Source organism: Microbacterium stercoris (genome assembly GCF_017592545.1).
GTDB classification, from domain to species: domain Bacteria; phylum Actinomycetota; class Actinomycetes; order Actinomycetales; family Microbacteriaceae; genus Microbacterium; species Microbacterium stercoris.
The window spans coordinates 113245-170474 of the sequence record NZ_JAGFOA010000007.1 but is presented as its reverse complement, the minus strand read 5'-3'; the positions used below and the strand labels follow the sequence as shown (position 1 = coordinate 170474).

Sequence of the window (57230 nt, the reverse complement as noted above, 5' to 3'; positions counted from 1 at the left end):
CCGCCGCCAGGAGGACGGCCGTCTGCGCGTGCACGGCGACGGCGCGGTACGCGCCCGAGGCGTCGCGGCTGGAGGTGCCGCCGAGCGAGGCGACGAGATCCTCCGCGCCCCACATCAGCCCGACGACGCGCGGATGGGCCGCGATCTGCGGGGCGTTCACGACCCCCGCGGCGGTCTCGCACAGCGCGATCACCCGGAGAGCGCCGAGTGCATCGATGTCGGCGGGGCGCTCGGTCTTCGCGAGCATCACCGTGCGGTAAGGCGAGCGGAGCACCGCCGCCAGATCCTCGGCGAGCAGACCCGACCGGGCGTCGTTGACCCGCACGATCGTTCGGGCGGGATCGAGCGCCGAGGCGGCGACGCCCTCGCGTGCCGCCTGCTTGGCCTCCGGTGCCACGGCATCCTCGAGATCCAGGATCACGGCATCGGCCCGCTCGGCGGCCTTCTGATACCTGTCGGGGCGATCCGCCGGGCAGAACAGGATCGCCGGCCCCATCTCGAGACGCGGTGCGGAGGTCACGCCGGTCTCCCCTGCATCAGCACGGCCCGCACGGCCCGCGCGACGACGATGCCGTCCTGGTTGCGCCCGATGTGCTCGAGCGTGACGATCCCCTGTCCGGGCCGCGAGCGCGAGGGACGCGTCTCGAGCACACGGGTCTCGCCGTAGAGCGTGTCGCCGTGACGCATCGGAGCGGGGAACTCCACGAGCGAGAAGCCGAGGTTCGCGACGATGGTGCCGTTGGTGAGCTGTCCCGTGGACATCCCGACGATCGTCGCCAGCGTCATCATCGAGTTCACGAGCCGCTCGCCGAACTCGGTGCCCGCGGCCCAGTGCGCATCCAGATGCAGGGCCTGGGTGTTCATGGTGAGGGTCGTGAACAGCACGTCGTCCGCCTCGGTCAGGGTGCGACCCGGACGATGCTCGTACACCACCCCCGTCTCGAACTCGTCGAACCAGAGCCCGCGCTGGGTGATCCGCCGTTCCTCGGCCATCACGCCCCCTCCCCTCGAGGAGTGACCGCGGCCAGCTCCTGGCCCCGCGTCACGGTCTGTCCGAGCACGGCCGACAGTGCGACGACGCCCGCCAGCGGCGCACGCAGCACGTGCTCCATCTTCATCGCCTCGACGCTCACCACCGCGGCGCCCTCCTCGACCTCTGCGCCGTCTGCCACGTGCACCGCCACCACCGTGCCCGGCATGGGCGAGGCGAGGCCCGGTGCGCTGCCGCTCCGGCTGCGGCGCGCGGGCGCCGAGCGGACGACCAGGCGGTCACCGTCCGGTCCGAGCACCCACAGCCCCGCGCCGTCCGCATCGGTCAGCACCTCCACGCCAGCGAGCTCGCTCAGGCGCATCTCGTGCGAGACGCCACCGCGCTCGACCCGGGCGCGACCGCCCTGCGCGTCGAGCGTGACGGTCGCGGTGCCCTCTCCGTCCGCGTAGCGCAGCACCGCGCCGCGAGCGCCCGTGAGGCGCCATCCGTCCGCCCGCCAGGCGCCCGTCGCGGCCGGCAGATCGTGACGCGCGCAGGCGGCGAAGGCGGCATCCGGCACCGGGTCGGCCGCGAGAGCGGGGGCCTCGCGGTCGACGATGCCGGTGTCGAGCGCCCCGGCGACGACCGCCGGCAGCGCCAGCAGGCGCCGGAGGAACCGGACGTTCGTCACGACTCCCGGGAGGCGCGTCTCGGCGAGCGCCCCGTCGAGCGCCGCGAGGGCGTCGTCGCGGTCGGCGCCGTGGGCGATCACCTTGGCGAGCATCGGGTCGTAGTCGGCGCCGACGACGGTGCCCGCCTCGACACCCGCGTCGACGCGCACGCCGCGCGGCCACCGCACATCGATCAGGCGTCCGCCGGTGGGGAGGAAGCCCGCGGCCGGGTCCTCCGCGTAGATCCGCGCCTCGATCGCGTGGCCCTCGAGACGGACGTCCGCCTGGGCGAGGGCCAGCGGCTGGCCGGCCGCGACCCGCAGCTGCTGCTCGACGAGATCGACGCCGGTGACCAGCTCCGTCACGGGGTGCTCCACCTGCAGGCGGGTGTTCATCTCCATGAAGAAGGGCTCGTCGGGGTGCGCGGCCGAGACGATGAACTCCACCGTGCCGGCTCCCGTGTACCCGACCGCGCGCGCGGTCTCGCAGGCCGCCCGGCCGATCGCCGCGCGCTGGGCCTCGTCGAGCAGCGGGCTCGGCGCCTCCTCGATGACCTTCTGATGACGGCGCTGCAGCGAGCACTCGCGCTCGCCGAGATGGATGACCGCGCCGTGCGCATCCGCGAGCACCTGCACCTCGACGTGACGAGGCTCCGCCACGAAGCGCTCGATGAACAGGGTGTCGTCGCCGAACGCCGCCGCCGCCTCGCGCCGGGCCTGCGCCAGCGCGGCCGGCAGCTCGCGCGGGTCGTCGACGCGGTGCATGCCCTTGCCCCCGCCGCCCGCCGACGGCTTGACCAGCACCGGGTAGCCGACCTCGTCAGCCCCCGCGATGAGGGCCGGGTCGTCGAGACCGGGGCGCGCGATGCCCGGCACCGTCGCGACGCCGCGGGACTCGACGGCCTCGCGGGCGCGGATCTTGTCGCCCATGGTGTCGATCGCCGCGGGTGAGGGCCCGATGAAGACAAGCCCCGCGTCGGCGCACGCGCGGGCGAACGCCGCGTTCTCCGAGAGGAAGCCGTAGCCGGGGTGCACGGCCTGCGCACCCGTGGCGATCGCGGCCGCGATCACGGCCTCGCCGTCGAGGTATGAGCGACGGGCGTCGGCGGGGCCGATCCGCACCGCCGTCGTCGCCGCGCGCACGTGCGGCGCGCGTGCATCGGCGTCGGAGTAGACGGCGACGGAGGCGATGCCCATCCGATCGAGCGTGCGGATGATGCGCAGCGCGATCTCGCCCCTGTTCGCGATGAGGACCGTGTCGAACATCCTGTTCTCGTGCATGATCACATCCGGAAGACGCCGTAGCGGATGTCGGGGAGCGGCGCCTGCCCCACGACGTCGAGGGCAAGACCCAGCACCCGGCGGGTGTCGGCGGGGTCGATGACTCCGTCGTCCCACAGGCGCGCGGTCGAGTAGTAGGGAGACCCCTGCTGCTCGTAGCGGTCGCGGATGGGCAGCTCGAAGGCGGCCTGCTCATCGTCGGACCACGAGCCGCCCTCGGTCTCGATCTGCTCGCGCTTGACGGTCGACAGCACACGCGCGGCCTGCGGACCGCCCATCACCGAGACCCGGGCGTTCGGCCAGAGCCACAGGAACCGGGGGTCGTACGCGCGCCCGCACATCGAGTACGTGCCGGCGCCGAAGGATCCGCCGATCACGACCGTGAGCTTCGGCACCCGCGCACAGGAGACGGCGGTGACCATCTTCGCGCCGTGCTTGGCGATGCCGCCGCGCTCGTACTCGGCGCCGACCATAAAGCCGGTGATGTTCTGCAGGAACAGCAGCGGGACGCCCCGCTGATCGCACAGCTCGATGAAGTGCGCGCCCTTCTGCGCGCTCTCGGAGAACAGCACGCCCTGATTCGCCACGATGCCGACGGGGTGTCCGTGGATGCGGGCGAACCCCGTGACGAGAGTCGTGCCGAAGCCCGCCTTGAACTCGTGGAATGCGCTGCCGTCGACGATCCGCGCGATGACCTCGTGCACGTCGTAGGGCGTCTGCAGATCGGCCGGGATCACGGCGGCGAGCGTCTCGGGGTCCACGAGCGGATCCTCCGCGGCAAGCACCTCCCAGGGGGCCGCGGGGGTGGGCGGCAGCGTCGCGACGATGTCGCGCACGATGGCGAGGGCGTGCTCATCCGAGTCGGCGAGATGATCCGCGACGCCCGAGACCGTGGTGTGCAGCTCTCCGCCGCCGAGGTCCTCGGCCGAGACGACCTCGCCCGTGGCCGCCTTCACGAGCGGCGGGCCGCCGAGGAAGATCGTGCCCTGCTCCGCCACGATGACGGTCTCATCGCTCATGGCCGGCACGTACGCGCCACCGGCGGTGGAGGATCCCATCACGCAGGCGATCTGCGGGATGCCCGCCGCGCTCATCGTGGCCTGGTTGTAGAAGATGCGGCCGAAGTGCTCGCGGTCGGGGAACACCTCGTCCTGCATCGGCAGGAACGCGCCCCCCGAGTCGACGAGGCTGATGCACGGGAGGCGGTTCTCCCGGGCGACCTGCTGAGCGCGCAGATGCTTCTTGACGGTGAGCGGATAGTAGGTGCCGCCTTTCACCGTGGCGTCGTTGGCGATGATCATGCAGTGCCGACCGGAGACGAGCCCGATGCCCGCGATGAGTCCCGCGGCGGGCGCCTCATCGTCGTACATGCCGTTCGCCGCGAGCGGGGCGACCTCGAGGAACGGGCTGCCCGCATCGAGAAGGAGGTCGACGCGCTGGCGCGGCAGCAGCTTGCCGCGTGCGGTGTGCCGCTCGCGGGCCCGCTCCGGTCCCCCGAGCGCCGCGCCCTCGAGCCGCTCGCGCAGGTCGGCCACGAGCGCGCCCATCGCCTGGGCGCGCTCGTGCGCGTCGGCGCCTCCCGTGTCGACCGCCGTCGTGAGCCGCTCCATCGCCGTCCTCCGCTCCCCGCTGACCGATCCGCTCACACCTGCGCCAGCGCCAGGCCCGGACGCTCGAGCATCCTGCCGACATCGCGCACGAAGGCGCTGGCCTCCCGCCCGTCGATCACGCGGTGATCGAACGAGACCGTGATCGTCATGACCTCGCGAAGCGCGATGCCGTCGCCATGCGCCCAGGGCATCCGGCGCACCGCCCCGAGTGCGACGATCGCCGACTGGCCCGGGGTGAGCAGCGGGATCCCCCCGTCGACCCCGAAGACGCCGACGTTCGAGACCGTGATGGTCGACGAGGTGAGCGCGGCGAGTCCGATGGACCCGGTGCGCGCTTCGGACGCGCGGGCGGCGATCGCCTCGGCGAGCGCGGCCGCGTCGAGGTGGTCGGCGTCGTCCACGCTCGCGACCAGCAGGCCGCGATCGGTCGCCACGGCGATGCCGAGGTTGAGCCGGTGGTGGAACTCGATCTCCTCGGACTCCGCATGGAAGGTCGCGTTCACGCCGGGTGTGCGGCGCGCGGCGAGGAGGATCGCGCGGCACGCGAGCGAGAGCAGCGTCGGGGCGGGCGCGCCCTCGGACGCGAGTTCGCGGGCCAGGCGCAGCGTCTCGGTCACGTCGACCTGCTGGAAGCAGGCGGCGTGCGGCACGGCGAGGGCCGCGGTCATCGCCTTGGCCGTCTGCTTGCGCAGTCCCGTGACGCGCTCGCGTCGCGATGCCGGAGCGGCGGTCGCGGGTGCGGCAGCGCGGTCGAGATCCTGTCGCGTGACCACACCGCCCTCGCCCGTCGGCACAACGGCCGCGAGATCGATGCCGCGCTCCTTCGCGAGTCGTCGCACGGGCGGGAAGGCCCGCGCGGGGCGCCTCTCCTCGCGCACGAACGGCGCCTGGTCGAACGTGCGCGGAGCGCGCGTGGGTGTGCGTCCGTCGGACACCTGCACCGACCCGACGAGCACGGCCACCCGTTCCGCCGGGGCGTCGGCGGGCGCGCTCTGCTCCGCGGCGGGCGCGCTCTGCTCCGCGGCGGCGGGCTCGCTCTGCTCCGCGCCGGGCTCGCTCCGGGGCGCAGGAGGCTCGGCGGGAGCGGGCTCAGCCTCGGCGGGCTCGCTCTGGGGCGCGGGAGGCTCGGCGGCGGGCTCCCCCTCCACCTCGTACTCGACCAGCGGCGCGCCGACCTCGACGGTGTCGCCCTCCGCGGCATGAAGGCGGCGGATCACCCCCGCGTACGGGCTCGGCAGGTCGACGACCGCCTTGGCGGTCTCGACCTCCGCGATCACCTGATTGAGCGAGACCTGCTCGCCCTCCGCGACCTTCCAGGCCACGATCTCGCTGTCGGTCAGCCCCTCACCGAGGTCCGGCAGCCGGAAGACGACGGTCATCGTGTGCTCCCCTCGAGAACGGCGCCCTCGCGCATCAGCTCGCGCGACGAGCGGCGGCCGAGCACGCGGTCGACGGCATCCAGGATGCGGTCCAGGCTCGGCAGGTAGTGGTGTTCGAGCGCCGACGGCGGATACGGGGTGTCGTAGCCCGTCACCCGCTCGGGCGCGGATTCGAGCGAGGCGAAGGCGCGCTCGACGACGCTCGTGATGAGCTCGCTCGCCACGGACACCTCTCCGGGCGCCTCGTGCGAGACGACGAGCCGTCCCGTGCGCTCGACGCTGGCCACGACGGTGTCGATGTCCAGCGGCGAGATCGATCGCAGATCGATCACCTCGATCTCGATCCCCTCGGTGCGGGCGGCGCGCGCCGCATCGAGCGCGGTCTGCACCACCGGCCCGTAGGTGGCGAGCGTGACATCGCGTCCTCGGGTGAGCACCCGCGCCGAGTCGAGATCGCGGGTGAGCGCGGTGTCGACCTCGCCCTTGGACCAGTACCGCGCCTTGGGCTCGAGGAAGAGCACGGGGTCGTCGCTCGCGATCGCCGCGCGCAGCGTCGAGTAGGCCTCCTGCGGGTCGGACGCCGTCACAACGCGCAGACCCGGGGTGTGCGCGAAGTACGACTCGGGCGACTCGCCGTGGTGCTCGACCGATCCGATGCCGCCGCCGTACGGAAGCCGGATCGTGATCGGCATGCGCACACGCCCCTGCGTGCGGAAGTGGAGGCGGGCGACCTGGGCCACGATCTGATCGAACGCGGGGAACACGAAGCCGTCGAACTGGATCTCGACGACGGGGCGGACGCCCCGGTACGCCATCCCGACGGCGGTGCCGATGATCGCGGACTCCGCCAGCGGCGAATCGATCACCCGGTCTGCGCCGAAGCGGGCCTGCAGTCCGTCGGTCACCCGGAAGACGCCGCCGAGCCGTCCGATGTCCTCCCCCATCAGCACGACCGAGGGATCCGCTTCGAGGGCATCGCTCAGCGCGAGCCCGACCGCGCGCCCGAGCGTGAGCTTCTCGGCGCTCATCGCCGCGGCTCCACGCTCGCCGCGAATGCCAGGTGCTCGGCGCGCTGGCGCTCCACGCGCCTCGTCGGGGCGACGTAGACGCTGTCGAACATGGTCTCGGGCGCCGGAACGGCCACGCGCGCCGCGCCCTCCCGCAGCTGCGCGGCGATCGCGTCGCAGCGGATGACCGCCTCCTCGCGGATCCGCTCCACGGGCGCCCCGATCCGTTCCAGATGCCGCTCGAGGCGCTCGATCGGGTCCTTCTGGCGCCACGCGGCGACCTCCGCCTCATCGCGGTAGCGGCCGGGATCGTCCGTGGTCGTGTGCGGACCCATCCGGTAGGTCACGGCCTCGATGAACGTCGGGCCGTCCCCGCGGCGGGCGCGATCCGCCGCGATGCGAACGGCGGCGTGCACCGCCATCACGTCGTTGCCGTCGACGCGCAGCCCCGGGATGCCGAAGCCCCCGGCGCGCTGGGCGAGCGGCGTCCCCGACTGCACGCGCACGGGCTCGGAGATCGCGTACTGGTTGTTCTGGCAGAAGAAGATGACCGGGGCGCCGAAGGAGGCCGCGAACACCATGGCCTCGTTCACGTCTCCCTCGCTCGTGGCGCCGTCGCCGAAGCACGCCATCGCGATGTCGTCCCCGCCGGCGCGGCGCGCGGCCATCGCGTAGCCCGTCGCGTGCAGGGTCTGCGCGCCGATGATGATCTGCAGCGGTGCCAGGTGATGGGCGAAGGGATCCCAGCCCGACAGCGCCGTGGCCTTCCACAGCGCGAGCTGCTCGACGGGGTCGACGCCGCGCAGGATCGCGAGGGCGTGCTCCCGGTACGAGGTGAAGAGGAAGTCGTCGTCCCGCAGCGCGCGGAGGGCGCCGACCTGGGCGGCCTCCTGGCCGCGCAGCGGGGGCCAGAGGGTGAGCTCGCCCTGGCGGGTGAGGGCGAAGCACTCCTCGTCGACCCGGCGGATCACCGCCATGTCGACGTACAGATCGGTGAGCATCGACTCGCCGATATCCGCGAGGGCATCGTCGAGCACGGGGCTCGCGTGCCGCGAGCCGTCGGGATCGAGCACGCTGAGCGGGTTCTCGAGCCCTTCGACCGACTCGGTCCGGGGTACGGGGAGGGAGATCGACATTCGCGGAACCTCCTTGTTCGCGCTGCGCTTCGTGGGCGCTGGATCGTCCGGGTGTGGACAGGGCACACGCTACGCCTGCCCAGCAGAGCGAGCAATGGAATCCCCAAACGCAGGGCAGATTGCTCATCCTGATGCGACGTGCGCTGCGGATCGCCTCAGATCATGCGCGTTTGCGCCTCCCGCCTGTGCACCTCGCGCGCACGCCGGCGGGCATGCGAAACGGGGCCGGATCCGTGCGGATCCGGCCCCGTTCAGCGAACGCGAGCGGTCAGTCCTCGACGACGTGATGCATCGCGCGCGCGACATCCGTGATGGATCCGGCAAGCGACGGATACGCCGCGAACGCGCGGCCCATCTGGTCGACCGTGAGCCGGCGTTCGACAGCGAGCGAGACGGCGAGGATGAGCTCCGAGGCCTTGGGCGCGACGATGACGCCTCCGATGACGATGCCCGAGCTGGAGCGCGCGAACAGCTTGACGAAGCCGTCCTTGACGCCCATCATCTTCGCGCGCGCATTCGAGACGATCGGGATGGTGTGCGTGTAGCAGTCGACGACGCGCTCCTCGACCTGCTTCTCGATCCAGCCGACCGTGGCGATCTCGGGGCTCGTGAAGATGTTGGAGGCGATCTTGCGCTCATCCAGAGGGATGGCGATGTCGCCCATGGCGTGGAACACGGCGGTGCGCCCCTGCATCGACGACACCGACGCCAGCGGGATCAGCGTGGTGCAGTCGCCGACGGCATAGATGTTCGAGACCGAGGTGCGGCTGACCTTGTTGACCTGGATGTGACCCGAGTCGGTCATCTGCACACCGGCCTCCTCGAGGCCGATGTCCGTGGTGTTCGGGATGGCGCCGACCGCCATGAGGCAGTGCGAGCCCTCGACCGTGCGGCCGTCGGCGAGGGTGACGACAACACCCTCGCCCGTGTTCTCGACCTTGTCGGCGCGCGACTTGGCCAGCAGGGTCATGCCACCGCGCTGGAAGACCTTCTCGAGCACCTTCGCGGCGTCGGCGTCCTCACCGGGGAGCACCTGCTCGCGGCTCGAGACCAGCGTGACCTTGGCGCCGAGGTTCATGTAGGCCGAGGCGAACTCGGCGCCGGTGACGCCCGAGCCGACCACGATGAGGTGCTCGGGCACGGACTTGAGGTTGTAGAGCTGCTTCCACGTCAGGATGCGGTCGCCGTCGGGCTTGGCGGCGGGCAGCTCGCGCGGCGTGGCACCGGTCGAGACGACGATCGTGTCGGCCTCGATGCGATCGAAGTCGGTGCCGTCGGGGCCGGTCGACACCACGACCGCGTTGCGGCCCTCGAGGCGGCCGTGTCCCGCGATGATCTTCACGCCGGCCTCCAGCAGGGCCGTGCGCATGTCCTCCGACTGCTGGCCGGCGAGCGCCAGGAGGCGCTTGTTGATCGCCAGCAGGTTGATGGCGATCTCGGGCTTGAGCGGCGTACCCGCCGCGCCCTTCGCGTAGAACTGCACACCGAGGTCGCCGGCCGCAGCGACCGCGAGCGCGGCGTCGGCCGTCGCGATCAGCGTCTTGGACGGCACCACGTCGGTGATGACCGCGGAGCCGCCGATGCCCACGCGCTCGATCACCGTGACCTCCGCTCCCAGCTGGGCGCCCGCGAGGGCCGCCTCATATCCGCCGGGGCCGCCGCCCAGGATCGCGATGCGCTGCTTGCTGCCGAAGTCGAAGACCATGGCTCCATTCTCTCCCACAGCACCTGAACGAACCGACTCCCCCTGTCGATCCGGATCGCGGTATACAGCGGGCGGCTCCGAGACGAGCGGACGGCGGCTGACTATCGTGGATCCATGACGCTGACTCACCCCCTCGACGCCCCCGCCGATCCGTTCGAGGTCGCGCAGACCGCCGCCGCGGACATCGCCCGCCTCACCGGGGTCGATCACCATGACATCGCCGTGACGCTGGGTTCCGGATGGGGCAAGGCCGCCGAGCTGATCGGCGAGACCGTGGCCGAGTTCCCCGCGACCGAGGTCACCGGCTTCTCCCGTCCCGCCGTCGAGGGGCATGTCGGCACGATCCGGTCGCTGCGCACCGCCTCCGGACAGGCCGTGCTGATCATCGGCGCGCGCACGCACTACTACGAGGCGCACGGCGTGCGCCGGGTGGTGCACAGCGTGCGCACGGCGGCCGCGACCGGCGCGAAGACCATGGTGCTCACCAACGGCGCCGGCGGCATCCGCGAGACCTGGAAGCCCGGCACTCCGGTGCTCATCAGCGACCACATCAACCTCACGGCCGACTCCCCGCTGGAGGGCGCCACCTTCATCGACCTCACCGACCTCTACTCGCAGCGCCTGCGCGAGGTCGCGCGCTCGGTGGATCCGTCGCTCGACGAGGGCGTCTACGTGCAGTTCCGCGGGCCGCACTACGAGACGCCCGCCGAGGTGCAGATGGCGAAGGCGATCGGCGGCCACATTGTGGGCATGTCGACCGCGCTCGAGGCCATCGCCGCGCGCGAGGCGGGGATGGAGGTGCTCGGCTTCTCGCTCATCACGAACCCCGCGGCGGGCATCTCGCCGACCCCGCTCAGCCACCAGGAGGTGATCGACGCCGGCCGCGCGGCTGAGCCCGTCATCTCCGATCTGCTCGCCCGGGTGATCGGTCAGCTGTGAGCGCGGCCGTCTTCGAGCAGGCGCACGCCTGGCTCGCCCAGGACCCCGACGAGGAGACCCGTTCGGAGCTCGCCGACCTCATCGCGCGGGCAGAGAAGGGCGACCCGGCCGCGGCTCGCGATCTCGACGATCGCTTCAACGGCCGCCTGCAGTTCGGCACGGCCGGCCTGCGCGGCGCCCTCGGCGCCGGCAGCAACCGCATGAATCGTGTTCTGGTGGCCCAGGCGGCAGCGGGCTTCGCCGATTTCCTCCGCGAGCGCACCGCCGGCGCGGTGCCCACCGTGGTCGTCGGCTACGACGGCCGCCGCAACTCCGATGTGTTCGCCCGCGACTCTGCCGAGCTCTTCGCGGGCGCGGGGCTGCGCGCGATCCTGCTCCCCCGCCGCCTGCCCACGCCCGTGCTCGCCTTCGCTGTGCGTCATCTCGGCGCCGACGCGGGCGTGATGGTCACGGCCTCGCACAACCCGCCGAACGACAACGGCTACAAGGTCTACCTCGGTGGGCGCGACGAGGGCTCCCAGATCGTGGCGCCGTCCGACGGGCTGATCGCCACGGCGATCCAGCGCATCGCCGACACGCGCTCCGTCGCGGATCTGCCGCGATCGGACGCCTACGAGATCGCCGGCGAGGACGTCGTTGAGGCCTACGTGACCGCCACGGCCGCGGTCGGACCGGCCCCCGCCGGGGTCGACGACCTCCGCTGGGTGTACACCGCGATGCACGGAGTCGGATGGGAGACGTTCGCCCGCGTGCTCGAGACCGCCGGCTACGCCGCGCCCGCGCTCGTCGCCGAGCAGATCGAGCCCGACGGCCGGTTCCCCACCGTCTCGTTCCCGAACCCGGAGGAGCCGGGCGCGATGGATCTCGCCTTCGCCACCGCGCGCGCCGCGGACGCCGAGCTGATCATCGCGCAGGATCCGGACGCGGACCGCCTCGCCGTCGCGATCCCCGACCCCGCGAGTGCGGAGGGCTGGCGCCGGCTGACCGGCAACGAGGTGGGCCTGCTGCTGGGGCTCCGCGCCGCGCGCGCGGCCCAGGGCACGGAGGGCGCGGCACTCGCCTGCTCGCTGGTGTCGTCGCCCGGTCTGGGCGCGATCGCCGAGCGCTACGGCCTGGGCTGGCACGAGACGCTCACAGGCTTCAAGTGGATCTCGCGCGCCCCCGGCCTCGTCTTCGGCTTCGAGGAGGCCCTGGGCTATCTCGTGAACCCCGAGACGGTGCGCGACAAGGACGGCATCTCGGCCTCGATCGCCTTCCTGCAGCTCGCCACGGAGGCGCGCGTGGCCGGCAAGACGGTGGTCGACCTGCTCGACGAGCTCAGCGCCGAGATCGGGTTCTTCGCCTCGTCCCAGGTGTCGATCCGGGTCGACGACCTCTCGGTGATCGCCCGCGTCATGGCGGCCCTGCGCCTCGATCCGCCGACGGCGTTCGGCGAGGTGGCGGTCGCGCAGGCCGACGACCTGCTGCAGGATCCGTCGGGGCTGGGAGGCGACGTGCTGCGCTACGCACTCGCGGACGGATCCCGGATCGTCTGCCGCCCGAGCGGCACGGAACCCAAGCTCAAGGTCTACCTCGACGTGCGCGGCGACTCCGCCGCCAACGCGGCCACGCGCCTCGCGGCCGCCGAGACCGCGGTGCGCGCCCTCCTCCAGCGTCTGGGCTGACGCGCCCGGCGGCACGCGCGCGCTGCGCCGAGCGGGTGCGCGGCCGCCGAGCGGGTGCGCGCGCGCCGAGCGGGTGCGCGCGCGAGCACCCGCTCGGCAACAGGCTCGAGCCCGGATCCGCCCCTATCCCGCGGCGCGCCTCCGACGTAGCATTTCGGCACCGACCTGGCCGACAGCGCGAACCGAGAGGACTTCACCGTGGGAATGATGATGGAGATGATGGAGGCCATGCCCGAGACCCAGACGATGGGCCTGGACATGGCGATGATGCAGGAGTGCATGGAGGCCTGCAGCGCTGTGAGCATGTGCGCGACCATGTGCGCCGACGCCGACATGGGCGAGGGCATGGGCACGTGTGCGGCGATGTGCAGCAACATGGCCGATGTCGCGACGACCACGATGCGCATGATGATGCGCCCGACGGGCTACGACCGCGGCGTGCTGACGTCGATGATGACCGCGTGCATGACCATGGGCGAGGCGTGCGCTGCCGAGTGCCGCACGCACGCCGAGATGTCGGAGCACTGCCGCATCTGCATGATGGCCTGCGACGCCATGGTCGAGGTGATGGGCAAGATGATGTCCACCATGTCGACGACCTCGTAGGGCCGCCGCAGAGCGGACGGGCCGGATCCGCGTCAGCTGCGGCGAGCGCGGACCAGCTGACCGCCCACCGACAGCACCTCGGCGACCGGGTGGAACGCCACCGGCTCGCCGGGCTCGACCTGCGCCTGCGCGTCGATCGAGATGAGCTCACCGCTGATCGAGCCGATCAGCAGACCCCGCGCGTCCGAGCACATCACGAGCGCGTCGATCCACGCGCTCGGCCAGGCCGAGACGACGGCGCGCTGCAGCGGCAGCACTTCCGGGGTCGTCTTGTCGCTCATGCCCCCACGGTAGGAAGCGACGCCCGGGCGTGTCATCTCCCCCGTCACACGTCGCAACATGACGGCGGTTGACATCTCTCGCGGATCGTATATGTTTTCAGATACGACGCGGGATCGCCCTTCGCGCGATCCGCGTCGCCATCGACACGAGAGAGCAAAGGAGCTCGCCTATGTGCGCGCAGGCGACCGATCCGCGTTTCGCCGGCCTCCCGGCCGTCCCGGGCAAGATCCTCGCCGTGCACCTCGCGTACGAGTCGCGGGCGGCCCAGCGCGGACGCCGCCCCGCGGCCCCCTCCTACTTCCTCAAGCCGGCGAGCTCCGTGGCGACGACCGGCTCCGAGGTGGAGCGCCCGGCCGGCACGGAGCTGCTGGCCTTCGAGGGCGAGGTGGCCCTGATCATCGGCACGCCCGCCCGCGACGTCCCGCTCGAGGAGGCGTGGTCGCACGTCGGCTGGGTCACCGCTGCGAACGACTGGGGGCTGTACGACCTGCGCGCCGGCGACAAGGGCTCGAATGTGCGCAACAAGGGGCGCGACGGCTACACGCCCCTCGGCCCGCAGCTGATCGACCCGCGCGCCGTCTCCCCCGCGGGACTGCGGGTGCGCACGTGGCGCAACGGCGAGCTCGTGCAGGACGACACCACCGCCGACGACCACCTGATCTTCCCGCTCGCGCAGATCGTGGCCGATCTCTCGCAGCACCTCACGCTCGAGGTCGGCGACGTCATCCTCACCGGCACGCCCGCCGGATCCTCCGTGGCCGTGCCCGGAGACGTGATCGAGGTCGAGGTGGACGCCCCGGATGCGCCGGGGGCCCCCTCGAGCGGGCGCCTCCTCTCGCGCGTCGTGGAAGGCGCCGGCGACTTCGACCCGGCCCTCGGGTCGCTGCCGTCCGTGGACGACCTGCAGCGCGAAGAGGCCTGGGGCGACCGCGCCGCCGCCGGTCTGCCGCCCACCCCCGGCCCCGTGCTGACCGACACGTTGCGGGCCAAGCTTCTCGAGGCCCCCGTCGCGGGGCTGTCGCAGGCGCTGCGCCAGCGCGGCATCCGGTCGATCTTCATCGACGGCCCGACCTCCGACACCCCGGGCGCCAAGCTCGTCGGCACGGCCAGGACGCTGCGCTTCGTGCCGCTGCGCGAAGACCTGTTCCAGAAGCACGGCGGCGGCTACAACGCGCAGAAGCGCGCGTTCGACGCCGTCCAGCCGGGCGAGGTGATCGTCATCGAGGCCCGCGGCAACGCCGGATCCGGCACCCTCGGCGACATCCTGGCCCTGCGCGCGCAGGCCCGAGGGGCGGCCGGCATCGTCACCGACGGCGGCGTGCGCGATCACGCCCAGGTGGCCTCCTTCGACATCCCCGTGTTCTCGCAGGGCGCCCACCCCGCCGTGCTCGGCCGGTACCACGTGCCGTGGGAGCACGACGTGACCATCGCGTGCGGCGGTGCCACCGTGCAGCCCGGCGACATCATCGTGGGAGACGACGACGGTGTGATCGTGATCCCGCCCGCCCTGGCCGAGGAGGTCGCGGACGCGACGCTCGCCCAGGAGGCCGAGGATGCGTGGATCGCCACGCAGGTGCAGGCGGGTCATCCCGTCGACGGCCTGTTCCCGATGAACGCCGAGTGGCGCGCGCGCTACGAGACCGAGACGGGCGCGGACCCCCGATGACCACCGCCCCCAGCGCGAGCAAGTCGCAGCAGGCGTACGACTGGATCCGCCAGCGCATCGCCTCCCGCCAGTACGGGCCGGGTTACCGGCTCGTGCTCGGATCGATGGCGCAGTCGCTCGATATGAGTGTGGTGCCGGTGCGAGAAGCGATCCGGCGGCTCGAGGCCGAGGGCCTCGTCGAGTTCGAGCGCAACGTCGGCGCCCGCGTGGCGCTGGTCGATCGCGAGGAGTACGTCAACTCGATGCAGACGCTCGGCGTGGTGGAGGGCATCGCCACGGCGCTGTCCGCCCCGCTGCTGGGCGGCGCCGACCTCGACCGGGCCGAGGCCGTCAACGCGCGCCTGACCGCGCTGCTGGACGACTTCGATCCGATCGCCTTCACGCGGCTGAACCAGGACTTCCACGCCGTGCTGTTCGAGCCGTGCCCGAACCCGCACATCCTCGACCTCGTGCATCGAGGCTGGACCCGCATGCAGGGCCTGCGCGACTCGACGTTCGCGTTTGTGCCCGGCCGCGCCCACGAGTCCGTGCAGGAGCACGTGGAGATCCTCGATCTCATCCGCTCCGGCGCCGACCCCCTCGAGATCGAGATGGCTGCGCGCCAGCACCGCTGGCGCACCATGAACGCCTACCTCGCCGACCACTGACTCCCGAACCCGACACCTCGACGCAGGAGGATCCGAATGAGCACCCCCGACTACACGCAGCGCCACGTCCCCGCGGACCTGCCGGCGAAGATCCAGCACTACATCGGCGGTCAGCACGTCGATTCGCAGGACGGCGACACCTTCGACGTCCTCGACCCCGTGTCGAACCAGACCTACATCCAGGCCGCCGCCGGCAAGAAGGCCGACATCGACGCCGCGGTCGCCGCCGCCCGCACCGCGTTCCTGGAGGGACCGTGGCCGAAGATGCTGCCGCGCGAGCGCTCGCGCATCCTGCATCGCATCGCGGACATCGTCGAGTCGCGTGACGCGCGCCTCGCCGAGCTGGAGTCCTTCGACTCGGGCCTGCCGATCACGCAGGCGCTGGGCCAGGCCCGCCGCGCCGCCGAGAACTTCCGCTTCTTCGCGGACCTGATCGTCGCGCAGGCCGACGACACCTTCAAGGTGCCGGGGCGCCAGATCAACTACGTCAACCGCAAGCCGATCGGCGTCGCGGGCCTGATCACGCCGTGGAACACGCCCTTTATGCTCGAGTCCTGGAAGCTCGGCCCGGCGCTCGCGACCGGCAACACCGTTGTGCTCAAGCCCGCCGAGTTCACGCCGCTGTCGGCGTCGCTGTGGGCCGGCATCTTCGAGGAGGCGGGCCTGCCCGAGGGTGTGTTCAACATCGTGCACGGCTTCGGCGAGGACGCGGGCGACGCCCTGGTCAAGCACCCGGATGTGCCGCTCATCTCGTTCACGGGCGAGAGCCGCACCGGCCAGATCATCTTCGGCAACGCCGCGCCCTTCCTGAAGGGCCTGTCGATGGAGCTCGGCGGCAAGTCCCCCGCCGTCGTGTTCGCCGACGCCGATCTGGAGGCCGCGGTCGACGCGACGATCTTCGGGGTGTTCTCGCTCAACGGCGAGCGCTGCACCGCGGGATCCCGGATCCTCGTGCAACGCGACATCTACGACGAGTTCGTCGAGCGCTACGCGGCCCAGGCCCGGCGCGTGAAGGTCGGCTACCCGCACGACCCCGCGACCGAGGTGGGCGCGCTCGTGCACCCCGAGCACTACGACAAGGTCATGTCGTACGTCGAGATCGGCAAGGGCGAGGGCCGCCTCGTCGCCGGCGGCGGCCGCCCCGAGGGCTTCGAGGAGGGCAACTTCGTCGCGCCGACGGTGTTCGCCGACGTGAGGCCGGACGCGCGCATCTTCCAGGAGGAGATCTTCGGCCCGGTCGTGGCGATCACCCCGTTCGACACCGACGAGGAGGCGCTCGCGCTCGCCAACAACACGAAGTACGGCCTCGCCGCCTACATCTGGACGAACGACCTCAAGCGCGCACACAACTTCTCGCAGAGCGTGGAGGCCGGCATGGTCTGGCTCAACTCGAACAACGTGCGAGACCTCCGCACCCCGTTCGGCGGCGTGAAGGCCTCGGGCCTCGGCCACGAGGGCGGCTACCGCTCGATCGACTTCTACACCGACCAGCAGGCCGTGCACATCACGCTCGGCAAGGTGCACAACCCGACCTTCGGCAAGGAGGGCGGATCGGCTCACTGAGCCCCGCCCGGATACAGAGAACCAAGAAAGCAGAGTCGCTGACATGACCATCGCATCCGACCCCCGCGGCACGCTCACCTCCTCGGGCTTCTACGTCTCGCAGGAGGCGCCGATCCAGGCCGAGAACCCCGTCACCACTCCGAAGGCGCCCGCCCCCGACATCCTCCGCTGCGCCTACATGGACCTCGTGGTGACCGACCTGGCCGCGTCGCGTCAGTTCTACGTCGACATCCTGGGTCTGCACGTGACCGAGGAGGACGACGAGGCGATCTACCTGCGGTCCACGGAGGAGTTCATCCACCACAACCTCGTGCTGCGCAAGGGCCCGGTCGCTGCGGTCGCGGCGTTCTCGTACCGCGTGCGCACGCCGGAGGACCTCGACAAGGCCGTCGCGTTCTACGAGGAGCTCGGCTGCCGCGTCATCCGCCGCCCCGAGGGCTTCACCAAGGGCATCGGCGACTCCGTGCGCGTGGAGGATCCCCTCGGCTTCCCGTACGAGTTCTTCCACCAGAGCGTGCACACCGAGCGCCTCTCGTGGCGCTACGACCTGCAGATCCCCGGCGAGCTCGTGCGCCTGGACCATTTCAACCAGGTCACTCCCGACGTGCCGCGCGCCGTGCGCCACTACCAGGACCTCGGCTTCCGCGTCACGGAGGACATCCAGGACGAGGAGGGCACGGTGTACGCCGCGTGGATGCGCCGCAAGCCGACCGTGCACGACACGGCCGCGACCGGCGGCGACGGCCCGCGGATGCACCACGTCGCGTTCGCCACGCACGAGAAGCACAACATCCTCGCGATCTGCGACAAGCTCGGAGCCCTCCGCCGGTCGGACGCGATCGAGCGCGGCCCGGGCCGCCACGGCGTCTCGAACGCCTTCTACCTGTACCTGCGCGACCCCGACGGCCACCGCGTGGAGATCTACACGCAGGACTACTACACGGGCGACCCCGACAACCCGGTCGTCACGTGGGACGTGCACGACAACCAGCGCCGCGACTTCTGGGGCAACCCGGTGGTCCCCAGCTGGTACACCGAGGCCTCCCTCGTGCTCGATCTGGACGGCAACCCGCAGCCGGTCCACTCGCGCGAGGACAAGAGCGAGATGGCGGTGACCATCGGCGCCGACGGGTTCTCGTACACCCGCCAGGGCGACGAGCAGGAGATGCCGTCGTGGAAGCAGGGCGAGTACAAGCTCGGGCACCAGCTCTGACATGCTCACCCCGGACCAGATCACGCAGATCGCCGCGGAGCTCGCGGAGGCCGACCGCACGCACGGGGTCATCCCGCGCATCACGGCGCGCTTCCCCGAGGCGACGATCGAGGACTCCTACGCGATCCAGCGCATCTGGCGCGACTCGCAGATCGCGGCGGGGCGCCGCCTCGTGGGGCGCAAGATCGGCCTCACGTCCAAGGCCATGCAGCAGGCGACGGGCATCACCGAGCCCGACTACGGGGTCATGTTCGATGACACCGTCTACGAGTCGGGCGCGGTCATCTCGGCGGCGGCGTTCTCGAACATCCGGATCGAGGTGGAGCTCGCGTTCGTCCTGAAGCACGCGCTCGAGGGCCCCGCGTGCTCCCTGTTCGACGTGCTTCGCGCGACGGAGTATGTCACCCCCGCGCTCGAGGTGCTCAACTCGCACATCGAGCTGGAGGGTCGCACGATCGTCGACACCATCAGCGACAACGCCGCGTACGGCGGCATGGTGCTGGGAGGTCGGCCGATGCGCCCCGACGACCTCGACCTGCGGTGGGTGGGCGCCATGCTCTACCGCAACGAGACGATCGAGGAGACCGGCGTCTCGGGCGGCGTGCTCGGGCACCCGGGCCAGGGCGTGGCGTGGCTGGCGAACAAGATGCACCAGCACGGCGACCGGCTGGAGGCGGGAGAGGTCATCCTCGCCGGATCCTTCACGCGGCCCGTCTGGGCCCAGCCGGGAGACAGCATCCTGGCCGACTACGGCACGATGGGGACGATCGCATGCAGCTTCCAGTGACGCTGAGGCATCGCCTCGCCGAGGCGGATCGCGCGCTGTACGGCGGGTGGGTGAGCTCGGGTTCGCCGGTGATAGCCGAGATCATGGCCGGCTCCGGGCTCGACTGGCTGCTCATCGACATGGAGCACGGCCCGATCGGGCTGGCAGAGGTGCAGTCGATGCTGCAGGCCGCGGCGGCCTATCCGGTCACGACGGTCGTGCGCGTGCCCGCGAACGACGCCGTCTGGATCAAGCAGGTGCTGGATCTCGGCGCGCAGACGATCATGGTGCCGATGGTCTCGACCGCCGCGGACGCCGAGGCCGCCGTCGCCCACGCGTCCTATCCGCCCCGCGGGCACCGCGGCGTCGGCAACGCGCTCGCGCGATCCGGGCGGTGGAACCGCGTGGACGGCTACCTGCAGCACGCGGCGGAGCACACCTCCGTGATCGTGCAGATCGAGACGGCCGAGGGCGTCGACAACGCCGAGGCCATCGCCTCGGTCGACGGGATCGACGGCGTCTTCGTCGGCCCGAGTGACCTCGCCGCCTCCCTCGGGCTGATCGGCCAGCAGACGCACCCGGACGTCACGGCGGCCGTCGAGCGGGCCTTCGCGGGCGCGCGGGCGGCCGGAACTCCCGTCGGGGTGAATGCGTTCGTCGAGCAGGCCGCGCGCTCCTACGTCGAGGCGGGGGCGCGTTTTGTGCTCGTCGGCGCCGACGTGAGCCTCGCGGCACGCGGTGCCGAACGCCTCGCCGCCACCTTCATCCCCTCCCCCGGACCCTCCGCGCGTGGGTCGTACTGAAAGGCATGACATGAACGAACGCGAATCGGATCTGCTGGAGCGGGTGAGCACGCAGCTGTTCATCGGCGGCGAGTGGACGGATGCGGCGTCGGGGAAGACGTTCGAGGTGCGGGATCCGTCGACGAACGAGGTGATCGCTCAGGTGGCGGATGCGTCGCCGGAAGACGGCATCCGGGCGCTGGATGCGGCCGTGGCGGCGCAGGATGCGTGGGCGGCGACGTCGCCGCGGGAGCGCAGCGACATCCTGCGGCGGGTGTTCGATCTGGTGCGCGAGCGCGCGGATGATGTGGCGCTGCTGATGACGTTGGAGATGGGAAAGCCCCTCGCGGAAGCGAAGGGCGAGGTCGCCTACGGCAACGAGTTCAATCGCTGGTTCAGCGAGGAGGCCGTGCGCATCGCGGGCCGCTACGGCCAGAACCCCGAGGGCACGGGCCGGATCATCGTGTCGCAGCGGCCGGTGGGGCCGGCGTTCTTCGTGACGCCCTGGAACTTCCCCTTCGCGATGGCGACGCGAAAGATCGCTCCGGCACTGGCTGCGGGCTGCACCGTGATCATCAAGCCGCCGCAGCTGACCCCGCTGACCACGCTGTTCTTCACGCAGCTGCTCGTGGAGGCGGGCCTTCCCGCGGGAGTCGTGAACGTGGTGACATCGGCATCGTCGAGTCGCCTCTCGGCGCCGATCATCGCCGATCCGCGACTGCGGAAGCTGTCGTTCACCGGATCGACCGAGGTGGGTCGCAAGCTGATCGCGCAGGCGGCAGAGGGCGTGCTGCGGGTGTCGATGGAGCTGGGTGGCAACGCCCCGTTCGTCGTGTTCGAGGACGCCGACCTCGACGCCGCGGTCGCGGGCGCGCTCGCGGCGAAGTTCCGCAACATCGGGCAGGCGTGCACGGCGGCGAACCGCTTCATCGTGCACGAGTCGGTGGCCTCCGCGTTCGCCGAGCGCGTCACCGAGCGCGTCCAGAGCATGCGGATCGGTCGCGGCACCGAGGAGGGGGTGCAGATCGGCCCGCTGATCGACGCCGACGCCGTCGCCAAGGCCGCTGAGCTCGTCGCCGACGCCACCTCCCGGGGTGCCCGCATCACCACGGGCGGTGAGGCGCTCGACGGGCCGGGCACCTTCTACCAGCCCACCGTGCTCACCGACGTGCAGCCGGGGAGCGCGATCCTGCGCGAGGAGATCTTCGGTCCGGTGCTCGCCATCTCGACGTTCACCACGGAGGACGAGGCGGTGCGCCTGGCCAATGACACCGAGTACGGCCTGGTCTCCTACGTGTACACGCAGGATCTGCAGCGCGGGCACCGGATGATCGAGCGGCTCGACACCGGAATGATGGGCCTCAACGCCGGCGTCATCTCCAACGCCGCGGCCCCCTTCGGCGGCGTCAAGCAGTCCGGCATCGGCCGCGAGGGCGGCGCCGAGGGCATCCACGAGTACCTCTCGACGAAGTACACGTTCCTGCCGAACTGACGGGTGCCGAGCGGGGGTAGGCGTTTCGACTCGCTGCGCTCGCTCAACGAGCGGGGGTGGGGGTTTCTCGCTGAACGCGCGGGTGCGCGGGGGTGGGCCACCTCCCCCGCTCGGCAGTCGCGCGGCTAGCCTGTGTGCATGGCGCAGCGGCGGGTCGTGATCAGCGGGGCGGCAGGCCTGCACGCCCGGCCGGCGGCTGAGCTGGCACGCCTCGCACAGGCGCATGCCGGCGGGATCCGGATCTCCGCGGGCGGCGCGAGCGTGGATGCGGCGAGTGTGCTGGCCGTGATGGGCCTGACCCTCGAGCGCGGCGAGCAGGTCGTGCTCCACGCCGACGGACCGGACGCCGAGTCGGTGCTCGAACGCGCCGCCGCCCTGCTCTGACTAGCCGTCGATCACGGCGGCGAGCTCGTCGAGGAACGACGACAGATCGGTGCCGCGGCGCACAAGGCGCTGCGCGCTCTCGGGCTCCCCGAACACCTCGACCAGCTGCTCGAACACGGTCTGGAACGCGGCGCGGTCGCTCTCGCTGAACGCGACCAGCGCGACCACGTTCACGCGCGCATCGCCCCACGCGACGGGTGTCTCGCTGACGCCCAGGGCGATAGCCGTGCGCGAAGCGGTCATCCGCAGGGCGTGCGGCACCGCGAGCGTGTCGGTGAAGGCCGTCGAGGACAGACGCTCGCGCTCGATGGTCGACTCGACGTAGTCCTGATCGATCACGCCTTGCGCCGTCAGCAGTCCGCCGAGCTCGCGGATGATCCCCTCCGCCCCGCGCGAGGCGTCGAGCCCGCGCAGGAACGCGCCGGGTGAGAAGTAGCGCGCGAGCTCCGCGCGCAGACGACCCAGCCGGCGCGAGCGACGCACACGGCTGGCCGCGGCCGAGACGCGCTCGACGTCGGCGTCGCTCAGGAACGGCTGGATGCGCACGATCCGGTCGGATCCCGCGAAGCGCACCGGCGGCTCGATCGTCGTGAGCACGAGGTCCGACTCGATCTGGGACCAGTCCGGATCGGCGCGCGTCTCGACGCCGGTGACCTCGATCGCACGGCCCAGCGACCGGTCGACGCTGGAACGCAGCAGTTCGTGCAGCTCGTAGTACCCGGGGCACACGATCGTGGCGGTGAGCATGGTCTCGGCCCGGCGGCTGCGCTCGAGACGGCCGCCGACGTGCATCGCGATGTACGCGATCTCGTCGTCGTGGATCGGCACGCCGAGCGTGGCGGCCAGCTCACTCGCGATCGACACCGCGACGTCGAAGATCATCGGATACGCCGACTTCAGCGTGCGCGTCAGCGGGTTGCGCGACCACGCCTGCTCGCGTGCGCGATGAACGAGGTTCTGGACGTGCAGCGCCAGCCGCTCGGTGAAGTCGTCGTGCGCGATGTCGACCAGGTACGACTCGGCCGCCCGCGCCGTGGCGGCGCGCACCGCCGACAGCACAACCGGATCCGGGGCGATCTGCGGCTCGTCCCGCGAGCCGGGCACCACGATCCGGGTCATCACCAGCGCCGCCAGATGCAGGCGGTCGCCGTGACCCAGATCCACGCCGAAGTGGCGGTTCGTGAGCTCCCCGACGACCTCCGCGAAGCGCGCTCGCGTCGGCTCGGGATCGCCGTGCACCGCGTCGAGGGGACGGCCGAGCGCCACGCGATCCGCCGCGATCGCGACGTGCAGCACCACGTCGGCGGCCGCGAACTCGTTGACGTAGAAGCCGAGTTCGCCGACCCGCGCAACGAGGTCGCTCTTGAACGCGCCGAGCGCCTCGGACGGGATCGCGATGGCGTCGGCCGCGCGGCGCAGGGCGTCGAGATCGAAGGCACCCTCCTCCATCTCGTCGTGCGCGAGGCGGCTGACCAGGCGGCGCTGGGCGAGCTCGGAGCCGGCCAGTCGCACGCGCGAGCCGGAGCGCTCGAGCGAGAGCTCCGATCCCCCGATCAGCGAGCGGACCCTGCCGAGGTCGGCCTCGAGGGTCGAGGAGCTGACATGCATGCGGTCGGCCGTGCTGTGCACGTCGATGCCGTCCGAGGAATCGAGCAGCGCGCGCACGAGGTGGTGAAGGCGCTCACGGGGTGTGCCCGATTCCGCCTCCGAGCCGGCGCGCAGCGCGGCGGGTGCGGCGGCGGTCGCGCGGTAGCCGGCCGGGCCCGATTCGATGGCCTCGCCGCCCGGCACGCGGGCATTGGCCGCCGTGACGTACGAGCGCACACTGCGGGGCGTGACCCCGAGCTGGTCGGCGATGGTCGCCGCGGTCACCCAGTCGCCGCGCCGGATCAGGATGCCGAGCACCCGATCCTGTCGCGCCTTCGTCATGCTTCGAGTCAATCACGCGCGTACATGACCCGGACGGAATTTCCTCCGGGGGAGGAAAGAACCCTCCTTGCGCGGCTCTCAGGTGACGGACAGGATCGGAGCGAGGTGGGCATCCAGGTCCACCTGCGGACGGGGAAGTTGCGATCGATGAGGATCCTCGTGGTGTGCGGTGCGGGTGCGTCCAGCACCTTCGTCGCGCTGCGCCTGCGCCGCGCAGCACACGCCGCGGGTCTCGACCTCACGACGTCGGCCGGCTCGGGTGCCTCGCTCGCAGTGGACATCGAGACCGCCGACATCGTGCTCGTCGGTCCCCACCTGCGCAGCTGGCTCGACGAGATCCGCTCGTTCGCCGGTGCGAAGGGCGTGCGCGTCGAGCTGCTGCCCGAGGACATCTTCAAGAACGACCCGGACGGCACGCGCGCGCTTGCGATCGTGACCTCCGCCGAACCCCAGACCCAGCACTGACGAAAGGGACTCACCATGGCCACTCGCACCGTTCAGATCGGCTCCTCGCACGGGCTGCACGCCCGCCCCGCGAAGCTCTTCTCGCAGGCGGCGAAGGACGCAGGCATCCCCGTCACGATCACGAAGGGCGACGGCAAGCCCGTCAACGCCGCCAGCATCCTGGGCGTGATCGCGCTCGGCATCGAGCAGGGCGATGAGGTCACGCTGTCGGCGGAGGGCGACGGCGCGGACGCCGTGCTCGACTCGCTCGAGCAGCTGCTCGCCCTCGACCACGACGCCTCCTGACTCCCCCGATGAGCGAGAGCATCTCCGGCGTCGGCATCGGGCTGGGCACCGCACGCGGGCCGGTCGCCCGGATGGCCGAGCGCGCCCCCGCGCCGAAGGACGAGAAGAGCACACGCGACGCCGCCGAGGAGGCCGCGCGCGTGCGCGAGGCCGTCGCCGCGGTGGCCGCTGAGCTCAATTCCCGCGCCGAGGCCGCGGGAGGCGCCGCCCGCGACGTGCTCGAGGCCCAGGCGATGATGGCCGAGGACCCGACGCTCGAGGAGGCCGTGCAGGCCCGCCTCGACCAGGGCAAGACCGCCGAGTTCGCCGTGCACGACGCGTTCGCGGAGTTCCGAGCGACGCTCGAGGCCGTCGGCGGCTACCTCGGCGAGCGCGCCGCCGACCTCGACGACGTCGCCGCGCGGGTGATCGCCCACCTGCGTGGCGAGCCGGCCCCCGGCGTCCCGAGCCCCGGGCACCCGTTCGTGCTGGTGGCGCCGGATCTCGCTCCGGCCGACACCGCGCTGCTCGACCTCGACCCCGCGTCGCCGAACCGCGTGCTCGCGCTCGTGACCACCGACGGCGGCCCCACCTCGCACACCGCGATCCTCGCGCGCGAGAAGGGCATCGTCGCGGTCGTCGGCGCCGCCGGCGCCGCTGCGCTCCAGGACGGCGACGTGGTGATCGTCGACGCCGCATCCGGCGCCGTCACCACCCACGCCTCCGACGAGGAGCTCGCCGATGCGGACCGCCGGATCGCCGAGCGCGCGGCCGCCGAGGCGGCCCCGGTCACCCCCGGGGCGCTCGCCGACGGCACCGCGATCCCGCTGCTGGCCAACCTCGGCTCCTCGAAGGGCGCCGCCGAGGCCGTCGAGCTGGGCGCCGAGGGTGTGGGGCTGTTCCGCACCGAGTTCCTCTTCCTCAGCTCCAAGGAGGCCCCGACCGTCGAGGCGCAGCGCGCGGAGTACGCGCAGCTGCTCCGTGCGTTCGCCGGGAAGAAGGTGGTGGTGCGCGTGCTCGACGCGGGCGCCGACAAGCCGCTCCCCTTCCTCAACGACGCCCCCGAGGAGAACCCGGCGCTGGGCCTGCGCGGCATCCGCGCGCTCCGGGTGAGCGAGCAGATCCTGCGCGATCAGCTGACGGCGCTCGCGCAGGCGAACGAGGAGGCGGGCGCGGATCTCTGGGTCATGGCGCCCATGATCGCGACGGTCGACGAGACCCGGTACTTCACCTCGCTTGCTCGCGAGCTCGGCATCCGGGTCGCGGGCGTGATGGTGGAGGTGCCTGCCGTCGCGCTTCTCGCGGAGCGGGTGCTGAAGCACGCCGACTTCGCCTCGATCGGCACAAACGACCTCACGCAGTACACGATGGCGGCGGATCGCCTCCTCGGCACGGTCGCGAACCTCCAGGATCCGTGGCACCCCGCCGTGCTGAAGCTCATCGAGCAGGTGGGCGCGGCCGGCGCCGCGAACGGCAAGCCGGTCGGGATCTGCGGCGAGGCGGCAGCCGATCCGCTGCTCGCCGTTGTGCTCGTCGGCCTCGGCGCGACCTCTCTCTCGATGGCCCCCGCCGCGCTCGCCGACGTGCGCTTCTCGCTCGGCCGCTTCACTGCGGACGACGCGAAGCGCATCGCCCAGGCCGCCCTCGACGCGGACGACGCCGCCGGCGCTCGTGCCGCGGCGCGGGCCGCCGCGGGCAACTGACTCCCTCTCCCCTACCCGAACACAGCAGAAAGGCCTGGCCATGACGACGACGTCAGCCGTAGCAGAACCCCGGACCCGAGGGGGTCTCAGGGTCGGCATCCAGAAGGTCGGCACCTTCATGTCGGGCATGATCATGCCCAACATCCCCGCACTCATCGCGTGGGGCATCCTGACCGCATTCGTGATCGACGTGGGCTGGACGCCCAACGCGGCGCTGGCGACCATGGTCGGCCCGATGATCCACTACCTCCTGCCGATCCTGATCGCGGTTCAGGCCGGACGCATGGTCTACCAGGACCGGGGCGCGGTCGTGGCGGCCATCGCCGTCTTCGGTGTGATCGCCGGATCCGACTTCCTCATCGCCCAGTTCAACGCGGGCCTCGCCGAGGGCGAGAGCGAGCTCGGACAGGTGCACATGTTCATCGGCGCGATGATCATGGGCCCGCTCGCCGCCTGGGTGATGAAGCACCTCGACCGGCTCTGGAAGGGGAAGATCAAGGCGGGCTTCGAGATGCTCGTCAACATGTTCTCCGCGGGCATCGCCGGCTTCGGTCTGGGCGTGCTGGGCTTCTACGTGCTCGCCCCGGTGATCAACTGGTTCATGTCGGTGCTGTCGGGCGCGGTCGGCTGGCTGGTGGAGAACGGCCTGCTGCCCCTCACCAGCGTGCTCATCGAGCCGGCGAAGGTCTTCTTCCTCAACAACGCCATCAACCACGGCGTCCTGACCCCGCTGGGTCTCGCGCAGTCGGAGACCGACGGCAAGTCGATCCTCTTCCTGCTCGAGGCCAACCCCGGCCCCGGCCTCGGCGTGCTGCTCGCGTTCACGTTCTTCGGCGTCGGCGCCGCGCGCGCGACCGCCCCCGGTGCGGCGATCATCCAGTTCCTCGGCGGCATCCACGAGGTGTACTTCCCGTACGTGCTCATGAAGCCCGCCCTGCTGCTCGCGGTGATCGCGGGAGGCGCCACCGGCGTCACGACCAACGTGCTCTTCCAGTCGGGCCTGCGAGCGCCGGCCGCGCCGGGCAGCATCATCGCGGTGCTCTTCCAGACGGCGGGCGACAGCTACCTCGGTGTCATCCTGTCGGTGATCCTGTCGGCGGCCGTGACGTTCGCCGTGGCGGCGCCGATCCTGCTGGCCTCGCGCAAGCGCGACCTCGCCGCCGAGGCGGCGGGAGCCGACGGCTTCGGCGCGGCGGTCGCCCAGACGGCGGCCAACAAGGGCAAGGCATCGTCCGCCCTCAGCGGCCTCACCGCCGCCGGCGGCGCCGTGCTCGCGCCGACGGCCGACATCCGCAAGATCGTGTTCGCCTGCGATGCGGGCATGGGCTCGTCCGCGATGGGCGCGAGCGTCCTGCGCAACAAGTTCAAGGCCGCGGGCATCACCGACATCGACGTGACCAACAAGGCCATCGCCAACCTCGACGCATCCGCGGATCTCGTGATCACCCAGCAGCAGCTGACGGACCGCGCGAAGCAGCGAGCCGGAAGCGCCGTGCACGTCTCGGTCGACAACTTCATGAACTCGCCGCGCTACGACGAGGTCGTGAACATGGTGCTCGAGCAGCGGGCCGCCTCGTCGGTCGACGCCGAGCCGCAGCCGGTGCCCGCCGCTCCCGACGGCCTGTCGGGCGCCGAAGTCGGAGCACCCGCCACGCGCGCGGAGGCCCGCGCGGCCGCAGCCGCCGAGGCGGAGAGCGGTGTGGGCAACGGCGACCGCGTGCTCGTGCCGGGCAACGTGCGCATCCACTCGGGCTCGGTCTCGCGCGACGAGGCGATCCGCGAGGCCGCCGACCTGCTGGAATCGGCGGGCGCCGTCACCAAGGCGTACTTCGACGCGATGCTCGCCCGCGAGCAGACGGTGTCCACCTTCATGGGCAACGAGCTCGCCATCCCCCACGGCACGAACGAGGCGAAGGACGCCATCCTCGCCTCCTCGCTCACCGTCGTCCGCTACGACGGCGGCATCGACTGGGACGGCGATGATGTGACCTTCGTGGTCGGCATCGCCGGCAAGGGCGACGAGCACCTGGCCCTGCTGCAGAACGTGGCGATCCTCTTCTCGGACGAGGAGCAGGTCGCCGAGCTCAAGAAGGCGGAGACGCCCGAGGAGCTCTACGCGCTGCTCAAGGCCATCGGCGAAGACTGAACGAAAGGCATCTCATGACCGAGACGACCCGGAAGGCCGTCCATTTCGGCGCAGGCAACATCGGCCGCGGCTTCGTGGGGCTCCTGCTCCACGAGGGCGGGTACGAGGTGGTGTTCTCCGACGTCGCGACGACTCTCGTCGACGCGATCAACGGGGCCACCGAGTACACAGTGCACGAGGTCGGCGAGGGAGGGCGTGACCGGGTCGTCTCGGGGTTCCGCGCGATCGACAGCGCGGCCGACCCCGAGGGCGTGGCCGCGGAGGTGGCGAGCGCCCTGGTCGCCACCACCGCGGTCGGCCCCACGGTGCTGCGGTTCATCGCGCCGCACCTGGTCGCGGGCCTCGCGCTGCGCGATCCCGCCCTTCCCCCGCTGCAGGTGATGGCCTGCGAGAACGCGATCGGCGCGACCGACACGCTCCGCGACCATATGCGCGAGGCGGCCGGCGACCGGTGGGATGCGATCTCCTCCCGCGCGGTGTTCGCCAACACGGCGGTCGACCGGATCGTGCCCGGCCAGCCGGAGGGATCCGGCATCGACGTGACGGTCGAGCCGTTCTTCGAGTGGGCCATCGAGCGGGCACCGTTCGGGGAGAACCCGCCGACCATCCCGGGCGCGCACTTCGTGGACGACCTCGCCCCCTACATCGAGCGCAAGCTCTTCACGGTGAACACGGGGCACGCCACGGCGGCGTATCTGGGGGCGCGTGCGCGGCTCGAGAAGATCTCGGACGCTCTCGCCGACCCGGGCGTCCTGGCCGGCGTGGCGAAGGCGCTCGAGGAGACCTCGGCGCTGCTGGCGGCCAAGCACGGCTTCGAGCCCGACGACCTCACCCAGTACCGCGCGACGATCCTCGGGCGCTTCCGCAATCCGGCCCTTCCCGACACCGTCGGCCGCGTCGGGCGGCAGCCGCTGCGCAAGCTCTCGCGCCACGAGCGCTTTGTGGGCCCCGCCGCCGAGGCGGCCGAGCGCGGCCTTCCGGTGGACGGCCTCCTGGCCGCGATCGGTGCGGCTCTCGTCTTCGACGAGCCCGAGGACGAGCAGTCGGTCGAGCTGCAGCGCCTGCGCCGCGAGCTCACGCCGGAGGACTTCACCGCGCAGGTGACGGGTCTCGACCGAGAGCACCCGCTGTTCGCGCGGGTCGCCGAGGTCGTCGCCTCCGCGTGACCCGGCCCGCCGTCACACCGGGGCCGCGGCGCGACGGGCGAATTCGCCGCGTGCCGCGGCCTCCTCGGTGAGCCAGGGTCCGAGCACCGCCCCGACCGCGCGCCATTGGCGGTCGGGGCGGGCCAGGCTCGTGGCGAGCACGTGCTCGATCTGGTAGCCGGCGACGAAGACGAGCAGCGCATCGGCCAGCGCGTCGACCGGCGTGCCGGCACGCAGCTCGCCGTCGGCGACCGCCTGTTCGAGCGCCAGGCGGTAGGTGCGGTGCCAGTGCTCCTCCACGCGCGACTGCACGGCGGAGAGCTCGTGGTGGAACGGCACACGACCCCAGAAGCTCACCACCACGTGCGCCTCCTCGCCCGTTGTGCCATCCAGCGGATGTGTCTGGTCGATCAGACCGCAGAGCGCGTCGATTCCGCGGCGCTGCGCGAGCACCCCGGCGATCCGCTCATCCGCCCGGTCGAAGATCAGCTCGAACGCCCGCAGCAGCACTTCGTCGAATCCGCTGAAGTAGTGCCACAGGCCGCCGGTCGCCACGCCTAGCTCGCTCGCGAGCCGACGCGTGGTGACGGCCTCCACACCCTCCGCCGCCGCGAGACGCAGATAGGTCTCCACGATCTCGCGGCGGCGGGCGTCCCGGTCCACGATCTTCGGCATGCGCCGATTCTCTCAGAGAAGCGGCTCCCCGACGGGGGCGGGCCGCGACCGCAGGAACGCGCCGACGACCACGACGACGGCGAGCCCGGCGAGCAGGGCCCATGCGACACCGGGGGCGGCGTCGGTGCCGGTCAGCACTGTGAAGTTGGCCACCAGCAGCACCAGCTCGCCCGCCATCAGCACGGTCGTGAGCGCCGGGGCGACGAACGCCTTCCAGATGCTCGGCTCGACGCGGGTGCGCGCGAAGAACACCATGATCGCAACCGAGGTCACGATGTACAGGATCACCAGGGCCGCCACGGCGAGGCCGCTGAACCACGAGAACAGCGAGAGCACCGGATCGAGGCCGCCGAGCGCGAACGGCACAACGAGCAGCGCCGCGATCGCCGACTGCACGGCCGCCGCGCGCGACGGAGTCTGGCGGGCGTTGGTGCGCGCGAGCGAGGCGGGCAGCATCCCCCGGCTGCTCATCGCGTGCAGGTACCGCGTGCCGGTGTTGTGGAAGGCGAGGACGCCTGCCAGCAGCGACGTGATCAGCAGCACCTCCGTCACTGCCGACGCCCAGGGGCCGAGCACCGCGTCCATGGGCTCGAGGACGAACACGGCGGGGTCCACCGCGAGCGCGCCGAGCGCGGCGTCCTGCGCGTGGGGCGCGCCGTAGAAGCTCACCAGCATGAACATGATGAAGGCGAAGAACACCGAGACCCCGATGACCGCGAGGTAGGTGGCGCGCGGCACAGTGCGCTGCGCGTCGCGGGTCTCCCCCGCGTAGATCGCCGTGGACTCGAAGCCGAACATCGACGCGATGGCGAACATGATCGCGATCGCGGGCATGCCGCTCAGCACGGCCTGCGGGGAGAAGCTGGCCGTCAGGTCGAACCCGCCGCCGTGGGATCCGCCGCCCGTGGCGAGCACGAAGACCGCGAAGACGAGCAGGATCAGCACCTCGGCCGACACCAGCACCGCGAGCAGCCGCGCGCCCAGCTCGATGCCGCGCAGACCGAGGATCCACACCACGGCGATCGCCGCGACGGCGTAGATCCACCAGGGCAGCGCGATGCCGGTCCAGCGGGTGACCGCGCTCGCCAGGGTTCCGGCGAGCAGGCCGTACATCGCGGCCTGGATCAGGTGGTACGCGGTGACGGCGACGAGGGCTCCGATCCCGCCGCCGACAGGTCCGAGGCCCGCGCGGCTGATCGCGAAGAAGCCGCCGCGGATGTCGGTGTGGCGCGCCATGGTGGTGAACCCGACCGCGAACAGCACGGTGATCAGACCCACGAGCAGGTACGCGCCGGGGGCGCCGGCGCCGTTGCCGAGCGCGACCGCGAGGCCGGCGGCGCCGACGACACCCGTGAGCGGCGCCTGCGCGGAGAGCACGAAGAAGAGCAGCGCCGGGACGCCGACGGCGTCCTTCTTCAGCTGCGTGGACGGAAGCTGCGCCGGCGGCACTGCCGACATCGCCTGGGTGGTCATGGACGTTCCTTTCGGTGCTCCGCGAGGAGCTCAGTGCCCCGGGATCGGGGCGAGGTGGGTGAGCGCGGCGACGACGAGCATGATGCTCGTCGCGCCGAGCTCGAGGCGCACGGCACGGTGCGCTGCGCGGCGGCGCCACAGCACCGCCCCCGCGATGAGGAGCGCGGCCACGCCCGCCAGCGCGACTGCGGCGGGCGCGACGCCGGCGCCGTGCGCGTGGGCGGGGCCCGCACCGCTCGAGACACCGTGGGGTGCGGCGAGCATCACGGCCGCCATCGCGACCGCGGCGAGCGCACGGTAGGAGGTGAGCACGCGGTCATCGCGCGCCCGGCCGCGCACGCCGACGGGCAGCGTGAGGGCGATCACCATCAGCGCGGCCGCGGCCGCCGCTCCCCACGTCGGGCCCATCGGCAGACACGCCCCCGCCATCACCACGGCGGTCACGCGCGATCGCACGTCGATCGACGAGTGCCAGCATGCCCCGGCGGCGAGGACACCGGTGCCCGCCGCGGCGAGTTCGAACATCGTCGTCCGCTCTCGCGCCGGGTGTCAGTGCCCGCAGGCGCAGCTGGAGCCGGAGCCGCAGCAGCCGGTGGACGACTCGGCGGGTCCGGTGCGATGGGCGCCCAGGTCGGGCACGTCGAGCGTGGGGTTGCGATCGAAGAAGCCGTCGGGCGTCAGCGTGAATCCGACGTAGTCGACGGGCATGATCGGCCAGTCCTCGGTGCGCGGGAAGTGCGTGAGGCCGAACGTGTGCCATAGCACGATGTCCTCGCCGTCAATCGAGCGGTCCGCGGCGACGTACGCCGGCAGACCCGCACCGCCCGGGTTCTGGTTGGTGGTGCGCCCGGCGGCCCACATCTCGTCGCGCTCGTACTGCGTGACCCACAGATGGTGCGTCGCGAAGGCCGCGCGCTTGCGCACCGGGGCGTCGTCTGCCACCAGCAGGGTGGGCTTGCCCTCGGGAAGCAGCACGTAGGAGGTCGGTCGGCCGAGGTGATTGGTGCGCTCCGTGCTCGAGATGCGCCACACCCGATCGACGGAGCGGTCCGCGTCGCGCACACCCTCGCGCTCCGTGCGCAGACGCGTGTGGCGCCGGGTGAAGGCGTTGCCCCACGGGTTGGCGGCATCCATCGGCACCCGGGCGACGTCGATCTCATCGACGGCGTTCGCCGTGCCGTCCACGGTCATGTCGAGTCGGGCCGAGAACAGGTGCTGGTGCACCGGCGCCCCGAGCCCCGGCGCGATCTCGGTGGAGTACGGGTAGTCGCCGCCCGGGTGCGCGTTCGTGAACACGATGCCCGTCGCTTTGGCCTCCAGCTCGACCCGCCCGTCGAGGTAGAGGTGCCAGTAGAAGCCGTAGTCGTAGTTGCCGACCGTGACGAAGAACGAGATCACGAGGCGGCGCTGGCGGCGCGTCTCGCTGGTGCCCGCGAACGCGTCGCTGTGCTTCCAGAGGATGCCGTAGTCCTCCTCGTGGATGCAGATGGCGTTGCGGATCGTCTGCGGCGCGCCCAGGTCGTCGGCCACGACCGCGTCGACGTAGGTGATGTCCCCCAGGCAGTCGCAGCCGAGTTCGAGCGAGTTGGCGAGGCGCCCGAACTGGTACTCGCTGACGTCGTAGTAGTTCTGCCAGGCGTTGGTGGGCGACGCGTCGCCGTAGTTGACGACCATCTCCGAGATCGAGCCTCGGTACATCACGGGGCGATCGCGCTCGCCATCGCGGAAGCCGAGCTGGTGCAGCGTGAGGCCCTCGCGCCCGTTGAAGCCCAACCGCACGCTCCAGTTCTGCCAGGTCAGCACGCCGTCCACGAGCGTGAAGCTGACGCCCTCGGGCTGCGTGATCGAGATCGGCTTGAGCGTCGTGCGCTCGGGGCCGCGCACGGCCGGGTCGAGGTAGTCGCCCGAGGTCTCGGGAACGTGGCGTTCGGCCGTCTCGATCAGGCGCAGGATCCGCCGATTCGTGAGGTCGACGTGCGCGACGAGACCCCCGACCGGATGCGCCCAGCACGAGTCGGAGGGGTGCTCCTGCACAAAGGCCAGTGCGCGCACAACGCGCACGCCCACCTCGTCCTCGTAGCCGAACACGCCCGCCGAGAGAGCGCACACCACGACGGTGTCGAGGTCGCGGACGCCGCGCTCGGCGAGCGCCGCGACGTAGGCCGGGTCGGCCTTGACGATCTCGTCGGCCGCGGCGAAGTCCTCATCGAACACGGGCCCGAAGCCCTCGGAGGCGATGTCGAGCCGGCGCTGCTCCACGATCCGCTCGGCCGCGAGATCGACGACGAGCTCGTCGACGCGGGAGGTGGCGAGGTCGGTGAGCAGCACGGAGATCTCGCGTACGACGGGATCGCCCGGACGCCACGCGAGCACGTCGCGCTTGTGCGGCTCGCGCAGCGCGACATACGAGAAGCGCGTCGACTCGGAGACGAGCCCCTGCGCGTCGAGGAAGGTGCGAAGGCCGGCGATCTCCGCGGCGCCGAGGGGCGCGAGCGGGTGCGACGCGGGCGTCGTCTCGACGTCAGCCGGCGCGGACGACGAGTGGTCGTGGGTCAGGTGGATGGTCATGCGGCTCCTTGCGGATGGATCGGTGGTGCCGTCAGCCGGCGATGACGCGGGTCTCCGAGACCGCCTTCAGGCCCTCGACGCTGAACTCCAGGCCGTAGCCGGATCCCTTCACGCCGCCGAAGGGGATCTTCGGGTGGATGGTGCCGTGGGAGTTGATCCACACGGTGCCGGCGCGAAGGCGACCCGCGACGGCGCGTGCGGCGTCGCGGTCGCTCGACCACACGGAGGCGCCGAGCCCCACGTCGAGCCGGTTCGCGCTCGCGATGGCGTCCTCGACGTCGGTGTAGCGGATGATCGGCAGCGCCGGGCCGAACTGCTCCTCGTCGACGAGGGGGTCGCCGTCCTGCGCGTCGGCCACGAGGGTCGTCTGGAAGAAGGTCGCGCCGAGCTCGGGTGCGGGGGCGCCGCCCGTGACGATGCGGCGGCCGCGGGCTCTCGCGTCGTCGACGAGGCGCTTGACGATCTCGAACTGCTTCGCGTTCTGCAGCGGGCCGAGAACATTGCCGCCGTCGAGCCCGTTGCCCATCGGCATCTGTGCGGCGATCGCGGCGAGCGCGTCGACGACCTGCTCGTAGATCGCGTCGTGCACGTAGAGGCGCTTGAGCGCCGCGCAGGTCTGGCCGGTGTTGATGAAGGCACCCCAGAAGAGCCCCTCCGCGATGGCCTGCGGATCGGCGTCCGGGAGGACGATGCCGGCGTCGTTGCCGCCGAGCTCCAGCGTGAGACGGGCGAGGTTGGCACCGCTCGCCTCGACGATCTTGCGTCCGGTGGCGGTGGATCCGGTGAACATGATCTTGTCGATGTCCGGGTGCGACGCCAGGCGCGCGCCGACCTCGCGGTCGCCCGAGACCACCGGGATCAGCACGTCGGCGGGCAGCACCTCGTTCATCACGGACACGAGGGCGAGGACGCTGAGCGGGGTGTACTCGCTGGGCTTGACGACGACGGTGTTGCCCATGCGCAGGGAGGGAGCGATCTGCCAGATCGCGATCATCAGCGGCCAGTTCCACGGCCCGATGGCGCCGACGACGCCCAGGGCGCGGTAGGTGACCTCGGCGATGTCGTTCTCACCGTCCGTGATGACCTGCGACGTCAGCTCCGCGGTGGCGGACTCCCGCAGCCAGGCGCTGCATCCGCCGAGCTCGAAGCGGGCGTTCGGTCCGTCCAGCGGCTTGCCCTGCTCGCGCGAGAGCAGGCGGGCGAGCTCCTCGGCGTGCGCGTCGATCGCGTCAGCCGTGCGCAGCAGCAGTGCGGTGCGCTGCTCATGGCCGAGCGCCTCCCAGGCGGGCTGGGCGGCCTTGGCACGGGCGACGGCGTCGTCGAGATCCGCGACGGTGTGTTCGGGTGCGTAGCCGATCGTCTCGCCCGTGGCGGCGTCGGGGATGGCGCGTCCGGTCTCGGGCAGAGCCTGCACGCGGTCCAGCAGGGTGACAGCGACGTCGATGTCGGTCATCGGAGAGCTCCTTCACTCATCGATTCGCGCCGGATCGCCTCAGGTCGGCGATGGCTGCCCGGCCACGGTAACTGATCAAGCGCTCAAAATAAAGAGTCGAAATCCGGATTCGATAATCGAACGCCCCCGATAGGCTCGACAGATCCCCCTCTCGACGAAGGAAGCCCGTGAACAACGACAGCTCCGTCACGTCCCCAGCCGGCTCGCAGACCCTGAGCCGCGGCATCCGCCTGCTGGAGATCCTCGCCGCCGACGACAAGCCCCTGTCGATCGACGATCTCGCCCGGGCCCTCGGCGTGCATCGCTCGGTCGCCTACCGGCTGCTGCGCACGCTCGAGGACCACGGGCTCGTGACGCGCGGCGCGAACGGCCTGGTCTCCCTCGGCGCGGGGCTGGCGGCGCTGGCGTCGAGCGTGTCCCGCGACCTGCAGGCCGCGGCTCTGCCGGAGCTGAGCGAGGCCGCCGACGAGCTCGGCATGACGTGCCTGCTTGTGCTGTTCGAGTCCGGCGAGGGCATCACGTTCGCCAGCGCACCCCCGCGCCGGTCGGTCGCGGTCTCCTACCAGCCCGGCCATCGCCACCCGATCACGCGCGGCGGTCCGGGCAAGGCCATGCTCATGGAGCTGCCGGATTCGGCGTGGCCGGTCGAGGCGACCGAGGCGCTGCGCACAGAGATCGCCGAGAGCCGCGCGCGCGGCTACGCGACGAGCTACGACGAGGTCGTGCCCCTGCTCTGGTCGGTCGCCGTTCCGCTCGTGGTGCCCGGCCAGCCGCTCGCATCGGTGGCGGCGATCCACGTCTCGCTCACGAGACCCGAGGCCGAGATCGCCACGCGCCTGCGCACGGCCGCGACGGGCATCGCCCGCGGGCGGGGGGCCCGGTGCCGGCCCCCGCCCCCCGGGGGGGGCCCGCGGCCCCCGCCCGCGACGGGCACCCCCCGCGCGCTCGGGCCCTGACCCGGCCCCGCGCGCGCGGGCGGGAGCCGGCTCAGACGCCGGCCGACTGCCTGCGGAACACCCCGGCGAAGAAGCCGGCGAGCTCGGCCGCGGCATCGAGGGGCAGCACGGCCGAGACGTAGTGGTCCGGGCGCACCACAACGATCGCGCCGTCACGGCTGATCCCGCGGGCCTCGAAGATGTCGTCGGCGGGGTCTGCGGCGTAGACCTTCTCGTAGTCGGCGACCTGGAACGGGCCGACCTTGGGCAGGAACACGGCCGGAACCTCGTTCATCTCGACGCGGGTGTGATCCTGCTGGTAGATCACCTTCACGTCGAACCACGCGTCGAGATCGCTCCCGTCGGGAGTGAAGGCGACGACCGGCGAGTCGGGAGCCGAGACGAGCCACTGCGCGAGATCGGCGACCCTGCCCGGCTGCGCGGGGGCGGCCGCGTCGGCGAACACGTAGACGCGCCAGCGGCCGTCGGCGCGGTGGTGGTGCCCGAGCTGCTTCGGGTTCGCGTCGCACACCCGCACGACGGGGTGCGACTTGAACCGCTTGCCGATCGGGAACCCGGATGCCAGCTCCTGGTGCGCGTCATCGGCGATGAGCATCGACGGCTCGTACCGGGTCATGAACCCGGCGGGGAACTCGATGGTCTTCATGTAGAAGTCCTCGAGCTCGGACGGATCCTCCATCTCCTCCGGCTTGGCGGCCATCAGGCTCGACCACTGCTTGTCGAACTCGATCAGGTTCACCGCGATCTGCTGCCGCTCGGCCGAGTAGGTGTGCAGCAGCTCCTCGGGCGCCCGCCCCTCGAGCACGTGCGCAAGCTTCCAGGAGATGTTCCACCCGTCCTGCATCGACACGTTCATGCCCTGACCGGCCTTCGCCGAATGCGTGTGGCACGCGTCACCCGTGATGAACACGCGCGGTGTGCGGGTGGCGATCTCGTCGGCCGGCACGTCGTCGAACTTGTCGGTGACGCGGTGCCCCACCTCGTAGACGCTGCGCCACGCGACGTTCTTGACCGTCAGCGTGTAGGGATGCAGGATCCGGTTCGCCCGCTCCTCGACCTCTGCCTGGGTGGTCTGGCGCACGCGCCCGTTGTCGTCGGGGGCGACCTCGCCGAGGTCGACGTACATCCGGAACAGGTGATTGCCCTCGCGCGGGATGTGCAGGATGCTGCCGCCGTCGTGCGACTGGATCGCGCACTTGGTGCGGATGTCGGGGAAATCAGTCTCCGCGAGCACGTCCATCACGCCCCACGCGTGGAAGGCCTGATCGCCCTCGAGACGTCGGCCGATGGCCTCGCGCACGCGACTGCGGGCGCCGTCCGCGCCGAGCACGTACTTAGCCCGCACCGTGCGCTGCTCGCCCTCGGCCGTGCCGGCGGAGGCGCCCGCATCCGCCGCGCGACGCAGCGTCACCACGACCGGGTGGTCGCCCTCCTCCTCGACGCGCAGGGTGACGAACTCCCACCCCCAGTCGGGCTCGAGGCGGCCCGGGGCGTTACGCGCGTACTCGGCGAAGTAGTCGAGCACGCGGGCCTGGTTCACGATCAGGTGCGGGAACTCGCTCATCCCGTGCGGATCGTCCGGCGTGCGCGCGGCGCGGACGATGTTCTCGGGATTCGCGGGATCCGGCTTCCAGAAGCACATCTCGGTGATCCGATAGGCCTCCTCGATGATGCGGTTCGCGAAGCCGAAGGCCTGGAAGGTCTCCACCGTGCGGGCCTGGATGCCGTCGGCCTGCCCCACGGCGAGACGATCCGGGCGGCGATCGATCAGGCGCGTGGAGATGCCGGGGAACTGCGCCAGCTGGGCGGCGGCGATCATGCCCGCCGGGCCGGCCCCAACGATGAGCACATCCATCTCGTCCGGCAGCTCGGGCTCTCGCGCGAGGCCGATGCCCGAGGCGGGCTGCACACGGGGATCTCCGGATACGTAACCGTGATGATGGAACTGCACAACAGCCTCTTCTCGATCTTCTTTGACCTCACTCGATAATCGAACACGCTGTTCGTTTATCGACCACGCCGAGTTTAGGACGCCCGCTTCTCGATCGCAAGCGCTAGGCTTCTGCGCGTCCGGTTCGCGAAGACGCGCGCCGGTGCTCGGAAAAGGGGCACGAAGCACGACCTCCCACGGCGGCGAGACACATACGGGAATTCTGACCACCCGTCTCTCGAAAGGCACCGCCATGCCCACCGTCGCCGCGCACGTCGCCGCCGCTCTCGCCCGCCACCTCGACCAGGTCTTCGGGCTCATGGGCAACGGCAACGCGCACCTCCTCGATGCGCTGCTGCGCGAGAACCGCGTCACCTACACCGCCGTGCGCCATGAGGCGGGAGCCGTGGTGGCCGCGGACGCGCACTATCGCGTCTCCGGACGGATCGCCGCAGCCACCACCACCTACGGCGCGGGCTTCACCAACGCCCTCACGCCGCTGGCCGAGGCCGCACAGGCGCGCACCCCGCTGATCCTGGTGGTCGGCGACCAGCCCACGCCGGGCCCGCGCCCCTGGGACGTCGACCAGATCGCCCTCGCATCCGCCGTCGGCGTGCGCACGTACACGGTCGGGCGCCTCGACGCCGTCGGCACCACCGTCATCGCGATCGAGCACGCTCTGGCTCATCGCACGCCGGTGGTGCTGGCCCTCCCCTACGACATGCCGAAGCTCGACGCCGGTCCGATCCCCGAGGTGCCCGAGCCCCGCCTGCCGCAGCCGATCGCCCCGTCGCCGGACGCCCGCGAGGCGATCCGGCGCGCGGCCCGAGCGCTCGCAGACGCCGAGCGCCCCGTGCTGCTCGCGGGTCGCGGCGCATGGCTCGCCGGAGCGGGTGCGGCGCTCGGCCGCCTCGCGGCGGCGAGCGGCGCCGTCACGGCGACCACGGCGCTCGGCCGGGGCCTGTTCCCCGACGAGGCGCGCGATCTGGGCGTCACGGGCGGGTTCGGCGCCCCCGGCGCCATGGAGGCCGTGCGCTCCGCCGACGTCGTGGTGGCGTTCGGTGCGAGCCTCACCCAGTTCACGATGCGCTTCGGCGAGCTGCTCGATCCGCACGCACAGCTCGTGCAGGTCGATATCGCCCCGACGGCCACGCACCCCAGAGTGGGCGCGTACGTGCGCGGCGACGCGCGCGTGGTCGCCGAACTGCTGGCCGACGACGTCGCCGCGCTCGGCGCGGGGTCCGCCGGCCGGGCGTGGCCGGGCGTCGACGCCTCGGCGCTGCGCGCGCAGGTGGTGGAGGACGAGTTCGCCCCCGACGGCCGCCTCGATCCGCGCGCGGTTGCCGCCCGGATCGGCGAGCTCCTGCCGGAGGATCGCGTCGTCGTCAGCGACGGCGGACACTTCATCGCCTGGGCGAACATGTTCTGGCCCGTGGCGTCGCCCGGGCGCATGGTGATGGTCGGGACCGCCTATCAGTCGATCGGCCTGGGGTGGCCGAGCGTCGCGGGCGCGGCGCAGGCGGCCCCGGATGCCGCCGTGGTGCTCACCACCGGAGACGGCGGTGGGCTCATGGCCCTGGCCGATCTCGAGACCGCCGTGCGCACGGCCGGGGGCCGCGGCATCGCCGTCGTGTGGAACGACGGCGCGTACAGCGCGGAGGTCAACCTCTACGGCCTGCAGGGCCTTCACGAGGGCCCCATGCGGATCCCCACCGTCGACTTCGCGGCTCTCGGCCGTGCGGCGGGCGCCGAGGCCGTGGTCGTCGAACGCCTCGCCGACCTCGATCGCCTCGCCACCTGGGCGGCCGAGCCCGCCGGCACGCGCCGCTTCCTCGTGCTCGACCTGCGCATCTCGGGCGATGTCATCGCGCCGTACCAGCACGAGGTCATCCGGGTGAACAGCTGAGAGCGCAAGGCGAAGGCCGCCCCGAGTATCCCGGGGCGGCCTTCGTGTCGCGAACGGCTACTTCGACCAGATGTAGATGCGGCGCTGCTGCTCGGCCTCGTTGTGCGGGCCGAGGTCGATGCCCTTGCGGTCACGCAGCAGCAGGGTGCTGATCAGCGAGAGCGCCACGGTGCCGAGCAGGTACCAGGTGATGCCGCCCGTCGAGCCGGTGGACTGCACGATCGCCGTGGCGATCGTCGGCGCGAACGCACCACCGAGCACCGAGCCGATCGCGTAGGCGATCGCGACGCCCGAGAACCGCACCGAGGCCGGGAACAGCTCCGCGTACCAGGACGACTGCGCGCCGTAGGTCAGACCGAGGCCGACGCCGAGGAGCACCACGCCGAGCGTGAGACCGCCGAGCGTGGCGGTGTCGACCAGCGGGAACAGGGCCACGACGGTGACGCCCAGCACGATCCAGCCGATGATGTACGTGGTGCGCCTGCCGATCCGGTCGGAGAGCACTCCCGAGATGAAGGTGAAGATGAGCCACGACACCGCCGACGCGACGATGGCCCACTGCACGTCGGCCGGGTTCAGCGCGATCGTGCCCTCGGCATTGCTCGCGTAGTTCTGGATGAACCCGCCCGTGGTCATGTAGCCCACCGCGTTGTTGCCGATGAACACACCCGCCGCGAGCAGCACCAGCAGGGCGTAACGGCGGAACAGCTCGACGACCGGGATCTTCTTCTGCTCCTGGCGCTCGGCGATCTCCTCGAACACGGGGCTCTCCTCGACGCGGCGACGCACCCAGTAGCCGACGAAGATCAGCACGAAGCTCAGCAGGAACGGCACGCGCCATCCCCAGGCGAGGAAGCTCTCCTCGTCGGGCGCGATCAGGCGCATCACGCCGAGCACGGCGCTCGCGAGCAGCAGTCCGATCGGCACACCGATCTGCGGCATCGCTCCGAACAGGCCGCGCCGCTGGCGCGGGGCGTGCTCGACGGCCATCAGCACCGCGCCACCCCACTCGCCACCCGCCGACAGACCCTGCAGGATGCGCAGCGTGACGAGCAGGATCGGCGCGACGACGCCGACGGCCGCATACGTGGGCAGCACGCCGACGAGCATCGTGGCGCCGCCCATCAGGATGAGCGTGAGCACGAGCATCGGACGACGACCGATCCGGTCGCCGAAGTGACCCGCGAGGAACGCACCGAGCGGACGGAACAGGAAGCTCACGCCGATGGTGATGGTCGACCAGATCGGGGCGAGCTGGGCGCCCGCGGGCTCGAAGAACAGCACCGCGAACACCGAGCTCGCGGCGAACGCGTAGGTGAAGAAGTCGTACCACTCCACGGTGGTGCCGACGACGGTCGCGAAGGCGACGCGCCGACGGTCGGCCGCGGTGGCGATCGTGCCGGTGGGCGTGAGGGGAGAGGAAGGGGCGTCTCGGGCGGACATGTGACCTCCGTGGTCAGGTGCGTTGCTTCGTCGCTTCGCAGTCTCGTCATCGGCGGGATTCGATTATCGAACTTGCTGTTCGTATACTGAACCCGCACTCGCATGAGAACATACACGACGCGTCCGGCTCTCGCCAGACGCGGAAGGGCCCGGATCTCCGCGGAGATCCGGGCCCTTCGGCCAGCGGGGGTTCAGCCCCCGAAGCCCTCGCCGATGAGCTCGATGAGCTCCTCGCGCTCCTCGACGGGGAGGAACGCGGCGGCGGCGGCGTTCAGCTGGAAGGCCTCGATGTCGTCGAGGCCGTATCCGAACGCGGCGACGAGCTGCGACAGCTCCCGGGTGAGCGAGGTGCGGCTCATCAGGCGGTTGTCGGTGTTGACGGTCACGGCGAAGCCGAGCTGGTAGAGCAGGTCGAACGGGTGGTCCTCGAGCTGCTTGCCCCACTGCGCGATCGCGCCGGTCTGCAGGTTTGATGACGGTGCGAGCTCGAGCGGGATCTCGCGATCGCGCACCCAGCGCGCGAGGTCGCCGAAGCGCACACGCACCTCTTCGCCCTGGGTCTCGACGATGTCGAGGTCTTCGGCGATGCGCACCCCGTGCCCGAGGCGCAGCGCGCGACCATCGAGCAGGGCCGAGCGAATCGATTCAAGACCCGCCCCCTCCCCCGCGTGGATGGTCGCGGGCAGGAAGGCCTGTCCGATGATGTCGATCGCCTCGCGGTGACCCGACGCGGGGAACCCCTCCTCGGGACCCGCGAGGTCGAAGCCGACGACGCCCTCCTCGCGGAACTCGACGGCCAGACGCGCGACCTCGGCCGATCGGGAGTTCTGGCGCATCGCGGTGAGCAGCTGCCCCACCCGGATCGAACGACCCGAGTCCGCGACGATGTCCTCACCCTCGTAGATGCCGTCCTGAACCGCCTCGATGGCCTCCTCGAGGCTCAGACCGCCCGCGACGTGCTGCTCGGGCGCCCAGCGCACCTCGCCGTACACGACCCCGTCGTCCGCGAGATCCTCGACATACTCACGCGCGACGCGCTGCAGGCCCTCGCGGGTCTGCATCACGGAGGTCGTCACCGCGAAGGTCTCGAGGTACTGCTCCAGCGATCCCGCCTCGCTCTGGCGGCCGAACCAGCCGGCCAGGCGCACCGGATCCGTCTCGGGCACCTCGATGCCGGCCTCGTCGGCGAGCTCGACGATGGTGTCGGGCCGCAGGCCGCCGTCGAGGTGATCGTGCAGGGAGACCTTGGGCAGGCTGCGGATCGACACACCCTCCACGCGGGCGTCTCCGAACGGATCGATCATGGTGCGCTCCTCGCGTCGGGTGGTTCGGGGTTCAGTTCAGGATCACGCCGAACGGCGCGGACCGCATCAATAGCCTCCGGCTTTGATGCGCTCGCGCACAATCGACTCGCGGACGGGAGCGTCGTCGCCGATCTCCCACTCCCCCTCGAGCGACTCGAGCGCACGCGCGAAGCGGGTGTCGTCGGGACCGCCGATCGTGAAGAGCGGCTGACCCGCGGCGACCCGGTCGCCCGGCTTGGCATGCAGGTCGATGCCGGCGGAGTGCAGCACCGGATCCTCCGCGCGGGCACGCCCCGCCCCGAGGCGCCAGGCGGCGACGCCGAAGCTGAGCGCGTCGATGCGGGTGACGAAGCCGTCGCGCGGCGCCACCACCGTGTGCGTCTCGTTCGGCGTGGGCAGCGTGGCATCCGGATCGCCGTCCTGAGCTGTGATCATGCGGCGCCAGGCGTCCATCGCGCGGCCGTCGCGGAGGGCGGCCTCCACATCGGCGTCGGGCTGGCCGGCGAGCGCCAGCATCTCCCGCGCGAGGGCCACGGTGAGCTCCACGACATCGGCGGGACCGCCTCCGGCGAGCACCTCCACCGATTCGCGCACCTCGTTCGCGTTGCCGATCGCGAGGCCGAGCGGGGTGTTCATGTCGGTCAGCAGGGCCGTGGTCTTCACACCCGAGTCGGTCCCGAGCGCGACCATCGTCTCCGCCAGCTGGCGGGCACGGTCGTAATCGCGCATGAAGGCGCCCGATCCGAACTTCACATCGAGCACCAGCGCGTCGGTGCCCTCGGCGATCTTCTTCGACATGATGCTCGACGCGATCAGCGGGATCGCCTCGACCGTGCCCGTCACGTCGCGCAGCGCGTAGAGACGCTTGTCGGCCGGGGCGAGACCGGACCCGGCCGCGCAGATCACCGCACCCACGTCTCGCAGCTGCGCCGTCATCTCGTCGTTGGACAGCGCCGCGCGCCATCCGGGAATCGATTCGAGCTTGTCGAGCGTGCCGCCCGTGTGACCGAGGCCGCGACCGGACAGCTGCGGCACGGCGACCCCGAACGCGGCGACCAGCGGCGCGAGCGGGAGCGTGATCTTGTCGCCCACGCCTCCGGTCGAGTGCTTGTCGACCGTCGGCTTGCCGAGCCCGGCGAAGCTCATGCGCTCCCCCGACGCGATCATCGCGTCGGTCATCACGCGGATCTCATCGCGATCCATGCCGTTCAGCAGCACCGCCATGGCGAACGCGGCCATCTGGGAGTCGGCGACGTACTCGCGCGTGTAGGCGTCGATCATCCAGCGCAGCGCGTCCTCGGGAACGCGGCCCCCGTCGCGCTTGGTGCGGATGACGTCGACCGCATCGAACGGCTCCACCCGGCTGCTGTCGGTCATCGTGCCTCCTCCAGATTGCGCGGCCCGAAGGCGTCGGGCAGCACCTCATCGATCGTTCGCCTGCCCGAGACCGTCTCGAGCACCATGTCGGGGGCCGCGTGCTCCGACAGCAGCTGCCGGCAGCGGCCGCAGGGCATCAGGGTCTGCCCCTGCCCGTCGACGCAGACGAAGGCGACCAGCTGGCCCCCTCCCGACCGCACCAGCTCGGACACGAGCCCGCATTCGGCGCACAGGGTCACCCCGTAGGCGGCGTTCTCGACGTTGCAGCCGGACACGATCCGGCCGTCGTCGACGAGGGCCGCCGCCCCCACGCGGAACCGCGAATAGGGCGCGTACGCATGCTCCATCGCCTCGTGCGCCACCGCGCGCAGGCGCTGCCAGTCGATCTCAGTCATCTCAGCCCTTGATGTACGGCTTGCCGGTGGCCCGGGGCCCGACGACGCGCCCCGCCACCAGCGTGACCGCGAGGATCGTCACGACATACGGAGTCATCTCGATGAGATCCGTCGGGATCGCCGCCCCGGCCTGGTTCGTCCAGATGCGGAACGCCGACGCGAAGCCGAACAGCAGGGCCGCCAGTGCCGCATAGATCGGGTGCCAGCGACCCAGGATCACGGCAGCCAGCGCGATGAAGCCGTTGCCGGCGCTCATCTCGTTGACGAACGCTCCGACGGATCCGATCGTCATCGCGGCACCGCCGAGACCGGCGATCAGGCCGGCGATCGTCACGGTCCAGAAGCGCCAGCGGTTGACGTCGATGCCGACGGTGTCCGCGGCCTGCGGGTGCTCACCCAGGGCGCGCACACGCAGGCCGACCTTGGTCTTGAACAGCACGAACCACACGGCCGGCACGATGAGGAACATCAGGTAGGTCGTGAGGCGCTGCTCGAAGAGCACCGAGCCCAGCACCGGGATGTCGGCGAGCAGGGGGATCCGGATCTTCGGAAGCGTGCCGGGGTTGTTGAACGTGCCCGAGTCCGGGCCTAGCACGGTCGCGTACAGCAGGCGGGTGACGGCGGTCACGAGGCCGATGAGGACGACACCCACGATCACCTGGTCGACGACGTACACGATCGCGAACGCGGCGAGCACCATCGAGATCAGCGCGCCCGTGACCATCGCCGCGACGAGTCCGACGATCTGGTTGTGGGTCGTCGAGGAGACGAACGCCGCGGTGAACGCGCCGCCGAGCAGCTGCGCCTCGATCGCGATGTTCACCACACCCACGCGCTCGCCGATGACCCCCGCCATGGCGCCGAGCACGATGGCGGTCGAGAGGGCGACCGTGTTGGTCAGCAGGAACGGGATGAGCACCTGGTTGCCGGCACCCACCCACGTCATCAGGCTGAACAGGAACGCGATGGCCACGACGATCGAGGCCCAGATGCCGACGGGCTGACGCTTCCAGGCGCGGAACACGGCCCAGGCCGCGACGGCCAGAGCGACGAGGCCCAGCACGAGGGCGAGCACGCGCGGCACGACGGTGGTCGCGGGCACCACGACCGCGTCGCCCGAGCCCGACCACACGAGGTCGGTGGTCTCATCTCGGCCCAGGAAGCCGAACAGCACCAGCGTGAGCGCTGCGGCGACGGCGAGCACGATCGGCGTGCGCCACGAGCGAGGCGGCAGCGTGACGGTGTGCGGGGCCGCGGAAGCGGGGGCCGTGGTCACGGCGGTCATCGCGTCTCCTCCTTCGGCTTCGGCAGGAACGGCACGATCGCGCGGATCAACGGGGGCGCCGCGATGAACAGCAGGATCAGACCCTGCATCACGCTGAGCACCTCGGGCGAGACGTCGGCGACCTGCATGGCGGGGCTCGCGGCCTTGAACGCGCCGAACAGGATGCCTGCGAACAGCACGCCGAGCGCGCCGTTGCCGCCGACCAGGGCGATCGTGATCGCGTCGAAGCCGATGCCGGCGTCGACACCCGGGCCGTAGTTGCCATCGCGTCCCAGGGCCTGGTTGAGGCCGGCGAGGCCGATGAACAGACCCGAGATCACCATCGCCAGGATCGCGGTGGTCTCGACGTTGACGCCGGCCGCGCGGGCGGCATCCGGGTTGGCGCCGACCATGCGCAGGCGGAAGCCGAGCGTCGAGCGCTCCATCAGCCACCAGAACACCACGACCGCGAGAAGGCAGGCGATGAAGGACCAGCGCAGGTCGAAGCCCTCGCCCAGCAGCCGCGGGAAGACCGCCGTCTTGTCGGGCGGGATGGTCGCGGGGTTCTGCCCCTTCGACATGTCGTGCAGCACGGGGGTGCGCATGAGGAAGGTCACGAGCGACACGGCGATGTAGTTCATCATGATCGTCACGATCACCTCGTGCGCGCCGGTGCGGGCCTTGAGGAAGCCGGCGATACCCGACCACAGGGCTGCGGCGACGAAGCCGAACAGCATCGCCACGATCAGGTGGATGCCCCACGGCAGGTGCAGCTGGCTCGCCGCGAACGACGCCCATGCGGCGGCCATGAGCATCTGCCCCTGGCCACCGATGTTGAACAGGCCGGTGCGGAAGGTGACCGCGAGACCCAGGCCCGCCGCGATCAGCGGCCCCGCGAAGCGCAGCGTCTCCGTGAGCGGGCGGATGCCCTTCGCGAAGTCATCCGCGCGCGTGTTCCAGATGGCGCCGCGGATGAGCGCGTCCCACGCGTTCGCGATGGCGGCGCCCGCCGCCTGGAAGAAGTCGCTCGGTCGCCCGAACAGATAGGCCAGTGTCGGCCGGACGTCCTCGTTCGTGAAGACCACGAGCAGCAGGCCGGCGATCAGCGACAGCGCGATCGCGACGAGCGTGCGGACGATGGATCCCTCGGCGAGATCGCGCAGGAACGCGCGCAGACGATCCGGGCGCTCCTCGTCGACTGGCGAAGGCGCGTTCTGATCGGTGAGGGCGGTCATGCGGCGACTCCTGCCATGAGCTGGCCGAGCTGTTCACGCGGGGTGTTCCCCGGGACGATCCCGATGATCGAGCCCTGGTACATGACCGCGATGCGATCGGCCAGGGCTGCGACCTCGTCCAGCTCGGTCGAGATGATGAGCACGGGCACGCCGGAGTCGCGCACCGCGATGATCCGCTCGTGGATGAACTCGATGGATCCCACGTCGACGCCTCGGGTCGGCTGCGACGCGATGAAGAGCTTGAGGTCGCGCGCCATCTCGCGGGCGATGACGACCTTCTGCTGGTTGCCGCCCGAGAGCTTGCCGACGGCGGTGTCGGGCCCCTGCGTGCGGATGTCGAACTCGGCGATGGCGTCACGCGCGAACGTGTCGCGGTAGCCGAAGTCGATGCTGCCGCGCGTGACGAACGGACCGTGGAAGCTGCGGTCGAGCATGAGGTTCTCGGCGACGCTGAACTCGCTGACGAGCCCCTCCACCTTGCGGTCCTCGGGCACGAAGCCCACACCCTCTTCGAGCACACCGCGCACGGTGCGCCCCAGCAGCTCCTCGCCCCGCAGGCGCACGGACCCCTTCACGTGCTTGTGGAGGCCGATGATCGCCTCGGCGAGCTCGGTCTGGCCGTTGCCCTGCACTCCCGCGATGCACAGCACCTCCCCCGCGCGGATGGTGAACGACACGTCGTCGAGCAGACGCGCGCCGTTGGCGGCGAAGAGCGTGAGGTCCTCGACGACGAGCGCGTCGTCGCCGGCCTTCGCCGGGGCCTTCTGCACGGTGAGCTCGACCTCGCGGCCGACCATCAGCGAGGCGAGCTCCTGGCTGGACGCGGCGGGATCGGCATCGCCGACAACACGGCCGAGGCGGATCACCGTGATCTTGTCGGCGACGGCCTTGACCTCGCGCAGCTTGTGGGTGATGAAGACGATGGACGTGCCGGCCTCGGCGAGCTGGCGCATCGTGACCATCAGCTCATCGGTCTCCTGCGGCGTGAGCACGGCGGTCGGCTCGTCGAGGATCAGCACCCGGGCGTCGCGCGAGAGCGCCTTGACGATCTCGACGCGCTGCTGCACGCCGACCGGCAGATCGCCGACGACGGCGTCGGGATCGATGTCGAAGCCGAACTGCGCGGAGATCTCGCGCACGCGCCGACGAGCCGTGGCCAGGTCGAGCACACCGCCCTTCGTGGGCTCGTGGCCGAGCATCACGTTCTCGGCGACCGTGAAGACCGGGATCAGCATGAAGTGCTGATGCACCATGCCGATGCCTGCGGCCATGGCGTCGCCCGGGCCCTTGAAGTGGACGGGCACGTCGTCCAGCAGGATCTCGCCTTCGTCGGGCTGGTACAGCCCGAACAGGACGTTCATCAGCGTCGACTTGCCCGCGCCGTTCTCGCCCAGGAGGGCGTGGATCTCCCCGGGCTCGACGACCAGATCGATGCCGTCGTTGGCTGTCAGACTGCCGAACCTCTTGGTGATGCCGCGCAGCTCGAGTTTCATGGTCTCCCCATCCTCACCTGTATCGCTCTCCCCCGGAAGAGACGGGCGCCCGGTGCGGATGCACCGGACGCCCGTCTGCTGGCGCCTGCGAGAAGGCGTCAGTTCTTCGTGAGAGCGATCTCGATGTCGCCGTCGATGATCTGCTGCTTCAGCTCGTCGAGCTTGGAGACCACGTCGGCCGGGACCTTGTCGGCGAAGGCGCCGAAGTCGGACAGGCCGGTGCCGTCGTTCTCGAGCGTGCCGAAGTACGGCTCGGCGGAGAACTCGTCGCCCTTGACCTCGCCGATGATGTCGAACACGGCCTGGGTCATGCGCTTCTCGACCGAGGTCAGCGTGATGTCGGCCAGGTCGGGCTGCGTGACGGCGATGTCCTTGTCGACACCGAGCATGACGGCGTCGGCGTTGCCGCCCTCGCGGATGGCCTCGGCGGTGGCGGTGAACAGACCACCCGCGACCGGGAAGATCACGTCGGCGCCGGCGGCGAGCTGACCGTTGGAGATCGACTTCGCCTCCTCGGTGTTGGCGAAGTCGCCGACGAAGTCACCCGTCTTGGCGGCCGGGTCCCAGCCCACCACCTTGACCGGCGTGCCCGTCTCCTCCTCGTACTTCTTGGCGCCCTGGTAGAAGCCGTCCATGAAGGAGGTGACCGAGTCGATCTGGAGACCGCCGTAGGTGCCCACGACCTTCGAGGTCGAGTAGGCCGCGGACAGGTAGCCAGCGAGGTAGCTCGACTGCTCGGTCGCGTACATGATCGGCTTGACGTTGTCGACCTCACCCGGCCATCCGTCGAGCCAGGCGAACTTGGCGTCGGGGTTGTCGGCGGCGACGTCGAAGATGACGCCGTTCTCGCCGCCCAGCGAGAAGTTGAAGCCGATCGCGAAGGTGATGTCGCAGCCGTTGTCGACCATGGCGGTCAGGTTCGGCACGAAGTCCTCGGCGGACGCCGACTCGGCGTCGTCGATCTGGATGCCCAGCTCCGACTCCGCCTGCTGCAGACCGGCGTACGCGGCCTCGTTGAAGCTCTTGTCGTTCCAGCTGCCCTCGTCGGAGACGGCGCAGGCGAGGAAGTCCGAGGACTCGGCGGGCGCCTCGGCGCCGTCCGTCGTCTCGGCGGCCTCCTCCGGCGGTGCGCCGCAGCCGGCGAGAAGGATCGCCGAAGCGGTGAGCGCGAGACCGGCGAATGCGGCCTTCCGAGTGGTCCTGATCACACTGTCCTCCAAGAAGTGCTCAGCGCCCCGCCCACACAGCGGGACGTATGCAGCCCCGCGTGCTGACGGGGCGATACGCACACGGTACATAAATCCGACCGCGCATTCTGCACAGTCAACGGGGCCGAGACGTGATCGTTGCAAACGCTTGCGTCCGCCCCCGATCAGAGGACGTCGTCGCGCCCGTTCTGCTGCAGCGTGCCCACGACGCTCTTCACCCGCTGCGCGTGCGCGCTGGTGGTGACCAGCAGCGCATCCGGGGTGTCGACGACGATCAGGTCGTCCACGCCGACGACCGCGATGATCCGCTCGGTCTGCGAGACGACCAGCCCGGTGGAGGCGTCGACCATGACCTTCTCGTTCTCGCCGAGCACCGACATGGTGTCGGGGCGGCCGCCCGAGATGAGCTTGGCGAGGCTGGCGAAGTCGCCGACGTCGTCCCAGTCGAAGTGGCCGGGCACCACCGCGAGGCGCCCCTTGGCTGCCGCCGGCTCGGCGACGGCGTAGTCGATCGCGATCTTCTTCAGTCCCGGCCAGACGCGGTCGGTCACCTCGGCGCGTCGCTCGGTGTCCCAGGCGGCGGCGATCTCCACGAGGCCCGCATGCAGTTCGGGCTCGTTCGCCGCGAGCTCGGCCAGCAGAACGTCGGCGCGGGTGATGAACATGCCCGCGTTCCAGAGGAAGTTGCGATCGGCGTAGTACCGGCGCGCCGTCTCCAGGTCGGGCTTCTCCACGAAGCGCTCGACGATGGCCGCCATCGGCGCCCCGTCGACGTCGAGCTCATCGCCCTTCTGGATGTAGCCGAAGCCGACGGAGGGCTCGCTGGGGGCGATGCCGATGGTCGAGATGTAGCCGGCGCGCGCGAGGGCGACCGCCTGCTGCACCGCGAACTCGAACGCGCGCTGACGGGAGATGTGGTGATCGGCGGCGAAGGATCCGATGATGACGCCGGGATGACGACGATCCAGGATGGCCGCGGCCAGACCGATCGCGGCCGCCGACTCGCGCTGCGAGGCCTCGATGAACACGTTGCTTTCGAGGATGTCGGGGAGGTCCTCCTCCACCTTCGCCTCGTGCGCCTGACCGGTGACCACCGCGATCCGGTCCTTGCCGGCCAGCGGCAGCAGACGGTCCCACGTGTTGCGCAGGAGCGAGACGCCCGAGCCGGTGAGGTCGTGCAGGAACTTGGGCGTCTCGGCGCGCGAGAGCGGCCACAGGCGCGAGCCGACACCGCCCGCGGGGATCACGGCGTAGAAGTCCTCGAGGGGTGCAGACATGGTCCCAGGCTATCCGCCCGCATTTCTCTCGACATCAAGAGAGTTAGGCGCACCTTCGTTTCGCCCGGCGAAGCGCGCACGTAGAGTTTCTTCTGCCTCTGTGCGCACGTATTTCGTGCGCCATCCGGGCGCCAGACCTCGCAACGATCAGGGAGGAACGACGTGGCCGTCGCCTCACGTCCGACACCATCGGTGGCTGAGACCACCTCGAAGACACCGCGGGGAACGCTCTACCGCGGCCGCGAGGGGATGTGGTCGTGGGTGCTGCACCGCATCACCGGTGTCGCGATCTTCTTCTTCCTCCTCGTGCACGTGCTCGACACGTCGCTCATCCGCCTCTCCCCCGAGGCGTACGACGCGGTCATCGGCACCTACCAGACCCCGATCATGGGCCTCGGCGAGATCGCTCTCGTCGGCGCGATCGCGTTCCACGCCTTCAACGGCCTGCGGATCATCCTGATCGACTTCTGGGCGAAGGGCGCCAAGTACCAGCGTCAGCTGTTCTGGGGCGTCCTGGGCATCTGGGTCGTCGTCATGGCGGGATTCGTGCCGCGCCAGCTCATCAACGTGTTCGGATACGAGGGGGGCCACTGATGACCGCCGACTCGCTCGCTGCGCCCCGCGCCCCGCACTCCGCCCCGCGCAACAAGGGCGTCAACCTCGAGAAGTGGGGCTGGCTGTACATGCGCGCCTCCGGCGTGGTTCTGGTGGTGCTGATCTTCGGTCACCTCCTCACGAACCTCGTGCTGCCGGAGGGCGGCGTGCACGCCCTCAACTTCGCGTTCGTCGCCGGCAAGTTCGCCACGCCGTTCTGGCAGTGGTGGGACGTGCTGATGCTCTGGCTCGCCTTCCTGCACGGCGGCAACGGCATGCGCACGATCATCAACGACTACGTGCGGGGCGAAGGCGTGCGCAAGACCCTCGTCTGGGTGGTGTGGATCGCCGTGGCCGTCATGATCGTGCTCGGCACGCTCGTGGTGTTCACGTTCGACCCCTGCCTCGGTGTGACCGAGGACTCCACGCTCTGGACCGCGTGCCAGGCCGCCTGACTTGCAGATCGACAGGAACATGACTCAGACCCACGATTCCGTTGTGCGCGATGGCGTGCACTACCACCAGTTCGACATCGTGATCGTCGGCGCCGGCGGCGCCGGCATGCGTGCGGCCATCGAGGCCGGCCCCGGCGCGAAGACCGCCGTGATCACCAAGCTCTACCCCACCCGCTCCCACACGGGCGCGGCGCAGGGCGGCATGGCCGCGGCGCTCGCGAACGTCGAGGAGGACTCCTGGGAGTGGCACACCTTCGACACCGTCAAGGGCGGCGACTACCTCGTCGACCAGGACGCGGCCGAGATCCTCGCCAAGGAGGCGATCGACGCCGTCATCGACCTCGAGAACATGGGTCTGCCCTTCAACCGCACGCCCGACGGCAAGATCGACCAGCGCCGCTTCGGCGGTCACACGGCCGAGCACGGCAAGACCCCGGTGCGCCGCGCCTGCTACGCGGCCGACCGCACGGGCCACATGATCCTGCAGACGCTGTTCCAGAACTGCGTGAAGCTCGGCATCAACTTCTTCAACGAGTTCTACGCGCTCGATCTGATCACGGTGAAGGACGCCGACGGCAAGACCCAGATCGCGGGCGTCGTCGCGCTCGAACTGGCCACCGGCGAGCTGCACGTCTTCCACTCGAAGTCGGTCATCTTCGCCACCGGCGGCTTCGGCAAGATCTTCAAGACCACCTCGAACGCGCACACGCTCACGGGCGACGGCGTCGGCATCGTCTGGCGCAAGGGCCTGCCGCTCGAGGACGTCGAGTTCTTCCAGTTCCACCCGACGGGGCTGGCGGGCCTGGGCATCCTCCTCACCGAGGGAGCCCGCGGCGAGGGCGCGATCCTGCGCAACGCCTCGGGTGAGCGCTTCATGGAGCGCTACGCCCCCACCATCAAGGACCTCGCGCCGCGCGACATCGTCGCCCGCTGCATGGTCCAGGAGGTGCGCGAGGGCCGCGGCGCCGGTCCGCACAAGGACTACGTGCTGCTCGACTGCACGCATCTCGGCGCCGAGGTGCTCGAGACCAAGCTGCCGGACATCACCGAGTTCGCCCGCACCTACCTCGGCATCGACCCCGTGGTCGAGCCCGTGCCGGTCATGCCGACCGCGCACTACGCGATGGGCGGCATCCCGACCAACAACGACGGCGAGGTGCTCGCCGACAACGAGACCGTGGTGCCCGGCCTGTACGCCGCCGGCGAGTGCGCGTGCGTGTCGGTGCACGGCGCGAACCGCCTCGGCACCAACTCGCTGCTCGACATCAACGTCTTCGGCAAGCGCGCGGGTCGCAACGCGGTCGAGTACGTCAAGACCGCCGAGTTCGTGCCGCTGCCCGAGGATCCGGCCGCGGGCGTCCGCGACATGATCGAGGGCATCCGCAACGCCAAGGGCACCGAGCGCATCTCGGACATTCGCAAGAAGCTCCAGGACGAGATGGACGACAAGGCTCAGGTGTTCCGCACCGAGGAGTCGCTCACCGACGTCCTCGGCACGATCGCGTCACTGCGCGAGCGCTACAAGAACATCTACGTCGACGACAAGGGCAAGCGGTACAACACCGATCTGCTCGAGGCCGTCGAGCTGGGCTTCCTTCTCGACATCGCCGAGATCGTGGCCTACGCCGCCCGAAACCGCCGCGAGTCCCGCGGCGGCCACATGCGCGAGGACTACCAGACGCGCGACGACGAGAACTACATGCAGCACACGATGGCGTATCTGACGGGCGACCCGCACTCGGCCGACCCGGAGGACCACATCAAGCTCGACTGGAAGCCCGTCGTCTTCACCAAGAACGACAAGGGCGAGCTCAACTACCCGCCCCTCGAGAGGAAGTACTGATGTCCGGCACCGCAGCTTCGGCCCCGGTCGACTCGAACGACGCGGCCGTGCAGTCGTACCTCGTCACGTTCATCATCCGCCGCTTCGATCCGGAGACGGACAGCGAGCCGCGCTGGGTGGACTACGACGTCGAGATGTACTCGACCGACCGCGTCCTGGACGCCCTGCACCGCATCAAGTGGGACCAGGACGGATCGCTCGCGTTCCGCCGCTCGTGCGCGCACGGCATCTGCGGATCCGACGCGATGCGCATCAACGGCCGCAACCGCCTCGCCTGCAAGACGCTGATCAAGGACCTCGACATCTCGAAGCCGATCTACGTCGAGGCGATCAAGGGTCTGCCGCTCGAGAAGGACCTCATCGTCGACATGGACCCGTTCTTCGCGGCCTACCGCGACGTGCAGCCCTTCCTGCAGGCGTCCACCGCCCCCGAGAAGGGCAAGGAGCGTGTGCAGTCGGTCGCCGACCGCGCGATCTTCGACGACACCACCAAGTGCATCCTGTGCGCCGCGTGCACCTCGTCGTGCCCGGTGTTCTGGACCGACGGCCAGTACTTCGGCCCGGCCGCCATCGTCAACGCGCACCGCTTCATCTTCGACTCGCGCGACGACGCGGGCGACGTGCGCCTCGACATCCTCAACGACAAGGAGGGCGTGTGGCGCTGCCGCACGACCTTCAACTGCACGGAGGCGTGCCCCCGCGGCATCGAGATCACCAAGGCGATCGCCGATGTGAAGCAGGCCCTCGTCGGCGGCACCGACCGCGCCACGAAGCAGCTGAAGCTCATCCACGCGTGACACGCCCGCATCGCGGGTGATCGGGGCCTCGGACATCTGAATGTCCGAGGCCCCGATTACGTTGGTAGACATGCCCCGCAGTGTTCGCATCGCCACCGTCAACGTCAACGGCATCCGCGCCGCCGCCCGCAACGGGATGGGGGCATGGGTCGACGCATCCGGCGCCGACATCATCACGCTGCAGGAGGTGCGCGGCGAGCTCGAGCACCTCGAGGCCGCCCTCCCCGGCTGGCGCGTGATCGCCGACGCCTCCCTGCAGAAGGGCCGCGCCGGCGTGGCCATCGCCTCGCGCGAGGAGTGCGCCATCTCGCGCATCGAGCTCGGCGACGACGCGCTCGAGTCGAACGGACGCTGGCTCGAGGCCGACTTCGAGTTCGGCGGCGAGACGCTCACGGTCGTGAGCGCGTACGTGTTCACGGGCGAGGCGGACACCCCGGCCAAGCAGGATCCCAAGTGGGCCTTCCTCGATGCCATGGAGCGCCGGCTGCCCGAACTGTCCGCCGACGGCGGGCTGGCGGTCGTCACCGGTGACCTCAACGTCGCCCACAAGCCCTTCGACATCCGGAACTGGAAGGGCAACGTGCAGAAGTCGGGCTTCCTGCCTCGCGAGCGCGCGTACTTCGACCGCTTCCTCACGCCCGAGGGCGAGCCCGTCACCGGCCAGGAGGGCCAGGGCCGCGGGCTCGGCTACGAGCGCAGCGACACCCGCGCGTTCAGCAAGGGCGCCACCGGCCTCGGCTGGGTCGATGTGGGGCGCGCCGCGGCCGGTGAGGTCGACGGTCCCTATACGTGGTGGTCGATGCGCGGCAAGGCGTTCGACAACGACTCGGGCTGGCGCATCGACTATCACCTCGCCTCCCCCGCCCTGGCCCCGCGCGCCTCCGGCTATCGCGTCGACCGCGCCCCCTCCTACGACACGCGCTGGAGCGACCACGCGCCGGTCGTCGCCGACTACGCCCTCGGCGAGTAGGGCTCTCCGCGAGGAGGAGCATCCGTTCGGGAACGTAGGATCGACTGGTGACCAAGCAGCGCCTCTACTCCGGAATGCAGCCCTCCGCCGACTCGCTTCAGATCGGCAACTACATCGGGGCTCTCCTGCAGTGGCGCGGCATGCAAGACGAGTACGACGCCTTCTTCTCGGTCGTCGATCTGCACGCCCTGACGCAGCCGAACGACCCGGCCGAGCTGCGCGAGAAGACCCGTCGCACCGCGGCCCAGTACATCGCCGCCGGCATCGAGCCGTCGAAGTCGACGCTGTACGTGCAGTCGCACGTGCGCGCCCACGCCGAGCTCGCGTGGATCCTGTCCACGATGACGGGCTTCGGCGAGGCGAGCCGCATGACGCAGTTCAAGGACAAGTCGAGCCGGTACGGCGCCGAGCAGACGAACGTCGGCCTGTTCACCTACCCGATCCTGATGGCGGCCGACATCCTGCTGTACCAGACCGACGTGGTGCCGGTCGGCGACGACCAGAAGCAGCACGTGGAGCTGACGCGCGATCTGGCCGAGCGATTCAACAAGAAGTACGGCGAGACGTTCACGGTGCCCAAGCCGGTGATCCAGGCCGAGACCGCGCGCATCTACGACCTGCAGGAGCCGACGTCGAAGATGTCGAAGTCGGCCGAGTCGCACGCCGGTGTGCTGTGGCTGCTCGACGACCCGGCAGTGACCGCGAAGAAGATCATGCGCGCGGTCACCGACAACGACGGCTCCGTGCGGTACGACCGCGCCGAGAAGCCGGGCGTCTCGAACCTGCTCACGATCTACTCCGCGCTCTCGGGCCGCCCGATCCCCGAGATCGAGGAAGAGTACGCGGGCCGCGGCTACGGCGACTTCAAGAAGGGCCTGCGCGACGTGGTCGTGGCGGAGTTCGAGCCGGTGCGAGCGCGCGCCCTCGAGCTGCTCGACGACCCGGCCGAGCTCGATCGTGTGCTCGCCGCCAACGCGGATCGCGCGGCGGAGGTCGCCGACACCACCCTGTCGGCCGTGTACGAGCGCGTGGGCCTGCTGCGTCGTGGGTGATCCGGTCGTCCTCCAGACCGCCCGGCTGATCCTGTCGCGGCCCGAGGAGGCCGACATCGACGCGATCTTCGCCTACTGCCAGGATCCGCTGGTGCAGGCGTACACGACGGTCCCGTCGCCGTACACGCGTGAGGACGCCGTCACGTTC

At 70.8% G+C, this 57230-nt stretch carries 50 protein-coding genes (2 of these 50 only partly in view); 25 read left to right on the top strand and 25 right to left on the bottom strand.

Annotated elements, in window-relative coordinates:
- The 8 genes from J5V96_RS15765 to J5V96_RS15730 form a co-directional block, all read right to left on the bottom strand.
- Positions 1–496, bottom strand: the 5' portion of a protein-coding gene (locus J5V96_RS15765; RefSeq protein WP_208505271.1) for an HpcH/HpaI aldolase/citrate lyase family protein. The gene continues 332 nt to the left of window position 1, outside the view; 496 of the gene's 828 nt are visible here — the first part of the coding sequence; the start codon lies at positions 494–496; the stop codon falls past the left edge of the window.
- Positions 497–516: 20 nt separating this feature from the next.
- Positions 517–993, bottom strand: coding sequence for a MaoC family dehydratase (locus tag J5V96_RS15760; protein ID WP_208505163.1), 477 nt, complete (start codon positions 991–993; stop codon positions 517–519).
- The gene (locus J5V96_RS15755) at positions 993–2921 is read right to left on the bottom strand and encodes an acetyl/propionyl/methylcrotonyl-CoA carboxylase subunit alpha (RefSeq protein ID WP_236014954.1); all 1929 of its coding nucleotides are present in this window, start codon (positions 2919–2921) and stop codon (positions 993–995) included. The genes J5V96_RS15760 and J5V96_RS15755 overlap by 1 nt, the downstream gene beginning before the upstream one ends.
- A 2-nt stretch (positions 2922–2923) precedes the next feature.
- Positions 2924–4531 (bottom strand): carboxyl transferase domain-containing protein, encoded by a 1608-nt coding sequence (locus J5V96_RS15750; RefSeq protein ID WP_208505161.1) that lies wholly within the window; start codon positions 4529–4531, stop codon positions 2924–2926.
- Positions 4532–4563: 32 nt separating this feature from the next.
- Positions 4564–5910 (bottom strand): dihydrolipoamide acetyltransferase family protein, encoded by a 1347-nt coding sequence (locus tag J5V96_RS15745; RefSeq protein ID WP_208505159.1) that lies wholly within the window; start codon positions 5908–5910, stop codon positions 4564–4566.
- A complete protein-coding gene (locus J5V96_RS15740) occupies positions 5907–6938 on the bottom strand; it encodes an alpha-ketoacid dehydrogenase subunit beta (RefSeq protein WP_208505157.1) in 1032 nt (343 codons plus the stop codon). Before J5V96_RS15740 ends, J5V96_RS15745 begins: the two co-directional genes overlap by 4 nt.
- Positions 6935–8053, bottom strand: coding sequence for a thiamine pyrophosphate-dependent dehydrogenase E1 component subunit alpha (locus J5V96_RS15735; protein ID WP_208505155.1), 1119 nt, complete (start codon positions 8051–8053; stop codon positions 6935–6937). Before J5V96_RS15735 ends, J5V96_RS15740 begins: the two co-directional genes overlap by 4 nt.
- 268 nt (positions 8054–8321) lie before the next feature.
- Positions 8322–9758 carry an NAD(P)H-quinone dehydrogenase gene (locus J5V96_RS15730; protein WP_208505153.1) on the bottom strand — a complete coding sequence of 479 codons (1437 nt, stop codon included), beginning with the start codon at positions 9756–9758 and terminating at the stop codon, positions 8322–8324.
- Positions 9759–9872: 114 nt separating this feature from the next.
- Between J5V96_RS15730 and J5V96_RS15725 the strand changes: the two genes are divergently transcribed.
- The 3 genes from J5V96_RS15725 to J5V96_RS15715 all read left to right on the top strand — a co-directional run bounded on the left by J5V96_RS15725 (position 9873) and on the right by J5V96_RS15715 (position 12967).
- On the top strand, positions 9873–10697 hold the full coding sequence (locus J5V96_RS15725) for a purine-nucleoside phosphorylase (protein WP_208505151.1): 825 nt from the start codon (positions 9873–9875) through the stop codon (positions 10695–10697).
- Positions 10694–12361 (top strand): phospho-sugar mutase, encoded by a 1668-nt coding sequence (locus J5V96_RS15720; protein ID WP_208505148.1) that lies wholly within the window; start codon positions 10694–10696, stop codon positions 12359–12361. Before J5V96_RS15725 ends, J5V96_RS15720 begins: the two co-directional genes overlap by 4 nt.
- Before the next feature lie 204 nt (positions 12362–12565).
- Complete coding sequence (locus tag J5V96_RS15715) at positions 12566–12967, top strand: four-helix bundle copper-binding protein (protein ID WP_236015011.1); 402 nt, start codon at positions 12566–12568, stop codon at positions 12965–12967.
- Positions 12968–12999: 32 nt separating this feature from the next.
- On the opposite strand, the gene J5V96_RS15710 is transcribed toward J5V96_RS15715, so the two are convergent.
- Positions 13000–13248, bottom strand: a complete 249-nt coding sequence (locus J5V96_RS15710) for a hypothetical protein (protein WP_208505146.1) — start codon at positions 13246–13248, stop codon at positions 13000–13002.
- A 170-nt stretch (positions 13249–13418) separates the two neighbouring features.
- Between J5V96_RS15710 and J5V96_RS15705 the strand changes: the two genes are divergently transcribed.
- The 8 genes from J5V96_RS15705 to J5V96_RS15670 all read left to right on the top strand — a co-directional run bounded on the left by J5V96_RS15705 (position 13419) and on the right by J5V96_RS15670 (position 21762).
- Positions 13419–14915 (top strand): fumarylacetoacetate hydrolase family protein, encoded by a 1497-nt coding sequence (locus J5V96_RS15705; RefSeq protein WP_208505144.1) that lies wholly within the window; start codon positions 13419–13421, stop codon positions 14913–14915.
- A complete protein-coding gene (locus J5V96_RS15700) occupies positions 14912–15562 on the top strand; it encodes a GntR family transcriptional regulator (RefSeq protein WP_208505142.1) in 651 nt (216 codons plus the stop codon). Before J5V96_RS15705 ends, J5V96_RS15700 begins: the two co-directional genes overlap by 4 nt.
- 36 nt (positions 15563–15598) lie before the next feature.
- Entirely contained in the window at positions 15599–17125 is a 1527-nt protein-coding gene (gene hpaE / locus J5V96_RS15695) for a 5-carboxymethyl-2-hydroxymuconate semialdehyde dehydrogenase (protein WP_208505140.1), read from the top strand.
- Between the two features lie 43 nt (positions 17126–17168).
- Positions 17169–18338 (top strand): 3,4-dihydroxyphenylacetate 2,3-dioxygenase, encoded by a 1170-nt coding sequence (hpaD, locus tag J5V96_RS15690; RefSeq protein ID WP_208505138.1) that lies wholly within the window; start codon positions 17169–17171, stop codon positions 18336–18338.
- Between the two features lies 1 nt (position 18339).
- A complete protein-coding gene (gene hpaH / locus J5V96_RS15685) occupies positions 18340–19125 on the top strand; it encodes a 2-oxo-hept-4-ene-1,7-dioate hydratase (protein ID WP_208505136.1) in 786 nt (261 codons plus the stop codon).
- The gene (locus J5V96_RS15680; protein ID WP_208505134.1) at positions 19110–19907 is read left to right on the top strand and encodes an HpcH/HpaI aldolase family protein; all 798 of its coding nucleotides are present in this window, start codon (positions 19110–19112) and stop codon (positions 19905–19907) included. The genes hpaH and J5V96_RS15680 overlap by 16 nt, the downstream gene beginning before the upstream one ends.
- Before the next feature lie 10 nt (positions 19908–19917).
- Entirely contained in the window at positions 19918–21378 is a 1461-nt protein-coding gene (locus tag J5V96_RS15675) for an NAD-dependent succinate-semialdehyde dehydrogenase (protein WP_208505132.1), read from the top strand.
- A gap of 138 nt (positions 21379–21516) precedes the next feature.
- Positions 21517–21762 (top strand): HPr family phosphocarrier protein, encoded by a 246-nt coding sequence (locus J5V96_RS15670; RefSeq protein WP_208505130.1) that lies wholly within the window; start codon positions 21517–21519, stop codon positions 21760–21762.
- On the opposite strand, the gene J5V96_RS15665 is transcribed toward J5V96_RS15670, so the two are convergent.
- A complete protein-coding gene (locus J5V96_RS15665; protein ID WP_208505128.1) occupies positions 21763–23691 on the bottom strand; it encodes a BglG family transcription antiterminator in 1929 nt (642 codons plus the stop codon).
- 147 nt (positions 23692–23838) lie between these two features.
- On the opposite strand from J5V96_RS15665, the gene J5V96_RS15660 reads away from it, so the two are divergent.
- From J5V96_RS15660 to J5V96_RS15640, 5 genes are all read left to right on the top strand, one after another.
- The gene (locus tag J5V96_RS15660; RefSeq protein WP_208505126.1) at positions 23839–24156 is read left to right on the top strand and encodes a PTS sugar transporter subunit IIB; all 318 of its coding nucleotides are present in this window, start codon (positions 23839–23841) and stop codon (positions 24154–24156) included.
- A 15-nt stretch (positions 24157–24171) separates the two neighbouring features.
- Positions 24172–24441 (top strand): HPr family phosphocarrier protein, encoded by a 270-nt coding sequence (locus J5V96_RS15655; protein WP_208505124.1) that lies wholly within the window; start codon positions 24172–24174, stop codon positions 24439–24441.
- A gap of 8 nt (positions 24442–24449) precedes the next feature.
- The gene (ptsP, locus tag J5V96_RS15650) at positions 24450–26123 is read left to right on the top strand and encodes a phosphoenolpyruvate--protein phosphotransferase (RefSeq protein WP_208505122.1); all 1674 of its coding nucleotides are present in this window, start codon (positions 24450–24452) and stop codon (positions 26121–26123) included.
- 118 nt (positions 26124–26241) lie between these two features.
- On the top strand, positions 26242–28269 hold the full coding sequence (locus J5V96_RS15645; RefSeq protein WP_443673953.1) for a PTS mannitol transporter subunit IICBA: 2028 nt from the start codon (positions 26242–26244) through the stop codon (positions 28267–28269).
- A gap of 14 nt (positions 28270–28283) precedes the next feature.
- Positions 28284–29435: a mannitol-1-phosphate 5-dehydrogenase gene (locus tag J5V96_RS15640; RefSeq protein WP_208505117.1), complete on the top strand. Its 1152-nt coding sequence runs from the start codon at positions 28284–28286 to the stop codon at positions 29433–29435.
- A gap of 12 nt (positions 29436–29447) precedes the next feature.
- Here the strand turns inward: J5V96_RS15640 and J5V96_RS15635 are convergent, their stop codons facing one another.
- The 5 genes from J5V96_RS15635 to J5V96_RS15615 are packed head-to-tail and all read right to left on the bottom strand — an operon-like array spanning position 29448 to position 35583.
- Positions 29448–30089 (bottom strand): TetR/AcrR family transcriptional regulator, encoded by a 642-nt coding sequence (locus tag J5V96_RS15635; RefSeq protein ID WP_208505114.1) that lies wholly within the window; start codon positions 30087–30089, stop codon positions 29448–29450.
- A 12-nt stretch (positions 30090–30101) separates the two neighbouring features.
- Positions 30102–31562 carry an APC family permease gene (locus tag J5V96_RS15630; RefSeq protein WP_208505106.1) on the bottom strand — a complete coding sequence of 487 codons (1461 nt, stop codon included), beginning with the start codon at positions 31560–31562 and terminating at the stop codon, positions 30102–30104.
- Positions 31563–31592: 30 nt separating this feature from the next.
- Positions 31593–32087 carry a hypothetical protein gene (locus J5V96_RS15625; protein ID WP_208505103.1) on the bottom strand — a complete coding sequence of 165 codons (495 nt, stop codon included), beginning with the start codon at positions 32085–32087 and terminating at the stop codon, positions 31593–31595.
- Between the two features lie 24 nt (positions 32088–32111).
- Positions 32112–34130 (bottom strand): primary-amine oxidase, encoded by a 2019-nt coding sequence (locus J5V96_RS15620; protein ID WP_208505100.1) that lies wholly within the window; start codon positions 34128–34130, stop codon positions 32112–32114.
- 31 nt (positions 34131–34161) lie between these two features.
- Positions 34162–35583, bottom strand: a complete 1422-nt coding sequence (locus J5V96_RS15615; RefSeq protein ID WP_208505097.1) for an aldehyde dehydrogenase family protein — start codon at positions 35581–35583, stop codon at positions 34162–34164.
- Between the two features lie 167 nt (positions 35584–35750).
- On the opposite strand from J5V96_RS15615, the gene J5V96_RS15610 reads away from it, so the two are divergent.
- The gene (locus J5V96_RS15610) at positions 35751–36539 is read left to right on the top strand and encodes an IclR family transcriptional regulator (protein ID WP_208505095.1); all 789 of its coding nucleotides are present in this window, start codon (positions 35751–35753) and stop codon (positions 36537–36539) included.
- 31 nt (positions 36540–36570) lie between these two features.
- Here J5V96_RS15610 and J5V96_RS15605 read toward each other — a convergent pair whose 3' ends face one another.
- Entirely contained in the window at positions 36571–38490 is a 1920-nt protein-coding gene (locus J5V96_RS15605) for an FAD-binding monooxygenase (protein WP_208505094.1), read from the bottom strand.
- 232 nt (positions 38491–38722) lie between these two features.
- On the opposite strand from J5V96_RS15605, the gene J5V96_RS15600 reads away from it, so the two are divergent.
- On the top strand, positions 38723–40375 hold the full coding sequence (locus tag J5V96_RS15600) for a thiamine pyrophosphate-binding protein (protein ID WP_208505092.1): 1653 nt from the start codon (positions 38723–38725) through the stop codon (positions 40373–40375).
- Between the two features lie 57 nt (positions 40376–40432).
- Here J5V96_RS15600 and J5V96_RS15595 read toward each other — a convergent pair whose 3' ends face one another.
- From J5V96_RS15595 to J5V96_RS15555, 9 genes are all read right to left on the bottom strand, one after another.
- Positions 40433–41818: an MFS transporter gene (locus tag J5V96_RS15595; protein ID WP_208505090.1), complete on the bottom strand. Its 1386-nt coding sequence runs from the start codon at positions 41816–41818 to the stop codon at positions 40433–40435.
- A 191-nt stretch (positions 41819–42009) separates the two neighbouring features.
- A complete protein-coding gene (locus tag J5V96_RS15590) occupies positions 42010–43122 on the bottom strand; it encodes an adenosine deaminase (protein ID WP_208505088.1) in 1113 nt (370 codons plus the stop codon).
- Between the two features lie 66 nt (positions 43123–43188).
- Positions 43189–44499: a thymidine phosphorylase gene (locus J5V96_RS15585; protein WP_208505086.1), complete on the bottom strand. Its 1311-nt coding sequence runs from the start codon at positions 44497–44499 to the stop codon at positions 43189–43191.
- Positions 44496–44894 (bottom strand): cytidine deaminase, encoded by a 399-nt coding sequence (locus J5V96_RS15580; protein WP_208505084.1) that lies wholly within the window; start codon positions 44892–44894, stop codon positions 44496–44498. The genes J5V96_RS15585 and J5V96_RS15580 overlap by 4 nt, the downstream gene beginning before the upstream one ends.
- 1 nt (position 44895) lies before the next feature.
- Positions 44896–46179: an ABC transporter permease gene (locus tag J5V96_RS15575; protein ID WP_208505082.1), complete on the bottom strand. Its 1284-nt coding sequence runs from the start codon at positions 46177–46179 to the stop codon at positions 44896–44898.
- On the bottom strand, positions 46176–47393 hold the full coding sequence (locus J5V96_RS15570; protein WP_208505080.1) for an ABC transporter permease: 1218 nt from the start codon (positions 47391–47393) through the stop codon (positions 46176–46178). Before J5V96_RS15570 ends, J5V96_RS15575 begins: the two co-directional genes overlap by 4 nt.
- A complete protein-coding gene (locus J5V96_RS15565) occupies positions 47390–48886 on the bottom strand; it encodes an ABC transporter ATP-binding protein (RefSeq protein WP_208505078.1) in 1497 nt (498 codons plus the stop codon). The genes J5V96_RS15570 and J5V96_RS15565 overlap by 4 nt, the downstream gene beginning before the upstream one ends.
- 98 nt (positions 48887–48984) lie before the next feature.
- Positions 48985–50094, bottom strand: a complete 1110-nt coding sequence (locus tag J5V96_RS15560; RefSeq protein ID WP_208505076.1) for a BMP family lipoprotein — start codon at positions 50092–50094, stop codon at positions 48985–48987.
- A gap of 164 nt (positions 50095–50258) precedes the next feature.
- Positions 50259–51371: a mannose-1-phosphate guanylyltransferase gene (locus J5V96_RS15555; protein WP_208505074.1), complete on the bottom strand. Its 1113-nt coding sequence runs from the start codon at positions 51369–51371 to the stop codon at positions 50259–50261.
- A 162-nt stretch (positions 51372–51533) separates the two neighbouring features.
- Between J5V96_RS15555 and sdhC the strand changes: the two genes are divergently transcribed.
- The 7 genes from sdhC to J5V96_RS15520 all read left to right on the top strand — a co-directional run.
- On the top strand, positions 51534–51965 hold the full coding sequence (gene sdhC, locus J5V96_RS15550; protein ID WP_208505072.1) for a succinate dehydrogenase, cytochrome b556 subunit: 432 nt from the start codon (positions 51534–51536) through the stop codon (positions 51963–51965).
- Positions 51965–52420 (top strand): succinate dehydrogenase, hydrophobic membrane anchor protein, encoded by a 456-nt coding sequence (gene sdhD / locus J5V96_RS15545; RefSeq protein ID WP_208505070.1) that lies wholly within the window; start codon positions 51965–51967, stop codon positions 52418–52420. The genes sdhC and sdhD overlap by 1 nt, the downstream gene beginning before the upstream one ends.
- 19 nt (positions 52421–52439) lie before the next feature.
- Positions 52440–54263, top strand: coding sequence for a succinate dehydrogenase flavoprotein subunit (sdhA, locus tag J5V96_RS15540; RefSeq protein ID WP_208505068.1), 1824 nt, complete (start codon positions 52440–52442; stop codon positions 54261–54263).
- On the top strand, positions 54263–55060 hold the full coding sequence (locus tag J5V96_RS15535; protein ID WP_208505065.1) for a succinate dehydrogenase iron-sulfur subunit: 798 nt from the start codon (positions 54263–54265) through the stop codon (positions 55058–55060). The genes sdhA and J5V96_RS15535 overlap by 1 nt, the downstream gene beginning before the upstream one ends.
- 70 nt (positions 55061–55130) lie before the next feature.
- Positions 55131–56030 carry an exodeoxyribonuclease III gene (locus J5V96_RS15530; protein ID WP_208505063.1) on the top strand — a complete coding sequence of 300 codons (900 nt, stop codon included), beginning with the start codon at positions 55131–55133 and terminating at the stop codon, positions 56028–56030.
- A gap of 47 nt (positions 56031–56077) precedes the next feature.
- A complete protein-coding gene (gene trpS, locus J5V96_RS15525) occupies positions 56078–57082 on the top strand; it encodes a tryptophan--tRNA ligase (RefSeq protein ID WP_208505061.1) in 1005 nt (334 codons plus the stop codon).
- A protein-coding gene (locus tag J5V96_RS15520; protein ID WP_208505059.1) for a GNAT family N-acetyltransferase crosses the window boundary here: on the top strand, positions 57075–57230 show its beginning. The gene runs 396 nt beyond the window's last position; 156 of the gene's 552 nt are visible here — the first part of the coding sequence; the start codon lies at positions 57075–57077; its stop codon lies off the right edge, out of view. Before trpS ends, J5V96_RS15520 begins: the two co-directional genes overlap by 8 nt.

Coding starts and splice junctions, on each gene's coding strand:
- J5V96_RS15580 (WP_208505084.1), bottom strand. CDS start 44,894: ATGACTGAGATCGACTGGCAGCGCCTGCGCGCGGTGGCGCACGAGGCG.
- J5V96_RS15735 (WP_208505155.1), bottom strand. CDS start 8,053: ATGTCGATCTCCCTCCCCGTACCCCGGACCGAGTCGGTCGAAGGGCTC.
- J5V96_RS15595 (WP_208505090.1), bottom strand. CDS start 41,818: ATGTCCGCCCGAGACGCCCCTTCCTCTCCCCTCACGCCCACCGGCACG.
- hpaD (WP_208505138.1), top strand. CDS start 17,169: ATGACCATCGCATCCGACCCCCGCGGCACGCTCACCTCCTCGGGCTTC.
- J5V96_RS15710 (WP_208505146.1), bottom strand. CDS start 13,248: ATGAGCGACAAGACGACCCCGGAAGTGCTGCCGCTGCAGCGCGCCGTC.
- J5V96_RS15760 (WP_208505163.1), bottom strand. CDS start 993: ATGGCCGAGGAACGGCGGATCACCCAGCGCGGGCTCTGGTTCGACGAG.
- J5V96_RS15555 (WP_208505074.1), bottom strand. CDS start 51,371: ATGTCTGCACCCCTCGAGGACTTCTACGCCGTGATCCCCGCGGGCGGT.
- J5V96_RS15630 (WP_208505106.1), bottom strand. CDS start 31,562: ATGACCACCCAGGCGATGTCGGCAGTGCCGCCGGCGCAGCTTCCGTCC.
- J5V96_RS15715 (WP_236015011.1), top strand. CDS start 12,566: ATGATGATGGAGATGATGGAGGCCATGCCCGAGACCCAGACGATGGGC.
- J5V96_RS15665 (WP_208505128.1), bottom strand. CDS start 23,691: ATGACGAAGGCGCGACAGGATCGGGTGCTCGGCATCCTGATCCGGCGC.
- J5V96_RS15745 (WP_208505159.1), bottom strand. CDS start 5,910: ATGACCGTCGTCTTCCGGCTGCCGGACCTCGGTGAGGGGCTGACCGAC.
- J5V96_RS15570 (WP_208505080.1), bottom strand. CDS start 47,393: ATGACCGCCCTCACCGATCAGAACGCGCCTTCGCCAGTCGACGAGGAG.
- J5V96_RS15640 (WP_208505117.1), top strand. CDS start 28,284: ATGACCGAGACGACCCGGAAGGCCGTCCATTTCGGCGCAGGCAACATC.
- J5V96_RS15660 (WP_208505126.1), top strand. CDS start 23,839: ATGAGGATCCTCGTGGTGTGCGGTGCGGGTGCGTCCAGCACCTTCGTC.
- J5V96_RS15530 (WP_208505063.1), top strand. CDS start 55,131: ATGCCCCGCAGTGTTCGCATCGCCACCGTCAACGTCAACGGCATCCGC.
- J5V96_RS15750 (WP_208505161.1), bottom strand. CDS start 4,531: ATGGAGCGGCTCACGACGGCGGTCGACACGGGAGGCGCCGACGCGCAC.
- sdhA (WP_208505068.1), top strand. CDS start 52,440: ATGACTCAGACCCACGATTCCGTTGTGCGCGATGGCGTGCACTACCAC.
- J5V96_RS15635 (WP_208505114.1), bottom strand. CDS start 30,089: ATGCCGAAGATCGTGGACCGGGACGCCCGCCGCCGCGAGATCGTGGAG.
- J5V96_RS15600 (WP_208505092.1), top strand. CDS start 38,723: ATGCCCACCGTCGCCGCGCACGTCGCCGCCGCTCTCGCCCGCCACCTC.
- J5V96_RS15625 (WP_208505103.1), bottom strand. CDS start 32,087: ATGTTCGAACTCGCCGCGGCGGGCACCGGTGTCCTCGCCGCCGGGGCA.
- J5V96_RS15620 (WP_208505100.1), bottom strand. CDS start 34,130: ATGACCATCCACCTGACCCACGACCACTCGTCGTCCGCGCCGGCTGAC.
- J5V96_RS15575 (WP_208505082.1), bottom strand. CDS start 46,179: ATGACCGCCGTGACCACGGCCCCCGCTTCCGCGGCCCCGCACACCGTC.
- J5V96_RS15705 (WP_208505144.1), top strand. CDS start 13,419: ATGTGCGCGCAGGCGACCGATCCGCGTTTCGCCGGCCTCCCGGCCGTC.
- J5V96_RS15645 (WP_443673953.1), top strand. CDS start 26,242: ATGTCGGGCATGATCATGCCCAACATCCCCGCACTCATCGCGTGGGGC.
- sdhD (WP_208505070.1), top strand. CDS start 51,965: ATGACCGCCGACTCGCTCGCTGCGCCCCGCGCCCCGCACTCCGCCCCG.
- J5V96_RS15535 (WP_208505065.1), top strand. CDS start 54,263: ATGTCCGGCACCGCAGCTTCGGCCCCGGTCGACTCGAACGACGCGGCC.
- ptsP (WP_208505122.1), top strand. CDS start 24,450: ATGAGCGAGAGCATCTCCGGCGTCGGCATCGGGCTGGGCACCGCACGC.
- J5V96_RS15725 (WP_208505151.1), top strand. CDS start 9,873: ATGACGCTGACTCACCCCCTCGACGCCCCCGCCGATCCGTTCGAGGTC.
- J5V96_RS15590 (WP_208505088.1), bottom strand. CDS start 43,122: ATGATCGATCCGTTCGGAGACGCCCGCGTGGAGGGTGTGTCGATCCGC.
- J5V96_RS15585 (WP_208505086.1), bottom strand. CDS start 44,499: ATGACCGACAGCAGCCGGGTGGAGCCGTTCGATGCGGTCGACGTCATC.
- J5V96_RS15675 (WP_208505132.1), top strand. CDS start 19,918: ATGAACGAACGCGAATCGGATCTGCTGGAGCGGGTGAGCACGCAGCTG.
- J5V96_RS15615 (WP_208505097.1), bottom strand. CDS start 35,583: ATGACCGACATCGACGTCGCTGTCACCCTGCTGGACCGCGTGCAGGCT.
- hpaH (WP_208505136.1), top strand. CDS start 18,340: ATGCTCACCCCGGACCAGATCACGCAGATCGCCGCGGAGCTCGCGGAG.
- J5V96_RS15730 (WP_208505153.1), bottom strand. CDS start 9,758: ATGGTCTTCGACTTCGGCAGCAAGCAGCGCATCGCGATCCTGGGCGGC.
- J5V96_RS15670 (WP_208505130.1), top strand. CDS start 21,517: ATGGCGCAGCGGCGGGTCGTGATCAGCGGGGCGGCAGGCCTGCACGCC.
- J5V96_RS15755 (WP_236014954.1), bottom strand. CDS start 2,921: ATGCACGAGAACAGGATGTTCGACACGGTCCTCATCGCGAACAGGGGC.
- J5V96_RS15700 (WP_208505142.1), top strand. CDS start 14,912: ATGACCACCGCCCCCAGCGCGAGCAAGTCGCAGCAGGCGTACGACTGG.
- J5V96_RS15740 (WP_208505157.1), bottom strand. CDS start 6,938: ATGAGCGCCGAGAAGCTCACGCTCGGGCGCGCGGTCGGGCTCGCGCTG.
- J5V96_RS15680 (WP_208505134.1), top strand. CDS start 19,110: ATGCAGCTTCCAGTGACGCTGAGGCATCGCCTCGCCGAGGCGGATCGC.
- hpaE (WP_208505140.1), top strand. CDS start 15,599: ATGAGCACCCCCGACTACACGCAGCGCCACGTCCCCGCGGACCTGCCG.
- J5V96_RS15565 (WP_208505078.1), bottom strand. CDS start 48,886: ATGAAACTCGAGCTGCGCGGCATCACCAAGAGGTTCGGCAGTCTGACA.
- J5V96_RS15655 (WP_208505124.1), top strand. CDS start 24,172: ATGGCCACTCGCACCGTTCAGATCGGCTCCTCGCACGGGCTGCACGCC.